This window comes from Pseudoalteromonas sp. NZS127_1, from assembly GCF_015864295.1.
In the GTDB taxonomy this organism is placed as follows: domain Bacteria; phylum Pseudomonadota; class Gammaproteobacteria; order Enterobacterales; family Alteromonadaceae; genus Pseudoalteromonas; species Pseudoalteromonas arctica.
The window spans coordinates 230,686-288,356 of sequence record NZ_JADYXO010000002.1; the positions used below are offsets into that span (position 1 = coordinate 230,686).

The window sequence follows — 57,671 nt, forward strand, 5'->3', positions numbered from 1 at the left end:
ACAAATCATTAGCGACCACAGTCCACAAACCCCGGTTAATCGTGATAAAGCGAAAACAGATACACCACAAAGCCCAGCACCATTTCAAAGCAGTCGCATTGACTGGGCACAAGCCCTGCAGCGTGCTGGCGGCAAGAACGAATTAGCGCTAGAGATGCTTAATATGTTACTTTTAAGCGTCCCTGAAACTCTTACATTGCTTGCTAAAGCGATAGAGAGTAACGATTGCCAACAAGTGTTAAGTATTGTCCACAAGTTTCATGGTGCATGTTGCTACACAGGTGTACCAAAACTAAAATCACTTGCAGAAACAATTGAAACATCGCTTAAAAATAAATGCTTGCTAGAAAATATTGAACCTGAATTATTTGAGTTACAAGACGAGCTTGAAAACTTACTTGCTGATGCAAATGTAACTGAGCTACAAAGATAAGCTTTGAATTTTAGATACAAAAAAACGCGGTATTAACCGCGTTTTTTAATTAAGCTGTTTAAATACTTATATTGGCAGTATTACATTCTTGCTTCAATCATTAATCGTTTCATGTCGCGTACGGCTTTATCGAGTCCATCTATCGCTGCACGAGCAATAATAGCGTGGCCAATATTTAGCTCGTAAATCTCAGGCATCGCGGCAATGGGTTTAACGTTATGATAATGAAGACCATGGCCAGCGTTAACAATCAAACCTAAGCTTGCTGCGTATTGAACACCTTCACGAATATGCTCTAATTCTTTGTGTAAATCAGTATCATTTGTTGCATCAGCGTACGCACCAGTGTGTATTTCTACATAAGGGGCACCACACTCTTTGGCTGCGTCTAATTGTGCTTTATCTGCATCAATAAATAACGATACTTTTATGCCCGCGTCGGTAAGTGTTTTTGTTGCGGCTTTAATTTTATCTATATTGCCCGCTACGTCTAAGCCGCCCTCGGTGGTTAACTCTTCACGTTTTTCAGGCACTAGGCACACATACTCAGGTTTTACTTCAAGCGCTATTTTTATCATTTCGTCGGTAACAGCTGTTTCAAGATTCATACGCGTTTGAATGGTTTTAGCCATCACATAAACGTCGCGATCTTGAATATGGCGTCTGTCTTCACGTAAGTGAATCGTAATACCGTCTGCCCCTGCATGCTCTGCGACACTGGCTGCATGGGCTGGATCTGGGTAATTTGTTCCACGCGCTTGGCGAAGTGTTGCAATATGATCTACGTTTACACCCAAAAGAATATCTTTCATTTTCTTACCTGTAAAATTACGTTTATTGAGAGGCCATAAATAGCTCACGGCTTTTTAATGGTTTACTACCTAATAAGGGTTTTAATAAATAGCGGCTTAATTGCTTTGCCATATATAGCACATCGCTTTGGCTAAAGTCATGATTAGCTATGGCATTAAGTTGTTTGCCGCTAAATCCAGAACGCGTATCTTCCTGTACTAAAAAACCAAGTTCGGGGAAATAACTATACGTTTGCTTTTCATCTATTGGCTCACCGCTGGCGTCAAAACTAAAATCCACGCCATAACCGAGTAATTCCAATAATTGAAACTCGTATGAGCGAAGTACTTCTTGTAAATTAGCCCCGCTGTTTAGGTTTCCTAAATGAGATTTATATAGCTCAAATACTTGTTCAATGGGCTCGTTAACAGGCACTATGCGATTGGTAAGCTCATTTAAATAAAAACCACAATAAAGCTCATCGCCTTTTAAAAAGTGCGAGTTACCATGCAGTTCAAACTTATTGATATATTTTAGATCGTACTTGCCGCTGTAATTAACAAGGAGTGCCTGAAACGGCTGAAGTTGTGCTTTATGTTTAGTGGCCTGGCGACCACTAATTCGGGCCAGCATTCTTAGCTGACCCACGCCTTCTACAAGCATATCTAACATTACTTGGGAGTCACTATAAGGACGCCGATGTAATAAATACGCGGTGTAGAAGTCGCTATCCATTCACTAAGCTACTGCTTGGTTTAGTCTTCACTGTAACCTAAGCTTCTTAGAGCACGTTCATCATCAGCCCAACCCGACTTCACTTTAACCCAAAGTTCTAAAAAGACTTTGTTATCAAGCATTTCTTCAATGTCTTTACGGGCTTCACGGCCAATGGTTTTTAGCTTTTCGCCTTTATTACCAATAACCATGCGTTTTTGCGTTTCGCGCTCAACAAGAATCAACCCATTGATATGCCAAATACCGTTGTCTTGCCACTTAAATTGCTCAATTTCAACAGTCACAGAATACGGTAGCTCTTCACCCATAAAACGCATTAGTTTTTCACGGATAACTTCTGCCGCCATAAAGCGCATTGAACGGTCAGTTACGTAATCTTCTGGGAAATAAAATTCACAAGGCGGTAAACGTTTAGTTACTTCCGCTTTAATTAAATCAACGTTTTTACCTTGCGTTGCCGATACTGGCATAATTCCAACAAAATCAAACTTGTCACTTAACCACTTCATATGAGGTAGCACAAGGTCACGGTCTTTAACTTGGTCAATTTTATTAATAACTAATAATACAGGTTTACCACTTTGCGATACTTTATTAAGTACCATATCGTCATCGGCATTCCAATGAGTGCCTTCAACGACAAAGATAATAAGCTCTACATCGCCAATAGAACTAGACGCTGCTCGGTTCATTAGACGGTTAATAGCACGCTTTTCTTCAACGTGTAGACCCGGTGTATCAATGTATACCGCTTGGTGTTTATCAACAGTATGAATACCCATAATACGATGGCGTGTAGTTTGTGGTTTACGTGAGGTAATACTCACTTTTTGCTCAATGATTTCATTAAGCAAAGTCGATTTACCTACATTAGGTCGACCAACAATGGCAACCATTCCACAAAATGTATCTACATCACGTTCATGAGGCTGTATTAAGGTATCAAGGTTCATTTTTAATTATCTTCAATGCTTTTTCAGCAGCTTTTTGTTCGGCCTTACGGCGCGAGCTACCAACAGAAATTATGCTATCCATTCCATCAACAATACATTCAACCGTGAATGTTTGATTGTGTGCTTGGCCTTGTGTATCAACCACAGTGTAGCCCGGTAAAGATAATTTACGGGCTTGTAAATACTCTTGCAGCAGGGTTTTAGGATCTTTCTGGTTAAGCCCTGGTGAAATAGCATCCAAACGTGATTGGTACCACGCCAATATCAGATTGCCACAGCTGTCGATACCTGAATCTAAAAATGCAGCACCTATAATTGCTTCTACTGCATCAGCAAGCGTTGACTCGCGACGGAACCCGCCACTTTTAAGCTCGCCCGGCCCTAAGCGTAAATAGTCGCCTAGACCAAATTCAAGACCAAACTCGGCAAGTGTTTGACCACGCACAAGCGTTGAACGCATGCGGCTTAAATCGCCTTCACGCGCTTTAGGAAATTTGGCATAAAGTGCATTGGCAATCACAAAGCTTAAAATAGAGTCGCCTAAAAATTCTAGTCGCTCATTATGTTGACCTTTGTGGCTGCGGTGCGTCATAGCTTGCTCAAGCAAACCTTGATCAGCGAATTCATAGCCAATTTTTTTATATAATTCTGTTACATTTTTTTTCATTGTTACTGAATATTACCTAGGCGCTCAAAGCGAACACCAGTTGGAACCCATCCTGGTAAAATATCATCAGGGCCATTCTCAAATTCAAAACTCATCCATATAAAGACAGCTTTACCCACCAAGTTTTCTTTTGGTACAAAGCCCCAAAAGCGACCATCTTGGCTGTTGTCGCGGTTATCACCCATCATAAAATAATGATCAGCAGGAACAGTCCATTCATCAGAAGGCGTGCCCGGTTGCTGGTAGTAACGCCCTTTTCTTTCAGGCGCTTGTGGGTTGATTAATATATCATGCGTAACTGTTGTTAAATTTTCATTCACACGAGCTAGAGGCATTGGGCCTTGTTTAAATTCGTTATCATTAATTAGTTTAAAATCAATTTTATTGAATTCATTACATAAAAGCTCACCCTGTTGGGTTTCGCCTTCTTTACAGTTTGGCTGAATATACAAACGTTTATCACGATAAACAATTTTATCGCCAGGTAAACCAATCGTACGTTTAATATAGTCAACACTTTCATCTAAAGGGTATTTAAAAACAACAATATCACCACGTTCAGGCTCACCAACATCAACTAACTGAGTGCGCCAAACTGGGTCTTTTATTCCATATGAATACTTTTGTACTAAAATAAAGTCACCTACTAGTAGTGTAGGCATCATTGAACCAGATGGAATCTGAAACGGTTCAAAAATAAATGATCTAAAAATAGTAATTGCTGCAATCATCGGAAAAATTGATTTTGCGGTTTCTGTTATTACTGGTTCTGGTGCAATTAATGCCGCAGTTTCTTCATCTAACGGAGCTCCAGCAGACGTTTGCGCTATCGCTAAACGCTCCTGCCTTTTAGGAGCATACATTAAGTGATCTATTAACCATATTAAGCCTGAGCCTAAAGTTAACAGCACCAATAAAACTGAAAAATAACCAGCCATTTATAATCCTTTGTTTTTATTTACCAACTTTCAAAATAGCTAAAAACGCTTCTTGAGGTACTTCAACATTACCTACTTGCTTCATACGTTTTTTACCATCTTTTTGCTTTTTAAGTAGCTTTTTCTTACGGCTCACATCACCACCGTAACACTTAGCAATTACGTTTTTACGTAACTGTTTTACCGTAGTACGGGCAATAACATGTTGTCCGATAGCTGCTTGAATAGCGATATCAAACATTTGACGTGGAATAAGCTCTTTTAATGCATCAGCTAACTGACGACCACGAGACTGCGCACCATCTCGGTGAACAATAATCGCAAGTGCGTCAACACGCTCACTATTAATTAAAATATCAACACGTACCATATCTGATGTTTGAAAGTGTTTAAAGTTATAATCAAGTGATGCAAAACCACGACTTGTTGATTTTAATTTATCAAAAAAGTCCATTACCACTTCAGCCATAGGTAGCTCATACGTAACAGCTACTTGCTTTCCGTGATAGGTCATTCTTGTTTGGCTACCACGTTTTTCAATACACAAAGTAATAACATTACCTAGGTATTCTTGTGGTACCAAAATATTAGCTTCAACAATCGGTTCACGAATTTCTAAAATATCGTTTACTGCAGGTAAATCAGACGGGTTATCAATCTGAAATGTACCTTCTTTAGTAACTATCTCATAGATTACCGTAGGTGCCGTTGTAATTAAATCAATATCGTATTCACGCTCTAAACGCTCTTGAATGATTTCCATGTGCAGCATACCTAAAAAGCCACAGCGGAAACCAAAACCTAGTGCAGTTGAATTCTCTGGTTCAAAGAATAACGACGCATCGTTTAAGCTTAATTTGTTAAGTGCATCACGGAATGATTCATACTCATCTGATGCAATTGGGAACATACCCGCATAAACCTGAGGTTTTATTTTTTGAAAGCCTGGCAAGCGAAGCGGCGCCGCATTTTTTTGATGAGTAATAGTATCGCCCACTGGCGCACCATGTATCTCTTTAATACCGGCAATAACAAACCCTACTTCACCGGTTCTTAAAATACCGGTATTAGTTTGCTTAGGTGTAAACACACCCACTTGGTCAGCTGTATGTATATGCTCGTTCGACATTATTTTTATTTTGTCGCCCGTGCGTAATTCACCGTGCTTAATACGCACTAGTGATACAACGCCTTGGTATGGGTCAAACCAAGAATCAATAATAAGTGCTTGTAGAGGCCCATCTTTTTCGCCTACTGGCGGCGGAACATCCCTAACAATCATTTCAAGTACTTCGGCAATACCTACACCCGTTTTAGCGCTACATTGCACTGCATCAAGAGCATCAATACCAATAATTTCTTCAATTTCTTCTGCAACGCGCAAAGGATCCGCTTGCGGTAAATCGATTTTATTAAGTACTGGAATTACTTCTAAATCCATTTCCATCGCGGTGTAACAGTTAGCTAATGTTTGTGCTTCAACGCCTTGGCCTGCATCAACAACAAGTAGTGCACCTTCACATGCAGCTAAAGAACGCGATACTTCATACGTAAAATCAACGTGTCCTGGAGTATCAATGAAATTAAGTTGATAAGTTTCGCCATCGTTCGCTTTATAATTCAACGTTACACTTTGCGCTTTAATGGTAATACCACGTTCGCGCTCAATATCCATTGAATCCAAAACTTGTTTTTGCATTTCACGGTCGGTTAAACCGCCACAAACTTGGATCAAACGATCTGAAAGGGTCGATTTACCATGGTCAATATGGGCGATGATCGAAAAATTACGGATATGCTTCATAAACTGGATTCTATACTTCTATTTTAATGGACTAAATATGAATACCTAAGTGACTTGAAAATACTTGCTATAGGATGCCATAAGCTAAATTTGTATATAACAAACATCACGAATGCTTTTTAAGATGGGTTATAACCATTTTATTTATTGAATAACAACAAGTTATGTTTACTTAACTTAAATAATTCAGTCAGATAAAATAATTTAAAAAACCACGGTTCCCTGTATTTCCAAGTTACTTTGGTATAAAACGGCAATTTTACATTTAATTGGCGTCAATCACCATCTATTTGAGTTAAAGGGATACTAATTGGATGAATTTTTATAACTTTTATATCGTGCTTTAGCGATTTCACACGAGTTTTAGCTATAAAAAAGCCAGTAACACCACCTAAAGCTGCTGCTAAAATCTGCCAACCTTCGGGAGCCATAAATAATTGCGCCGCAATAAATGCAAAAACCAAGCTTAAAAGGAGCGGTAACATGTAAACAGCAAAAGCATGCCTAACTACATGACTATCATCAAGTGATAAGGTAACTTTTTGACCCACTTCGACCGGGGATTCAAATTTATAGGGGAAGGTTTTTTTTGCAGTGCCAAATAGCTTACCAAACACTTGTGAACCGCAACGACCGTTACAGCCTTCACAAGCTTGTTTTTGCTCTGCTTCTAAATGAGCAATGTGGCCATCAAGGGCCACAATAGTGAGGGTTTGTTCAATCATAACAATCCTTACGAATCGTTTATAATGCGCGAGTAACTGACTCTGCAATCGCTTTTGCGGTCATACTCGGTACATTACCAACAACCGATACATCAAAATTACCGCCATTATGCACATATACTGTAGTTGCACCAGAGGTTAGTGCTCCGCTTAAACGCTTACCCGGCAATGGGCGCTGAATAAATACCGAAATTTCAACAAAACCATCAGAGAACAAGTAATAGTCAGTTAATTCATTATTTAAATCGAGCTTATGCCTATCTGATTTTAGTAACTCAAAACCATCTGGTAACCAACTTATTTTCCAGTTGGTGGCAGCACTATCTTCGTTTATAAGTGCATCATTTGGTAAAGGCGTTGGAAAGTTTCGATTAAGTACTTCAAGTAGCATACTGGCTGGCTGCTCTGTCACACTAATATGCGTAAGTTGTAATTGCTCTAAGGCTTCACCTTCATGGTTTACGTATGCTGCTTTTAATAACAACGACGATTCCATATCCAGCCAAATCCAATAATTATATTTATACTCGTCTTTAGACTCTATGCGAACTAACTGTGCAGCACGCCCTGCGATACGACCTTTTCCGCCAAGCACAAAGTCATAGTGCGCACTTAAGCGATCTATATCTTTAAAAAGTACTTCAGGAATTGGTCCAGCTATTGAATCTGTTTTTAGAGAGTAGGGTTCAGACTGAGGTTCAAAATAAGTAACTTGGTTATTAATGCGCACCATTTCTAGGCCAGCACCATTAAGTAAACTTAAATGCTCAAGTTCGGTGTTATCTTGTAAAGCATGCACCCAGCGGTAGGGTTCCATTGTTTTACCTTTAACAACCACAAACGAGGCGTCAAAATTACGGGTATGAACGGCATTCGCCATTTGTAGTAATAAATCTTTGGCAGGATTTGTGTCGCTGGCAAATGCATTAAAGCTTACTACCAACGACAGAACAAAAGTGATTACTTTCATTTAATTAGTTTTTTTCCTCAGACGCTTTGGTATTAGTTTGCGCTGTTTCTAAAGAATTCGCAACTCGTGCTTGGCGTTGATGCTCAAGAACTAATGCTCCAATACGTTGTTGCTGCAGTTCACGCAAACCTTGCTCTGCGTTTTCAAGCGCAGGCTCAGATGAATAACTTACTGGTGACGCCATACCCGCTAGCGGTGTGGTTTGCAGTAATGGAATTTCGCTTTGTTGGTCGTTGTTGCTTTGAGGTAACGTATTAACGCCTACAATAGCAAACATTGCCACACTTGCTGCAATAGCTAGTTGAGCAACTGGCTTGCGCCAATTAAAAGCCACTACTTTATTATCTTGTACTGTTTCAGTGATTGCTTGAGGCTGTGTTTTTGTCTGACTAAAGTCAGCATAAACAGGCTCGCTTTCTAGTGCTAATGCAACGCGATCGCTAATATCAATATGTATGTCGTTATTATTTTTTTGAGCACGCATCGCATCACCAATTAACGCATAACGGCCAAACGTAGTGACATCTTGCTCTGCAATTTTTGCATCGGTCAGATGTTGCTCGCCATCAAGTAATGCCGATAACGCTTCGTTATCTAACTTGTTAAGGTGTGCTTTTGTCATACTAAGACTCGCCTATTAATGGGTTTAATTTGTTATCAATTGCTTCACGGGCACGAAATATACGCGAACGCACCGTCCCGACTGGGCAATCCATTACCACGGCTATTTCTTCATAGCTCATCCCTTCGATTTCTCTAAGGGTGATTGCGGTTTTAAGATCTTCAGGCAAACTATCAATCGTATTAAAAATAACAGCGCGTACTTCTTCGCTTAAAAGTAGGTTTTCAGGAGATGCATTAGATCGCATTGAATCTGCACAATCGTAAAATTCGGCATCTTCGGCGTCTATATCATTTGCTGGCGGTTTACGCCCCTGGGCTACTAAGTAATTTTTAGCACAATTAACGGCAATACGGTATAACCACGTGTAAAAGGCGCTGTCACCTCTAAAGTTAGGAAGTGCACGGTAAGCTTTAATAAAAGCCTCTTGTGCTACATCAGCAATATCGCCTTGGTTAGATACATAACGTGAGATCAAACCTGCAATTTTGTTTTGATACTTCTTTACTAATAGGTTGAAGGCGTTTTTATCTCCTTGCTGGACCCTTTTTACTAGCACTAAATCTAATTCCTGCTCGCTCATTCGAGCCGGTACTCCTATGTCTGATTTTTGCTTGTTATTCATATTGTCGTCATTGTTCACAAATACTCTGACCTCTTTATGAATAAAAAGTTCTGCTTAATATTATTTTTTTATAAAATAGATGATAAATAACGGCGCTAAGCCTTCAAAATCACTACGTAGTAGTATGACAAATATGATACAACTACAGATATTAAAAACAAATATTGCTCTATATGGGCATTGTAACCGCAAAGTACCTCTGACATGAACCAAAATAAACATCACATTGCAGATGTCGCTATTATCGGTAGCGGCGCAGCAGGCTTATCACTTGCATTATCTCTCGCTAATTATTGTAACGTTACCGTGATCAGTAAAGGAGCGCTTACCGAAGGTTCTACTTTATATGCCCAGGGTGGTATAGCAGCAGTATTTGATAAACAAAACGACAGCATAGAATCTCATGTTGAAGATACACTCGATGCGGGCGGCGGTTTATGCGACAGAGACGCTGTTCATTATACAGCGACTAATGCTCATGATTGCCTACAGTGGTTAATTGACCAAGGTGTTCCCTTTGATATGGAGTTTGATAGCAAAGGAAAAGAGCGTTTTCATTTAACACGTGAAGGCGGTCACAGCCATCGTCGTATTTTGCATGCTGCCGATGCCACTGGCAAAGCGGTGCAAACCACACTTATCAGCCAAGTTAAAATTCATAAGAATATAACGCTTTTAGAGCAATACAACGCCATTGATTTAATTACAGATAAAAGCGCAGGTAAAACAGGCTCACACATTGAAGGTATGTATGTGTGGAACAAAAAAGCGAAAAAGGTAGAAACCATTTCAGCTAAATTTGTTGCGCTTGCAACTGGTGGTGCAAGTAAAGTGTATTTGTATACATCTAATCCGGATGTATCAAGTGGTGATGGTATTGCAATGGCATGGCGCGCAGGCTGTAAAGTTGCCAATATGGAATTTAATCAATTTCATCCAACAAGCCTTTACCATCCTGAGCTACAAAACTTTTTAATTACCGAAGCGATGCGCGGTGAAGGGGCCTATTTAAAACGCCCTGATGGCACGCGCTTTATGAAAGACTTTGACAGCCGTGAAGAACTTGCTCCACGCGATATAGTGGCACGCGCAATCGATTTTGAAATGAAGCGTTTAGGTGCTAATTGTGTTTATTTAGATATTAGCCACAAAGATAAAGATTTTATTATTGAGCACTTCCCTACTATTTACGCAAAATGCTTAAGTGTTGGCCTTGATATAACTAAAGAAGCAATCCCTGTTGTACCTGCTGCGCATTACACCTGTGGTGGCGTAATGACTGACTTTAACGGTAAAACAGATCTCGATAACTTATATGCAGTTGGTGAAGTGGCTTATACAGGCCTGCACGGTGCAAACCGTATGGCAAGTAATTCACTATTAGAATGTATTGTATTTGCCCACGCTGCAGCTAAAGATATTTTAAGCAAAATTGAACATGCACCTGAGCCAATGGAACTGCCTCATTGGGATGAAAGCCGTGTTAGTAATTCAGACGAGGAAATAGTTATTACCCATAACTGGCATGAGCTACGTTTATTTATGTGGGATTATGTAGGTATTGTACGCTCAACTAAACGCTTAGAACGCGCATTACACAGAGTTGAGTTACTGCAGCAAGAAATACACGATTACTATGCAAACTTTAGAGTAAGTAATAACTTACTTGAGCTTCGTAATTTAGTGCAAGTATCTGAGTTAATTATTAGAAGTGCGATGGAGCGAAAAGAAAGCCGAGGATTGCATTACACAATTGACTACCCTGAACAAAATGAAAACCCAACACCGACTATTTTGACTCCAAAGCGAAATTAATCGCATTTAAAGCCGCGCGCTTTAAGCGTGCATAGCTTTGTTTATTAACACCATTGGCTGAAATTATTAGCCAATGGCTGTTACTAAAACCCTTAATATGCAGCCAGATGCTATTGCCATAAAAGCGACTTTTTTTACTAATTTCGCCCTGAACTTGTAAAGCTTCACCCTCAAATCGAAATAGTTTATGTTCTAATATTATAACGCCGTGATTTGGGTGAATTGCTAACACTTTTTGCCAAACTACAAAACCAGCGACCACATTCATTACCAAGCAAAAAATCATAGCTAAAACTGAACTTAAAAATAAGCATAATATTAAACTCAGCATGCAAAAAAAGACCACAATAGGTTTGTGGTCAGCTTTATTATTTGTAACCGTAAACCTATACACGAACTCGGTCTAAGATAAGTTGTACCATGCTATTTAGCTGCTCATCTTTACATTCTTGATGGCCCATAAACCATGCAAATAAATCAGGATCTTCTTCCGTGAGCAAACGCTGAAAGATAGCCTGTTGCTCTGCGTTTAAAGAGTCGTATGCTTCTTCTACAAACGGCATAAACAAAACATCTAGCTCTAACATGCCACGACGACAAGCCCAACGAATACGTGCTTTACTATGAATTTCAACCATTTTAAACCTCATACTTAATTGACTCGAGTTTAACAAACACAAGCCTATTTAGCAGCTATTAATCTCTCATTAAATAATAAACCCACACCATTAGGTGCTTGTCTGTACCATACGTAGCAACTGCGTTATTATGTCACTTCATTTATATTGCAAAGAAGGTTTTTATGTCGAGCGTTTATGCATGTCCGTTATCTCATCAACTTATTAGCCTCTGTGGTGCTGATAAATTATCTTATTTACACGGGCAAATCACTCAAGATCTAAATAAATTAACCAGCAGTAATTATTTGTGGGCTGGCCATTGCAGCGCTAAAGGTAAACTTTGGGGCGTATTTAAATTATTTTCTTATCAAGATAGCTACTACCTTGCGGGTAGCCAAGCCGAAGTTGAAAAATCGTTAGCTGAACTTAAAAAATATGCTGTATTTGCAAAAGTTGATATCAGCGAGTGTTCAAGGCGTTTAATTGGCTTAATTGGTGATGATTTATCTGATGTGCTTGCACAACTTGATATTAGCTTTGAAGGCGATGCAAGCGCGTGTGACTTTGAAAATGGTAAAGCATTAAAATTAGCTGATAACCGTGTTTTATTAATGGTTGATAACCAATTTAGCATGCCTGATAACGTATCTACACTTGATAACGAAGCTCTTTGGCAACAAGCAGCCATGCTTGCAGGTGAGCCACAGCTAAGTGCTGATGCAATTGGCGAGTATGTTCCTCAAATGGTAAACCTACATGCTATTGGCGGTATAAGCTTTAAAAAAGGGTGTTATACCGGTCAAGAAACTGTGGCTCGCATGAAGTACCTAGGTAAAAATAAGCGTGCAATGTATATCGTTTCAGGTCAAAGCGAAGGACTACTTTCAGAGCCCGATTTAGAAACCCAATTAGGCGAAAATTGGCGTCGTGCGGGTAAACTTATTGCACAGAGCTTTGATGAGCGAACAAATAAATTAACAGGCCTTGTTGTGTTGCCAAACGATACTGATGTAACTCAGGTACTTCGTGCAAAACACACACCTCAGGTGGAGCTAAGCATTCTGCCTCTACCCTACTCTCTTGAAGATGAATAAATAGGAATGACTATGATCGTTGCGGCAAACAAAGTGGTAAAAATGCATTATTCGGTAATGGATAATGATGGCAATAGCATTGATAACTCGTTCGGTGGTGAGCCACTACACTTTATCATTGGCACAGGCTATTTAATTTCAGGCCTAGAAAATGCTTTGCAAGGCAAACAACCAGGCGACACCCTTAGTGTAAAAGTTGAACCTGATGAAGGTTATGGCGAACGCCACGAAAACCTAATGCAAGCTGTACCTAAGTCGATGTTCGAAGGCATGGAAATTGAAGTGGGCATGCAGTTTCGTGCTTCAACAGACGATGGCGACCAATCAGTAATGATCATCGATATTCAAGATGAAGAAGTGATTGTAGATGGCAATAACCCACTTGCAGGCACAACACTTAACTTTGATGTAGAAATACTAGAAGTGCGTGATGCTACAGAAGATGAATTAACTCACGGCCACGTACATGGCGAAGGTGGGTGTGGTCACGACCACTAACACACTGCAAAAGCAGATATAAAAAAAGCGCCTAAGGCGCTTTTTTTATATCATATTACTAGGTTTAACCGTTTCAGTTTTTACCTTACTAGGAAGCACTATTAACACGTTCTTCTCTTTTAGAGCGGCCAATAAACCTTTTTGATCGTTTGTACCAACTCGATACAGTGTGCCATCTTTAAGCGTTAGCTGTATCGCACTAAAACCAGATACTGTATATACCCAGCCATCGTGAGTAATTCGCATACCAATACCGTGTCTGTAAGAGTTTTGAACTGCCTTAGCTTCTATTACTTCGCTAAGCTCGATACTTTGACCGGCAACGCCTGGACCAAACGCCCAGCTAATTTTTTTATCATCTACTTTGACTGTTAGACCATGGAACAAAAAGCCCACCAGCACTAAAATCCCAGCAAATATCATTAAAGGTCCATCAGCGCCTAACAAGTTCCATGCAAGCGCTACAAAACCGCCTATCCACGCTAATACAAAAAATATAAACACTGCATACTGTTTATGCTGATACATAATATTCTCTAAATTAAATAAATACTTAAAAGCTGTACACCAATGTAGCACTCAGCTCTGAGTCAAACTTGAGTTTATCATCTTCGGGTTTTGAATTATAACGATACATGTAGGTAAATTTAAGCGATACCGCGCCAATCACTTGGCTTATAAGTGCGGTTTCTGATTTTAAGCGAGAATTAAGACCTGAGAGCGACTGCTCTATACTCACATCTTGATTAAAACGAGTACGCTTAGAAACCAAGCGTTCCCACTGCATTGCAACACGTACTAAATAACCGGTTTTATTAATTTCGTCTTCGCTCACGTCCGAATCTTCATCGGCTACTGAGCGGTATAAGCCAGGTCCTACATCAATATCTACTTTGTTTTTAGAGCCTTGATATACACGCGCACCATAACCTGTTGCTACCGTACTTTTAAAATCAAGTCCACTAAACTCATCTTCTTCGTAATCACCGTAAATAAAAAATGAAGAGTTTTTAACGCCTACCTTATAGTTACCTTGAGCAGATACAAAAATACGATTAGCTGTAACATCAGTGCCACCGCTTTCATCATTCTCATCACGCTTATAAAGAGAGTCTATTTTAAATTGGTTACGCCACTTTTCAAAGTCTTGGTATAAATTACCTTTGAGCTTAAAACTGGTCGAATTGGTGTTACCTTTACTTAGAATAAAGCCAAATTCAGTGTCACCATAAAACAAATCACCTTTATGTAACTCATGAATTTCTTCATCAGAGAGCTTGCCATATTCATGAAAATCTTCAAATGGATCAACCGCCCAACTTGGGCAGCTAATTATCAAAAAAATTAAAAATAAATACTTACGCACATCACTCTCTCTGCACACAATTATAAAAATAAGCCGTATTGCTTATTCAGTTTCTTTCCATAAAATATGACAAAACGGTGCATCTTTATCACGACTAATCAAAATTTTAGCAAACAAAACATCATCATTTTCAAATTCTAAGCCTACCAATACTTGAATAAAGTGCTCTGGCTCTATCTCAAGGGCTACAAAGTCTTGCCACTGATCATCTGGCTCATCTTCTTCAATAAAGCCTAGGTCTTCTCTAAACTCATTAAAGTCTTCAACATCTTTATCACTTAAGTTATTTGGCGCTAACTCTAAAAAAATATCATAAGCTTGGTGAGTAGCTTCTTCTACCGTATATAAACGTGGACCCGACATATGTGCTTAACCTTAAGCTTTTAAGTTGCGCTATATTATCAAATCTCATCATCATTTTGATAAAAAAAAGCTTAAAACACTGACTTTTTTGTAACCGAGTCATGCTTTATTCAGCATACAACTAAATCGACAAATAACAATTCACCTAAACTATTGAATATAAAGATTACTTTTATTATTTTAGTTAAAATAACAACGTAAAATATTTTTATTATCTTAGGTTCGAATTGTTTAGCTTTTTCTCATCTAAAACCAATCCTTTAAGACTACGGCTTTAGCAATAAATTCCATTTATTTAAAAAATACCGTCACTTTACTTAATTCCTATAACAACATAAGCTCAAGCAACAGGTCAGAGGAGTGTGTAATGATAAAACTAGAAAAACAAAATGGCATTGCAACCGTCACGCTTAGCAGAGCAAAAAAACAAAATGCATTAAGCTTTGAAATGTTTGTAGAGCTAAACAAAGCCATTAAAAATATAAAAAGAGATCGTAGTATTCGTGCTGTGGTAATAAAAGGTGATGGCGAGCATTTTTGTGCAGGCCTTGATATATCTGCAGTAATGGCTACACCAATGAACATAGTGAAATTATTGCTTAAATGGTTACCAGGCAATCAAAATTTAGCGCAAAAAGTAGTATTAGGCTGGCAGTCACTTAGTGTGCCCGTTATTGCACAAATTGATGGCAACTGTTTAGGGGGTGGTTTGCAAATAGCTTTGGGGGCAGATTACAGAGTTGTTCATATTGATGCCAAACTTGCCATTATGGAAGCGCGTTGGGGATTGTGCCCCGATATGGGCGCAAATGTAATGATGAGCGGTTTAGTTAAGCGCGACCAAGCACTTTGGCTTGCAAGCCACGCAAACCCAATCACTGCACAACAAGCAAATGAGCTAGGTTTGGTTACTAAACTTACCGATGATACTCAGCAAGCAACGCAAAACATGCTCGATACATTACTTGAGCGTTCACCCGATACGCTTGCTGCTATTAAACGTGTTACACAACTTAGCTATAAACCAAACCAACGAAAAATACTCGCTAAAGAAACCTTAAGCCAAATTCGCTTACTGCTAAACCCAAACACTAAAAAAGCAATTGCTAAAGCTAAAGGAAAAGCAGATATAACCTACGCAAATACAAAGCACTGGTAGACTATTGCACAATGCATAAAAGAGTTTGATTTGTTAAAGTTAAGCTCTTATCTTTTCTGTGAGCCACTTTGATGAAATATCTGCTCAGTAGCGCTATTATTTTACTATGTTTAGCCTGTGCTAAACTCATTATGCACTTTATTGGTGGAAGCTTTCCTGCACCGTTACTCGCTATGGTTATTTTATTAGTTTTACTCTTATCGGGTATTGTAAAAGAGCAACATGTAAAACCATGCGCCTCCCCTATTTTAAATATTATGCCTATATTTTTCATTCCTGCGGGTGTGGGATTTATTGAACATCTCGGCCTTATAAAGTCGCACTGGGCATTTTTAGCCTCAGTTATGGTGCTAGTCCCTATAACTACCTTGTTGCTTGTTAGCAGTGTAATTGCGTATTTTAAGGGAAAAGAAAATAATGACTAATTTAACTTTTTCCGCTATTTCAGAGCTACAGCCTAATTTATGGTGGCTAAGTATCCCTTTTATTATTGTATTGTTTTTAGCATTAAGAGCCGTAAATCAAAGTATAAAAAACAGCGTATTTAAATCGCTCACTAACCCCGTATTTTTAAGTATTAGTATTATCGCTTTATTGCTAGTTAATCTAAATTTGCCTTATACGCAATTTACCTCGCACAGCAAATTACTAAGCTGGTTATTAGAGCCCGCGATTGTGGCTTTAGCGCTTCCTTTATATCAGCAGTTTACACACGTACGAAAAAATCTATTACTCATAGTCGCATCATGTAGCTTGGGGATTGTTAATGCAACCGTTGTAGCATTTTTACTAAGCATACTATTTAATGCGCCAGCGCAGCTAAGTGCATCTGTTGCTGCTCTTAGTGTTACTACGCCCATTTCTTTAATTGTTACAGACTCATTAGGCGGGATTAGCTCTCTTGCTGCGGCTTTAGTTATTTTTATTGGTTTACTAGGCGCTTTATTTGGTTTTATGCTTTTTAAACTCATTAATATTTTTAATCACGAATCTCAAGGTGTTGCAATGGGCACAGCTTGTCATGCAATTGGGACTGCTGCTGCTATTGCTGAACATCCAAAAGTAGGCGCTTACTCCTCAGTTGCAATGGCGCTAAGTGCTTTATTAACAGCAATTATAGTGCCGCTGTTATATCCATTTTTAGTCAACATTTTGCTATAGTTGGAAAAATACAACATAGCCCTAACATAGAGCGCTTTATGATCAGTTCTGAAATCGAACAGTTTGAAAAATATTACACCATGCTTACTGAGTATATGGTTACCTACAGTATGCAAATTGTTGGCGCTATTTTTATCGTCCTCATTGGTTTGTGGATAGCACAAAAGCTTGCCAAATTTGTAGCCGCGTTAATGACCCGTCATAACGTTGACATTACGCTTACTAACTTTGTCAGTAGCGTGGTAAAAGTACTGCTAATTGTAATGGTTATAATTATTGCACTTGGCAAAATAGGTATCAGCGTTACGCCATTTGTAGCAGCCATTGGTGCTGCATCTTTAGGTGCTGGTTTAGCGCTGCAAGGAATGCTCTCTAACTATGGTGCGGGCCTTGCCATTATAGCCACTCGACCTTTTGTTGTTGGTGATACTATTGAAGTTAAAAATGTAAGCGGCCAAGTTAAAACAATTGAGCTTGGCTACACTATTTTAATCAATGAAGAAAAAGTAGAAATCACCATTCCAAATAAGCATATAGTAGGTGAAATACTTCATAACTCATTTAGTTACTCATTGGTCAAAGGTGAAATAGATATAGCCTATAGTGCTTGCTCTGATAATGCGATTAGCCTTATTGAAGACGTACTTAAAGCACACGAATTAGTCGCACAAAATCCGTTATCACAAGTGGGTATTGAACGCTTTGCCGATAGCGGTGTTACAATAAGCTACCGATATTGGGTACCTACCACTAAAATTATTGAAACCAAGCTGGCTATTAATGGCGGTGTTTATAAAGCAATTAATAACGCTGATATTGAAATCCCATTCCCTCAACGCGTAGTTACTATAAATAAAAGCGATATATAGTCATAAAATCCAGTGGGTAATTCAATATTGAATTACCCACATCAATAAACCTCTTTTACTGCGTAAAAACTCCTTATCTGTTTGTTATTTTATCTGTAATATAAAGACTTGGTTAAAAAAGTCGGCTAATCACTCGCTTTAATTACATAATAACAATAATGAGCAATTATGAATCGCAGCCCTTTTTATTTAGGTGATTGGCAAGTCAATCCCCAGTCAAATACTCTTCAGCGTGCAGAAAAAACTAAACAGTTAGAACCAAAAGCCATGGATGTGTTAGTTCATCTTTGCTTCCAAAAAGGCGAAATTGTTACTAGTGACGAGCTATTAGATCAATGCTGGAAAAATGTTGAGGTAGGCGATAACCCGCTGCATAAAACAATTACCCAGTTACGAAAAGCCCTCGGTGATAAAGCAAGTGAACCCACCTACATAGAAACTATTCGAAAGCGTGGTTACCGCGTTATTGCAAAACTTGAGTTTCCTCTAGCTGAAGACATAAAAACAACTGAAAACACATGGCAAGGTGGCTCACCTTTTTTAGGATTAAGCGCCTACAACCCAAGCGATACACACCTATTTTTTGGCCGCAATCAATCTATAGAAACGTTACTCAATAGAATATCGAGCCAAGTTAAATTTGGTCGTGCTTTTTGCTTAATACTCGGTCCAAGTGGCACGGGTAAGTCATCACTTGTTAATGCGGGTATATTGCCTAAATTACTTGATGAGCGAGGTTATAATGGCATTGGGGTGGTTTCCTACGCTCAGCTCGACTTTGCAGACGTCCATCAAAATAGGCTTTTTCTAGATTTAGCTTCCGCACTGCTTGATTGGGATATAAACAACCTACCTGTGTTTGAAGGATTAAGCGCGCAAACACTTGCAGAACAACTAGAGTTGGCAATAGATGACGTAATTAACGCCATACAAGCTGCACTAAGCAAAACCTCTACACAACTTAAAACACCGCAGTTATTTTTATTTATTGACCGCTTAGAAGTACTGCTTTCTTCTCCTTTATTTAGTAGCGAAACACGCAGCCATTTTTTATCGGTTATTGAGCGCTTAGCAACCTCTAAAACAGTGATTCTATTTAGTGCATGTCGTAACGACTTTTATCCTTTAGTGGTTGAACAACCCAGCCTAATGGCAGGTAAAGCTCATGGTGCGCATTACGATTTAACACCACCAAACAGGCACGAACTACAACAAATTATTCGCCTGCCAGCGTTAACCGCTAATTTAACGTTCTCCAATGACCCACAAACCCAAACGCCACTGGATGAAATTCTGTGCGCCGATACAGCTAATAACCCCGACGCACTGCCCATGCTGCAATACACACTGCAAGAACTGTATTTACAACGCAGTGATGATAACGAACTACTGCACAGTGTTTACACAAAACTTGGTGGTATTGAGGGCGCCATAGGTAAAAAAGCAGAAGATATATTTATTGACCTTAGTAATGATCAACAGCAGCAACTTAATAGCGTGTTATCGCAATTAGTTACCCTAAACCCTGATGGTAAAACCATTACTAGCCGCGCAGCCCGCTGGCAAGCATTAACCAACACAAGCCAAAAAGAGCTTGTGCAAGCCATGATCGACAGTCGATTATTTGTATCGCACTTACAAAACCAAGAAGCCTGTTTTAGCCTTGCTCACGAAGCATTATTACGTCAATGGCCGCGCGCAAAACAGTGGATAAGCGATCACAAAGATGCTTTAGCAATAAAAAGCCGCTTACAGCATCAAGCGCAAAATTGGGTAGATGAAGGTAAAAGTAGTGCTTACCTCCTAGCGCCAGGTAAACCTCTACAAGAAGCGCAGCTATTACTTAGCGACAAACTGTTTAAATTAGATGATAACGAGCACGCTCTTATCAAAAGCTCTGTAAAAAAAACAAAAGCAAAAATAAGAGTAAAACGAGTGACCGTTGCTTTATTGTGTTTGCTTACATTTACCGCGTTATTAATGAGCTTTACTAGTTTTAAGGCCCAGCAAAACGCACAAAAAAAGCAGCTTGAGGCAGAAAGCCTGCTTGGTTTTATGGTCGGTGATTTTGCCGATAAATTACGTAGCGTAAAGCGTATGGATTTACTTGATGGTATTAGTAATAAAGCACTTGAGTATTTTACTAATCAAACTGACGAATCAGGTTCACTTTTTAGTTTTAGCGATGATAAAGCACAATTTAACAACCGTTTTCAGTACGCACAAACTCTTGAGGCAATGGGAGAGGTAGCTTATTCTCGCGGTAAAACCATTGAGGCCTTCACCGCCTTTGAAAACGCCCGCACCCGCCTTGAGGCATTATTAAAAATCCAGCCCGATAATTTAGAGCTACTCACGCTTGCGGGTGCCAATGCCTTTTGGTTAGGGCAGCTTAGTTACGATAAAAGTGATTACGCCGCCACTGAGCCATTATTTAAAAAGTACCATTCATATAGCAAAACCATGTATTCGTTAGCACCGAATGATTTTAATTCCATTATGGAGTTGTCGTATTCACATAACTCATTGGGTTCTTTATACACAGAGAAATTTGACTATATAGCCGCGAAAAAAAGCTTTACAGAGTCACTTATGCTTAAGAATAGGGCCATTGAACTAAAACCGAATAGTAAAAATTTATTACGTGATAAAGCAGATACAATCAGTTGGCTTGCAAAAACTGAAGGTAACTTAGGTAACTTTAATGTCGCAATGAATATGCTGGAAAATGCAGTTTCTGTGGTGAAAAAAATGACTAATCACTACCCTGATGACGCCAGTCTTTTTTATATGTCAGCAAATATACATATGCAACAAAGTTATTTACTAAGTTATTTACCTGATAAAAAAATGGCCTATTTAAAAGCTCGCTTTGCGAATGAAATTATAAATGAGGCTTTAAAGCAAGATCCGGAAAATAATGAATTTCAACATATGTATTATCGCTCATTAGCGCAATTGATAATGTTGTCTTATGACAAAAAGATTGATTCAAGGACAGAAAAAATTATTAGCTTCTTAAAATCACAAGGTCTTAATAGTATCAATTCTATCAATACACAAATTAGTCTAATTCACTATTTTATTGACAGAAACTTCCCCCTTAAAGCGCAAGAGTTATTAACGACCCTTGAGAATGATGGCGAATATAAACGGTACATAACCAATAAAATGAAAAATAGAGATAACTTAGCCCCCATAAATATAAACCTACTCAAAGCTAAATTAGCTGCGACCAGCGAACAACGAGAGCAATTTTGCTTAAATGTGCTTAAAGCTATTACTAAAACAGTAAAAATAAACCAAAGTATTCACGTAAAGTACCCGCAGGTACAAGCATATACCTGCTTAAACCGAGCAAACGAAATACCAACAATAACAGCAAGCCTGTTAAAACTAGGCATTACTGACTTTAAACTATAAAACTAAACACAAAGGAAATTACATGACGACCACTATAAACAAAGTCGACATTCAAGTGCATATTGAGTTTAACGATAAAAAAGAGGCTATTTTTAGCTACACAGAAAATGGCAAAGCCGTTGATGGCGGCGGTACAGTAAGAACCGAAACTGCAGGTACTTACACTTTAACTCCTGCTGCAGTTGGGCTAGGCTTTTTTTTCACAGGAGCTACAGTTACTGATAAAATAGGAACATGTGCCCAAGACTTCAGTTATGCACTTAGTGATAACCACCAAGCAATCACTATCACCGATACAGCAAAAAACTCAGGCACTGCGTGTTTAATATTTAACGTTGAATGTAATGATAAACCTTATTCAAGCCCTGACCCACAAGTTATAAATAAAAAAAAATTAATCAACAACGATTAATTATTGATTTTAAATTGCATGGGGCTGATTTATTCCTATGCAATTTATTTATAAACTAACTACCTTTTAGTTAAACACTGACACACTTCAATAAAAACAAGTAAAATCAAATAATTAAAAAAGAAGGTTACCGAAAGGTTTAAAAAATATAAATTAAATAAACTACTAGACATAAAGTTTCATTAACAATAAAAATGAGCAACACCATGTCTAACAATAATGAAAATAGCAGAGCAAACAACGCCGACAATGCTGTATCTGCATTAATGAGCAGCATTTCTAACACCGTTAACAATGAAAAAATAAGCGCTATTATTAATGTCACGAATGTCATGGCCGATGCTATTTTTATTGTTAATGCAGATGGCGTGTTTGAATCAGTAAACCCCGTCGCAGCACGTTTTTTTAACGTGACGTCAGATTTATTAATAGGTAGAAAATGGCATGATTGCTTACAAGAGCAATATCGCGATGACTATGCTTACATGTTTGAAAGTTGGAAAAATAATTATCAAACACCACTCAATCATGGTCCCAAAGAAGTTAAAATAATAAAAAATAACGGCAACTGTTTAGATATAGAACTTTCAATTTCTTGTATGCCTGCATCAACCACAAACAATACACCTTTATTTATTTGTATTATGCATGACATTTCAAAGCATGTTAAAAAGTATAAAGTACTCGAGAACATAGCCAAAATAGATCACCTCACTGGCGTCGCTAATCGCTGCACCCTAGAGAAAACGATTATTAAAAATTGGCAAGAGTGCATCGTAAACAAACAACCTTTGAGTTTTATTTTAATCGATATTGATTTTTTCAAACTGTTTAATGATAGTTTTGGTCATGTTAAAGGTGATAAATGCTTACAAAAGGTAGCGCAAACTATTGAAGCATGCCTACCCTCCAAGGATAGCTTAGTAGCTCGCTATGGTGGTGAAGAGTTTGCTGTTGTATTACCCCGCTCACATATCTCAAATGCAGAAATGATCGCAAAACGTATTCAAGAAAAAATACTCAACATTAATTTTAGAGATATTGGGCTGCCACCAAATGTAAAAATTAGTGTAAGCCAAGGCATTGCGTGTGAATACGATAATCAGTACAGAACATCTGAAGCATTAATATGCGCGGCTGATACGGCGTTATACAGAGCGAAGTCGGAAGGTCGTAATAAATTATGTATAAGGTAATGTACGACCTATATTGATAGAATCTTTATGTACTGAAATAAAAACCGCACTTGGCGGTTTTTATTATTTAAGGGACGCCTAAATGTCGATTAACAACCCTTCGTCTTTTTTAATTTTTTCGATCACCATATAAGTATGATGAGTGCCCACACCAGGTATATCGACTAAGTCACCTAGCACTTGTCTGTACTCTTCCATATTAGAAACACGGATTTTTAATAAATAATCATAGCCGCCTGCCACCATGTCACATTCAACGACTTGTTGTATTCTTAGTATATGCTCTCTAAATACCTTAAATACTGCTGTATTTGAAGCAACAAGCGACACTTGAACATGTGCTACTAAGCTTTGATTAAGCTTTGCTTCGCTAAGCTTAGCGTAGTAGCCTTCGATATAGCCTTCTTGCTCTAATCGTTTTACACGATCAAGACACGGGCTTGCACTCAAATTAACCTGTTTTGCGAGGTTAACATTTGAAATTCTGCCGTTCTTTTGTAGAACGTCTAGTATGGCTAAATCAATACGATCTAGCATGCGTAATCTATTTGGAATTGTCATAACAGAATTTTATGCGGATAAGTTAAATTTATGCCCTGTAAATTATCGTAAAACGCAAAATTTAACCAGCATATTCTGCTGAAATTTAATTAGAATGCACTCACAATATCACTGGTAATTTATTGGTAATTAATTTTACTTTAATTCTTAACACTCCTGAGGGTTGCTTATGTTATTCAACGGCGATTTAACAACGATTTGTCCTATTAGACAAAGAATCCGTGACTTCTACCGCATAGATGAAAATGCGGTTATTGATCATATTTTACCGCTTGCAGAAGTAGGCGTAAAAGCACGAAGTCGTGCCTGGGAAAGAGCCCGCCAGATTGTTTTAAACATTCGTAAAGAGCAAGATGGGCAAGGCGGTGTTGATGCGCTTTTAAATGAATTTTCACTCTCTAGTGAAGAAGGCGTTGTATTAATGTGTTTGGCCGAAGCGCTGCTTCGCGTACCAGACAAAGCAACTCAAGATGTACTGATTCGTGACAAGTTAGCGAAAGGTGATTGGAGCTCTCATTTAGGCAGCAGCGATTCTTTATTCGTAAACGCGTCTTCTTGGGGGTTATTAGTTACCGGTAAAATGGTTAACTACACAGACAAAACGAAAGAACAACAGTTCGGCATGCTTAAAAAGACCATTGGTCGTTTAGGTGAGCCAGTTATTCGTAAGTCTGTAAATTTTGCTATGAAAATTATGGGTAAGCAATTCGTTATGGGTCGTACCATTGACGAAGCAATTGAACGTGCTGCCGATACAGAGCAAAAAGGTTATGTATATTCTTACGATATGCTAGGCGAAGGCGCGCGCACAATGAAAGATGCGAAGCGTTACTTTGACAGCTACATGAATGCTATACACTCGATTGGTAAAGCGGCAAATGGTCGTGGTCCAATTAAGAGCCCTGGTATTTCAGTTAAGCTTTCTGCTATTCATCCGCGCTATGAGTTCACTCATAAAGACCGTGTGATGGAAGAAATTGTACCAAAGTTAAAAGAGCTTGCGCTTGCTGCTAAGAAATACGATATCGGCTTTACCGTTGATGCTGAAGAAGCTGACCGTTTAGATATTTCATTAGATGTCATTGAAGCAGTATTTAGTGATGAAGATCTTGGTGATTGGCAAGGATTTGGCTTAGCGGTTCAAGCGTATCAAAAACGCGCTATTTTTGTAATTGAATGGCTAACAGACCTTGCAACCCGTGTTGGTCGTAAAATGATGGTACGTTTAGTTAAGGGCGCGTACTGGGATACTGAAATCAAAACCACACAACAAGATGGTTTAGAGCATTTCCCTGTATTTACTCGTAAAGCAACAACCGATGTTTCTTACAAAGCATGTGCAATTAAAATGCTTGAAGCGCGCGACGTACTTTATCCACAATTTGCAACGCACAACGCTTACACTGCCGCGACTATTTTAGAAGTAGCGAAAGGCGACAACACCGGTTTTGAATTTCAACGTTTGCACGGTATGGGTGAATCATTATTCGACCAAATCGTAAACGAGGAAAAAATCCAGTGCCGTGTATATGCCCCTGTTGGTCAACACGAAGACCTACTTGCTTACCTTGTTCGTCGTTTATTAGAAAATGGCGCTAACTCATCATTTGTAAACGCGATTGTAGATACAACAAAACCTGTTGAATCATTACTACCAGACCCTGTGGAAACATTGCAAGGCTTGCGTAACAAGTACAATACGCAAATCAAAATGCCAATTGATTTATACGGTGAAGAACGTGCTAACTCTAAAGGCATGGATTTAACCGATATTAACGTTATTACCCCTTTCAAAGAGAATCTTGAAACATGGTTTAACGAGCACCTAATTGAGCAAAGCCAAGTACCAGAGGGCTCATTGGCTGTTAAAAACCCAGCGAACCACAAAGAAATCATCGGCCACGTTAAGTTACAAACTGGCGAAGAGATGAAAGTATTACTGGCCAACGCTGAAGCCGCACTTGAATCATGGTCACAAACACCAGTAAAAGAGCGCGCTAATTTACTGCGTCGCGTTGCTGACATTTTAGAGCGTCATCATGATGAACTAGTCGCTATCTGTATTAAAGAAGCAGGTAAAGTAGCGCAAGATGGTATTGATGAAGTGCGTGAAGCGGTTGATTTTTGTCGTTACTACGCAGCGCGCGCTGAAGAGTTATCTAAAGATGAGCGTTTTGAAGCCCGTGGCGTTATTTTATGTATTAGCCCGTGGAACTTCCCGCTTGCAATATTTTTAGGTCAAGTTGCTGCTGCGATTGTTACAGGTAACACTGTAATTGCTAAGCCTGCTGAGCAAACAAGTTTAATCGCCCTTCGTGCCATTGAACTAATGCTATCTGTTGGTTTACCTGAGCACGTTGTTCAACCGGTTATCGCTCGCGGCTCTGAAGTAGGTAAAACAATTGTTCCTGATGAGCGCATTCAAGCGGTTATGTTTACAGGTTCTACTGAAACAGGCACATTAATTTCTCAAACACTTGCTGCACGTAACGATATTCAAGTACCGTTAATTGCAGAAACAGGTGGCCAAAACTGTATGATTGTTGACTCAACGGCGCTTCCTGAGCAAGTAGTTGACGATGTGATCAGTTCTGGTTTTCAAAGTGCTGGCCAACGTTGTTCTGCTCTTCGTGTTTTATTCATTCAAGATGACGTAGCTGATGGCATTATCGAAATGCTTAAAGGCGCTCTAGCTGAGTTACACATTGGCGATCCATCGTTACTATCAACTGATGTTGGCCCTGTAATTGATGAAAAAGCACTTAAAAACTTAAATGAACACGTTGAGTACTTAAAAGGTAATTCTATACTTCATTACGAATGTAAAATTCCTGATAATACTCAAAATGGCGCATACTTTTTTGCTCCTCGTTTATACGAAATTAAAGACTTATCAGTACTTAAACGTGAAGTATTTGGCCCATGTGTTCATATTGTTCGCTTTAAATCGAATGAACTTGATGATGTGATGGATCAAATAAATAACACGGGCTATGGTCTGACAATGGGTGTTCACTCACGTATTGAAGAGCGCTGTGAGTACCTTGCTAAAATGTCACGTGCGGGTAATGTTTACATTAACCGAAACATGATTGGTGCCATTGTTGGTGTGCAACCGTTTGGTGGCCGTGGTTTATCAGGTACTGGCCCTAAAGCCGGTGGCCCTAACTACCTACAACGTTTAGTAAAAGAAAAAGCATCACCAGATAACGTACAAATGACTAACCTAACGCCTGACGAACTTGATTTACACCACTACAGCGGTGCGAATGAACAAGTTAAAAAGCTAATGGCTAACTCAATGCGCGATGAAAAAATCTGGCGTGCAACACCACTAAACGACCGTGTTTCGGCTGTACGTCAGTTGCTTGCTAAAATCGCGACGGTAGAAATTATCGACGATTTAGCAGACGACTTAGCATTAACATTATCAGAAGCACGTGCACAGCTTAACCGCCTTGAAAAGCACATGCGTAAGTTTACTACCCTGCCTGGGCCAACGGGTGAGTCTAATACACTTCATCTAGAAGCACGTGGTTGTGTAGTGTGTTATGCAGATAAGAGCACATCATTTAACTTCTGGGCATTGTCTATCATCACTGCTATTGCCGCAGGTAATACGGTAATTACTGTAGCGTCTGAGCTGTTTTATGATGAAGCAGTTGCCTTTAAAGATAAATTTATCTCTACAGGTGTTGCAGAAGGTGTTTTCCAAGTAGCTAAACCTAACCAGTTACAAGCTATTTTGGCGCACCCTCATTTAGCCGGTGCGGTAGTTGCTGCTCGCTCGTCTCGCTTGGGCTACTTTAGCCAACAGCTTGCACAGCGTAAAGGTGCTATTTTACCAGTAATTAGCTCTGAGTATTACGATACATTAATCAAACGTCTTATTACTGAAAAAACAATCAGTATTGATACAACAGCATCAGGTGGTAACACATCACTAATGACGCTTGTTGAAGATGATGAATAATTAAGCTAATGCTTTTTAACTAAAAAATAAAAAAGGCACTGAAAAGTGCCTTTTTTATTAGGTAGTAACGTATATATTTGTTAGCTTAATGAAAGATTAATAATAGAAGTAATAAATTTGAAAATAATTCCTGTTGGTCAGTTACTGCCTGGTATGTTTGTGCAAAGCGTTACTAGACAAACTGGCAGTATTAAAATTAAAAATCAAGGCTGGGTTAAAACTCAGGCTGGTATTAATAACCTAATAAAAGCAGGTATTTTAGAAGTAGAAATCGACCCTGATAAAACCCTCATTGAATCAGTCCCTGAAAAAGCTCCTATTGCTGTACCTGCAACAAAAATAAAGCGTGACCCTTGGCAAAAAACACACAGTGCCGAACAAGAAATGGGAAAGGCAAAAAAACTGTATGACGAAGCTAAAACACTGCAAATAAAAGCATTTAAAGATATTAAAGCAGGCCGCGATATAGATATTGCACCATTCAAAGAGCTGGCAAGTGGCTTTATGGACTCTGTTTTTAGAAACCAAGATGCCCTAGCCTGCCTTACCCAAATGCGCCAAAAAGATGCTTACCTACTTGAGCACTCTATTAATGTATCGATATTAATGGGGATTTTCGCTAAACATTTAGGTATAGAAAAAAACATTATTGTTGAACTGACTACCGGCGCACTTTTACACGACATTGGTAAGATAAAAATCCCTGATGAAATACTCAATAAGCCGGGCCGCTTTACCGATGATGAATTTAAAATAATGAAAATGCACTCGCTTTTCAGTAAAGAAATATTAGAAGAGTCTGGCTTAACGGGTATCGCGGTTGATATTGCAGGTATGCATCATGAAAGGCTTGATGGTAAAGGCTACCCGTTTGGTAAAAAGGGCGACGAAATAAGTCAGTACGTACGTATGGCATCAATTGTAGATGTGTATGATGCACTTACCGCAGAACGTGTTTACAAAGCAGGCATGGAGCCAATAAAAGCCTTTAAAATACTAAAAGACGGATGCCCAGATAGCTTCGATCCCGTGCTGCTTAATAAGTTTATTCAATGTATTGGTATTCATCCGGTAGGAACGCTCGTTAGATTATCGAGTCAAAAAGTGGGTTTAGTGACCGAGAGTAACCCCAGTACACCACTAAAGCCTATCGTTAAAACATTTTACAGCGCCAAACATAGTCGCTATACAGAGATAAAAGATATCGATTTATCTAATAAAAAAACCTTAGACACCCTTGAATCAGCGGTGAAACCTAAAGAATATAATATTGATTTAGAACGCTTTTATAAAAACTCAATATTACCCTAAGCAATATTGAGAGCTCAACATTCTACCGAGCTCTCAATATAATAGCTAAACGTTTACTGCGGCCAGTCTTGCAAAGCCTTTAAGCTAAACTCATAACCATCAAAATCAAGTACACTTTGCTCAGGTGTAATCTCTCTTACAGTTAAAGCGCCTATGCTCTCTCCTTCATGTAACTCTCGGCCATTTAGCTTGATCCAACGTTTGTCAGCACTCGATGAATAAATATGCGCTTGATATTTAATACTAGGCAACATTGATTGCAAACCATCTGGTAGTAATTCTACAGGCTCAACACGTGATGACGTTTTTGATGCATGGGTAACTTCATAATCCTGATTTTTTTCGACGTCTTGTATAGCTTGCGCAAACGCATTTTTAAGTGTTGTAGGCACCTCATCAAGCTCAGGATCGCTCATCTGTTGAGATTGGTTGTTACCATTAATTGGCTTACCTAGTACTTTATATTTACTCATATCTAGTTGAGCTGATGCTGTATTTTGACTTTGCCCAAATACCGAAGCGTTCTGTGTATTATTTGGATTGTAATTATTTTGTGGATTAAATACTGGCTGATTATAATTTTGAACTGGCATTACTTGTTGCACGTTCTGCTGATTATAACCCATTGCGCTCGTGACCGGACTCGATGGCATAGGAATATATTGCCCATTAGGCGTTAATAACATTTGCTGTACACCATTAGGTGTTTGCACATGTACAAGTTGCCCTTCAATCGTTGCAGTATTATTTGGAGCTATTTTAGCGGGTTCTAACTTAGCTATTTGCTGCTTTTCAACTGCGGCATCTACTTCTTTAACTTGTTCTTTAGGTGACGATTTTTCGCTTTCAACCACCTTAATTACAGCGGGTTCCGATGTGTTTAATAAAGTAGTACCTTGAAACCACTTACCAGTAGTAAACCCACCAGCTACAGCAATAAAAGCAGCTAAGCTTGTACCAAATACTAACGCTAATCGTCTATAACGCTTTAGTGCTTGCTGTTGCTTTAACTGCTCTGATTGTAAGTCGTATTGCTCAGCACTCATATCTGATTGCTGCGACTGCTTTAGCGCATCTAATAAATAAGACATAACTTACCTAACTATAAAATAAATGAAAGCCCAATGCCTACGGCAAATAAAGCAACGAATGCAAGGCTATATGGTACAAATGACGTTGCTTTGTTGGCCTCATTAACTGGCGCTACAAAATCCATGGGTAATGACTCATGTGCTGATTTTTTTATTATATCGCTATCAACTATCAACTGCTGCTTTGCAAAAGTGCCTACCAAAGCTCGCTCACATACCAAGTTCATTAATCGTGGCACACCACCAGTTAATTGATGAACAGCTTGCATGGCATCCATCGAAAAAATTCCTTTATCACATCCTGCAACATGTAACCGATGCTTTATGTAAGCAACTGTTTGGCCTTGCGTAAGTGGTAATAAATGGTAACGAGCTGTTATTCTCTGGGCGAGTTGCCTTAATTCATTGCGCTTTAAAAGCTCTTGTAGCTCAGGTTGACCAACCAATACTATTTGTAATAATTTTTTATGATCGGTTTCTATATTTGTCAGCAAGCGTAATTGTTCAAGCACATTAGGGGCAAGTAACTGCGCTTCATCAATTATAAGTATGGTGTGCCCACCCGATTTATTATTGGTCTCTAAGTGCTTTTTTATAATATCGGTAAGACTTTTAAGCGTCGCATTATTAGCATCGTAACTAATGTTGAGCTCATCACAAATACTAGCCAATAACTCCAGCTCTGATAGTGCTGGGTTATGGATCATCGCTACTTGCGTGTTTTCAGGTAACTGCTCTAACATACTGCGGGTAATTGTAGTTTTACCAGTACCCACTTCGCCTGTTAATAATACAAAACCACCGTCTTCACCTAATCCGTAGGTAAGGTGTGCTAAGGCTTCTTTATGTCGTTCACTTAAAAATAAGTAATGAGGGTTGGGCGAAATTGAAAAAGGTTTTTCATTCAGGCCAAAATAGCTTAAATACACCGTGATGTTCCTTCGTAATTAAATCACGGCCTATAATGGCAAAAAAACGCACTAAGTGACAACGTTGTAAGCGCTTTATTATTGAAATAACGTAAATTTATGTAAAACAAAAAAATGCAGCGGTTTTAAGGCTGCACTTTCATCTGTCTAATCTTAATATGTAATTTACTCTTCGTAGCGAACTAACCGTAAATACACATTACTAGTTTTGGCATGCAAGCTATTCAACCCACTATCAAATTGATAAACCCATGCAGAGCTCATCGTGCTCACACCCGATGTATTTGACCAATAGTTTTGAAGCTTAGTACCAAAAAACACCTCTTCATTAATGCTCGGCTCGGTGCAACTGTGCTCTAAAATACTCGCCAACTCTTTAATGTTAGGCATTTGCCAATCATCGTAATCTGCGGTTGTATCATTTTTAGCACCGCGTAGTGCCTCTTGCCAAGTAAGAGAAGGTGTAGAGCCTTCGCAAAGTTTTGTATCTGTATTATAAATTTGCCCATAACTACAGCGTTGCCACATAAGACCTGTTTCGGTATCAGACACTGTGCCATCTGTATTTATAGTAAATCTATCTGTCGGCGTTGTGGTATCTGTACCGTCGTAGCACGTTTGCGCCGCTGCAATATTAAAGCTCAAGCTTATAGTTGCTAGTGCATAGAGTAATTTAAATCTCATTATTTTCTCCTAACGGCTTCTAACTAAACGAACATACGCGGTATTTTCTTTTGGATAAGCAAGATCGTTACCATCACTCATATCAATAATGTACGCTTGCGATAAACTTGTACCATCGGCTGCGGTTTGTGAAGTCCAATAACGTAAGTGGCTTAATGCACTTTCACTTGGCATATTGGGGAAAAACACCTCATCAATTAATATGCTTTGCCCTTGCTTACCATAATCAATTAAACCTAAAAGCTCTGTATAAGTAGGTAACCGCCAATTTGTACCACCACAAAAATCTAAGTTATTCACTTCGTTTATATAACTTTGTACTCCACAACTCGTATCATCCGGACAAGTTGAATTGGCTGTACTGGTATCGGTAAAAGTAGTATCGCCTAAATCCCAAAAGTAATGATTTTGCCCCTCACGCAAGCTTGTATTTGGCAATACTCCTGAGGATTCACTTTTTACTTCCCATACAAGTCCAGTAACATTATCGCGTATACAGGTAAAGTCACTACTATCATCACCAACTTCATCCGCAAACTGATTAAGTTTAGTGTAATCAAACGCTAAATTACCTTTACCAACCTTATCTAAGCGGTTTGCATAGCTATCGCGTCCAAGTTCAGCATCTTGCGCTGGAAAGTCATCGCTTTCACAGTTAATGCGTTGGGTGTTGTTATAGCACTCACCAACACCACTATCGTTTATAAGCCCAAGCGCTTTTGGTGATACATCAACAAATAAAGAATCTGTATCGGTGCGTCCTTTTGAGTCGGTTACCGTTACTTCAAAGCTCAACGTGGATTCAGTATCTACATCAGAGGCAAAAAATGTCGTTGTACATTGCTCGCTATTACTTAATGTTTCGCTATTACCGGTAAGTTGTTGCCACTTACACTGATAGGTATCGGTGACAGTTTCGCTATTCGTTGCATCAAGCGTTACTTCTTCAAACTCTTCGACATTTTGATCAGCGCCTGCATTTGCATCCACTAGTTCATTTGTTTTATTAAGCGTCATTGAATATTGAGTACTCGCCTCACCGCCTTCATCATCAGTGACTGTTAGCTGCCAAGACAAATTTACGTTACTTTCTAGTAAAGGATGAGAAAAGCTAAGAGTTGACTCATTAAAGCTAGCAATATCTAAATCAGGACCTGATAGCAGTTGCCACAAGTAACTATCAATTTGGCCATTATCATCAGGATCGCTCGACTCAAGAGCGCTCAAAGTCACCGTATCTTTGTATACAGAAGGAAGTGTTTCAGGAGATGTTTGGGTAACAACAGCAAGAGGAAGTTGATTATTAGAGCTCACTGAAATAGAAATGTCGTCACTAACAGCGCTACTACCGGTGCTTTGATAGCTCACTCTTAAGATTATTTCACTATCAGTTTTTACGTCAGGGGCTGTCAATGTTTGCTCAGCGCCTTCAAGCGGAAAACCTTCTAAGCTTGGGCCGCTAACTTGTTGCCATGAAAACGTACCATCAGCGGGGGAACCTTGTGCTGTGATGGTAAATTCAGTTTTTTCGATAATTTGTAAATCGGTTCCAGCATTAACAGATGTTTCTACAACTGTATTATCGCTATCACCGCCACCTCCTCCACACGCACTCAGCAAACCGCAAGAAATGAGGGGGATTAAAGCAAACGCTTTCATACGCAGCACCTTATTATGTCAAATAATTACTATAGTGTAATTACTAGCAATAAAGATGCCATTAAAGTACTACATATATGTATCTTGATGAATGCGTACAAACAACTTCGTACCGATTTTACTGTAATCTACTTTGTATTCACGCCCATCTAAAGCTTGAATAAATAGTAATTGTTTTTCTTCGCCAAATACATCAGGGCTTCCAACATAGACTATTTCTAAATAGCGATCTTTTGCATCACGGCGGTTTTTAGGTAACTCTTCTTTAAATGGCTCTAAGCCATGTTGAGTCACTTTAATTTTAGGATGAATTTCAGAGTTTACAATCACTAAATCATGCTTTTTATCTTTATGTATTATGGTGTTTCGACCACTTTTTAAAAAGGCTCTCTCTTGACTCATTTTTCTTTCCTACAGTCGCAGCTTAATTATTAATTTGCGACGCTATAAACTGACTAGGCTCGCGCTTCCACTTATTTAAGTTAGCACTAAATGCCCAGATATCTCTATCTAACACACTGGCTGGTAATAATAAATCGTAACCGATTAACAGTTGAAGGTGCTTAGTCCTGTTAGCAAACATAGCTATAAGACCAGTATAGCTTATCCCTTTATGGGATGTGTAATGTGTATCTTCTATTAGCCATTCTGATGGGCAATTGCCATTTTTGCAATGTTTTTGAACAACTTGCATAAACAAATTACGCTGCTCTATTAATAATTTCCCTGCAATTCGAGGCGCTATGCTTGTTAAAAAGTCATCTATGTCGTTTACCTTTATACCAACCGCATTTAATTCTAAGTAATCAAAGCCATCTTCTACTTTGGGTATACCACTGTGATGAAAGTTACTATGAGGCATACACCAAGCTCCGTATTTATGGCAATAAACGAGCTCAGACTCATTTAATATAAGGCTATGATATGGTTCTTGAGTTTTTAAATATCCAATAAAAATAGCGGCAATACACAAGCTCACTAAAAATATTTCAAGTATGCTAATCTCACCCGGCCTCAGTAAATTAAACAACATAATAAAAACTAAACCAATTGCACCTGCAACAAGCACTTCAATTGCGTTTCGCGCACCTTGTGCCCGAAACTTAATGACATTGTTAGGTTTATCCATATTGGTAAAACACCATATAAAAAACAAACATAATAACAGCCCAAATTATGACCTTTCTTGTTGTTATACATAAGTTACAGGTGGTTTTAAATTTCATACATTACCGCTTTTTCCTCAACAAAATAGGAACAATGAATAAATCTTATTTACTTTTACGCTTAACGCACAAATTTATGAGACACATAACCGTCTTTTCCCGGTCTTATTTCGTACAATACATATAATTAATTTTCAGGTATGAAAACGATGTACTCAAGACAGTCAGGTAAAGCACTTTTTCCATTTATTATTACGTTACTACTAATATTTAGCGTTTATTTATATTTACCCGCTAGCCACGGCGAACAAGCCGATTTATCACAAATGTCTACTCAAGTAACAGCTCATACTGTTACTTCTCAGGAAAACGCAGTGATGATAGAAGCGATCGGTAGCGCGCGTGCAAACCAAGCAATCTATATAAAAAGTGCGCAAAACGATTATGTCACAGATATATATTTTAAAGACGGCGACTTAGTCAGTAAAGGACAAAAGTTAGTACAGTTACAGAGCCAACAAGAACAGCTTGCCGTTAAAGAGCTTGGCATTAACTTACGTGAAGAACAACGCCAGTTAGATCGCCTAACCGAACTTTCACGCTCGCAATCAACGGCAAAGTCGTTACTTGAAGAGCAGTTATCTCGTGTTGATGCAACAGAGGCCCAACTAGAAAGCGCTAAAACTAAATTAAACGAAATGACTATTAGTGCGCCCTTTTCAGGCCTGTTAGGTAAGCGTGAAATATCAATAGGTGCTTACGTAAGTAATACAACAATAATCACAACACTTGATGATATTAGTATTATTAAAGTTGACTTTAAAGTACCTGAAAAATATTTAGCACAATTAAATATGGGCATGAAAGTGCTTACGCAAAACGATGCCTACCCAGGACAGACATTTAACGGCAAGGTAACGCATATTAGCTCGCGTATTGATTCGGTTACTCGCAGTGTTGAAGTAACAGCAAGTTTTGCCAATAAATCAGGATTACTTCGCCCTGGTATGTTACTAAATACAGCACTTGAGCTAAGCAGCAACCAAGCTTTAATGGTGCCAGAAAAAGCGGTTATACCTTTGCAAGACAAACACTTTGTTTTTCAAATTCAAGATGGGATAGCTAATAAAATTGAAGTGCATGTTGCTAGCAGAAATAATGGCTGGGTTGCTATCGATGAGGGCCTAACTGATGGCGAGCAAATTGTTACTGAGGGGCTAATAAAAATTCGCTCTGGAAGTAAAGTAAGCGTAAAGGGGTAATACGTGAAAATTACAGATACTAGCGTCAAGCGCCCCGTTTTTGCCATTGTAATTAATTTACTGCTTCTTACTTTTGGACTGGTTGCGTTTACTATGCTGCCACTTCGTGAATACCCGGATATTGAAACGCCGATTGTAAATATCAGCACTGAATACACAGGTGCTTCTGCCGAAATTATAGAAACCAAAATAACGCAAATAATAGAAAATCGAATTTCAGGTATTGAAGGTATTAAAAGTATTAACTCATCGAGTCGTAATGGACGTTCAAACATTACCATTGAGTTTGATATTAACCGCGACATAGATGCAGCATCTAACGATGTACGCGAACGTGTAGCACGTGCACTTGATAGTTTGCCGGATCAGGTACGCCCGCCAGAAGTATCTAAATCAAATAGTGATGAAAGCCCAATCGCCTGGTTTGTATTAAACAGCGAAACAATGGACTCGTTACAGCTCTCTGATTACGCGCAGCGTTTTATTGTTGACCGCTTAGCCGTAGTAGATGGTGTATCTAACGTACGTATTGGTGGTGAGCGCCAATACGCCATGAAAATTTGGCTTAACCGCCAAGCAATGGCCGCACGGGGTATTACCTCAAGCGATATTGAAAATACACTGCGTACAGAAAACGTTGAGTTACCGGCTGGCGAAATAGAATCTATAGATCGTGACTTTACCGTGCGTACTGCCCGTAGTTATAAAGATCAGCGCGATTTTAAAAACCTGGTAATTAAGCGTGGTGATGAAGGTTACTTAGTACGTTTAGGTGAAGTTGCCGATGTACGTTTAGAAGCTGCCGATGACGAAAGCTTATTTCGTGGTAACGGGCGTAATATGATTGGCTTAGGTATTGTAAAACAAGCTAAAGCAAACACACTAACCGTAGTAGATAACGCACGCAGCGAACTTGAAAAAATCAAACGCAACCTACCTGAAGGCACTACAATTCAAGACAGCTACGATTCGTCTGTATTTATTAAAGAGTCTATTAATGAAGTTTACAGCACACTTGCCATCTCTATGGGTTTAGTCGTACTCGTTATATTTTTGTTTTTAGGCAATATACGAGCAACGCTTATCCCTGCGGTCACCGTACCGGTCGCACTTGTTGGTAGCTTTATGTTTTTGTTGGCAATGGGCTACTCAATTAACTTACTAACTTTACTTGCCTTAGTACTGGCCATTGGTTTAGTAGTAGATGATGCCATTGTAATGCTTGAAAATATTCACCGTCGTATTGAACTGGGTGAGCCGCCGTTACTAGCTGCATTTAGAGGCGCGCGTGAAGTAGGTTTTGCTATAGTAGCAACCACGCTTGTACTAATATCGGTGTTTGTGCCATTAGTATTTATGGATGGCCGTATAGGTGCATTATTTACTGAGTTTGCTATGGCGGTAAGTGCTGCCGTATTTTTCTCAAGTGTTACAGCACTAACTCTCGCACCAGCCTTGTGCTCTAAAGTACTTAAAGTATCAGACAAACCAAATAAATTTAGCCAATGGATGGACCGCCAGTTTACTAAAATTGAAGTAAGTTACCGTAATTCACTCTCCACCAACATAACCCGTAAATGGGGTTTAATGGTGAGCTTATTATTAGCTGGCTTTGTTAGTTACTCGTTGTTTTTACAAGTTCCCTCTGAGCTAACGCCAAAAGAAGATCGTGGTACGTTCTTTATTATGATGAGCGGCCCAGAAGGCGCAAGTTACGAAAATAACGCCGCTAATATGGCTAAAATTGAAGAGCGCTTAATGCCTTACTCGCAAGCCGGTGAGCTAAGTCGTGTACTTGTCCGAGTGCCTGGCTGGGGTGGCAGCGGCGGTGTTGCGATTGTGGGTATGGCCGATTGGGATAAACGCAAACGCTCAACGTGGGAAGTAATGGATGAAATAAGCGGTAAAATGCAAGAAGTTACCGATGTTCGTGCATTTGCCATTATGCGCCGTGGTATTGGTGGTGGTGGCTCATCTCGCCCAATTGAGTTTGTACTGCAAGGTAATGATTACGCTCAACTAGCCGATTGGCGTGACCGTATAATTAAGCGTGCTGAACAAAACCCAGGTTTAGTAAGAATCGATCATGATTATAAAGAAACCTTCCCGCAGTTTTTAGTCAGCATAGATAAAAACAAAGCTGCCGATTTAGGCGTTTCGGTATCTGATGTAGGCCGTACACTAGAAACAATGCTTGGCCAGCGCCGTGTTACGACCTTTATTGACCGCGGTGAAGAATACGATGTGATTTTAAAAGGAACAAAAGAAGATTTTACCAATCCTACTGATATTTCAAATATATACCTTAAATCACGAAGCGGTGAACTAGTTCCACTTGATAGCCTTATCAGCTTAAAAGAAGAAGCAACCGCGTCGCGCTTAAACCGTTACAACCGTATGCGCGCAATTACACTAAGCGCCAACTTAGCCGACGGTTATACCCTTGAACAAGCGCTTAACTTTTTAAACGAGGTAGCCGCGCAAGAAAACGATATAGATGGCGCAGTAGATTACAAAGGCGAGTCGCAGCTTTATTACGAAGGCGCATCAGCGATGACCTACGTATTTATACTTGCACTCACCGTTACCTTTTTAGTACTTGCTGCGCAGTTTGAAAGCTTTATGCACCCATTTGTCATTATGCTTACCGTACCGCTTGGTTTAATGGGCGCTATGTTTGGGCTTTGGGCTACAGGACTGACCTTAAATATTTACAGCCAAATAGGTATTGTTATGCTCATAGGCTTAAGTGCTAAAAATGGTATTTTGATTGTGGAATTTACTAACCAATTACGCGATAAAGGCGTTGAGTTTAGTGAAGCAATACTACAGGCAGCTACCCAGCGCCTTCGCCCAATAATAATGACCTCACTTACAACCGTTATGAGCTCTGTTCCTTTGGTTTTTGCTTCAGGCCCCGGCGCCGAAAGCCGTATGGTAATTGGTGTAGTTGTGTTTACAGGGGTTATTGTATCTACCCTGCTGACTCTTTTTGTTGTACCTGCTGCGTATTATGCTCTATCGAAAAATACACAATCACCTGAGTTTTTACAACAAAAGCTGAATAAACAAGCTGCTGAAAAGCCTTTCGAAGAGATCTAATCTCTTTATTGCGCCGTAACCTTGTTGTTGCGGCGCATACAATTTATGCTCGCCTTTAAACTCCATATACATTTTAGGAATACTTATGAGCTCAACAACGCAAGTAGCAACATTTGGTGGCGGCTGTTTTTGGTGTATAGATGCAGCATTTAGACGTGTAAATGGCGTATTAGATGTGAGTTCTGGCTATACCGGTGGCGAAACCGACACCCCAACCTATAATTCTGTATGCTCTGGCACAACCGGGCACGCTGAGGTTGTTAAAGTTGAATTTGACACCACTGTAGTTAGCTTTGAAACACTGCTAGCAATGTTTTTCACTTTGCATGATGCAACACAATTGAATCGTCAAGGTAACGATATAGGCACACAATATAGAAGCGTTGTTTACTATCACGATGAAGCCCAACTAAAGCAAACCAATGAAATGATAGCTCAACTGCAAAGCCATGTGAGTGAGCCCATTGTAACAGAAGTCAGCCCTGCCACTACGTATTATCCAGCAGAGCATTATCATCAAGATTACTATAACGAAAACCCACAGCAGGGTTACTGTAGTATTTTAATAGCACCTAAATTACATAAGTTTGAAACTGTGTTTAAAGAATTCTTAGCTGACTAGCTAATTTGAGCAGTTAAATTGATTAGTTAAACTTAGCTACACATTAAAAAGCCCGACGTAAGTCGGGCTTTTTAATATTAATAAATACCGTTAAAACTGGTAGCTTGCGCCTGCAAAAAAGCGACGCTCTGGCGTGTTGTAGTAATACACTTGACCCGTTGTAAAATCAGTATTTGAATCAACAGCGTTATACTCTTTATCAAATAAGTTTTCTACACGAAGCGAAACTTCAATATGCTCATTTACTTGATAATTACCCGCTAAGTTCCAAAGCGTGTATGATCCTAAACGCGTCACAGCACCTTGTCGGTCACTACGATATTGCATGTCTAAGCTTGCATCAAAAGCACCAAACTGTTTTGCAAGTTCCCAGTTAAAAGTACGTTTAGCAACATTACGTAACTCTGCGCCCGTTTCTTCGTCTTCTGCACTTAAATAAGCAAAGTTAAGGTTGCTATCAAAACCAAAAAACTGCTGAGATAAGCTAAATTCAACCCCTTCATAACGTGCTTCATCAATATTAGCTAATGCAAAGTTTGCATCGTAATCAATTTTATCTTCTATATCGTTTCTAAAAATTGCAACATCAACTTGCGCAATATCAAAGTCCACACTCAAACCTAACTCACGGTTTACTGATTTTTCAGGCTGTAAATCAGGGTTACCATAAAGTGGGAAATATAAATCGTTAAATGTAGGGGCTTTAAAGCCAGTACTTTGGCTTATACGAAATGTTGCATCTTCAGATAAATGATAACCCGCAGCTGCGGTATACGTTGTTTCGTCGCCAAATTGCTCGTCGTCATCTTGGCGAACAGTTAAATTAGCTAATACTTTATCTGCATCGTAGTAAGCACCTACAAACACAGCAAGTACATCTCGGCTGTCTTCAACAAATAGTTGCGAACTATGAGATACATCATCGTTGTACCAATTGATACCACCACTAATGTTAAGCTCATCAGATAATAGGTATTGGCCGTTATAATCAATTTGTGTGCGTTTAGTTATAAAAGTACTTGTTGTTGGTCCAACTGAAAAATCGACATATGTATTGTCTGAATCATCCGTTGCTAGCGCTAAATCAATACTGTGCGTTTGGTTAGTGTAGTTTTTACTCCAACCTGCAGAAAGCTGATAGTTTTTAAAATCATCTCGTTCAATCGTACTGTCGGCTGGGCTAAAGCGACTGTCGTAATCTGCAAATCCTTCACTGTATTGACCTAATAACTTAAAGTCGCCGTAGTGTGCATCAGTATAATTTACTTTAAAACCAAGGTTTTTATTTTCATAGCCATCTTCATCTGGTGCTACGCCTTGCAGTACATCAAAGTTATCTGTTTTTTCAAAGCCTGCATTAAATGCTGTTGTTATATCGCCTGATTTTACAGAGCCTGCCACTTGATAATTTTGGTAAGAATCAGAACCAAACGTAGCACTCACAGATAAGTTATCTGATTCACGCGTTATAATGTTAATTACGCCAGCAAGTGCATCAGAGCCGTAAACACCCGCGCGAGAACCCTTAATAATTTCAATGCGTTCAATACTATTTAAAGGGACATTATTTAATGCTTTTTGACCAAGTGTTGCTGAGCCTGTACGTACACCGTCAATCAAAATTAGCGTATCGCCAGAGCCAGTACCACGAAGTGACACACCTGTATTTTGGCCAAAACCACCGTTTGGATTAACCTGAAAACCAACTCGCGTGCTTAATAAGGTTGGTAAATCGCGTACGTTGCTTGCTTCTATTTCTGCACGCTCAATAACATTTACACTTGCTAAAACGTCATTGATTGATTGCTCAAATTTATTAGCTGTAACGGTTATTTTTTCAATTGATTGCTCTGCGCCAGACACAGAAAATGAAAGCGCAGCAGAAATAGCAACGCCTAAAGTTGTTTTGTTTAACATGATGTCCCCTACCTTTGCCCACCGCAAAGATTTAAGTAAGTAAGATTGCATCAAGGCCGGTCTCCGGACTCAGTAAGCACATCAAAATATGCAATACTTTACCGTTGCGGGGGCAGTGTTGGGCTTGTAGTCATCATGAAAACGCACCAACTTCCCGATTATCCTGCTAAAAAAATCATTACATGAAGTGGCTAGCAAGCACCTTGAAAATATGTCGCTATTGTGAGTATTTTGTTTACAAATGTCAATGGACGTCTATACAGCTAAAAACCTTTAAAATGCAGTTAAGGGCTAGTATAGTTTGAAGAAACGCCATATTTATTAAGTAGCTTCTAAAGTTGTATTTGTGCAGTACGTAAGCTTAGTATTTCATCCATTTTATTACTAGTGATCTTATTTGATTTAGAGTTAACTAAAAAGTGCGTTTCATAAACGGCATCTGGTACGTTACTTTTATAGAGTAAATCCATATTAAAAGTATTTTGATTTTTAAAATATTGGTAAGCAATATTATTTAAAACGCCTACTTCCGCGCGCTTTAATAGCAGCATTTTAACCACATTGAATTCATCAATGGTTAAACTTACTTGATGTTCCTCACTTAAAAATTCGGCATCTGTATTAAATCCAGCAAATTGATACGAGTACCCCAGAACCCCAACCTTTGTTAATGACGTAATGTCGTCAAAGTAAGCTTGCTCATTTGTATTTTCTTTAAGCGTATAAAGCTCATTTTTGGTAATGGTATAAAATTCGGTTTTTTTAATATTCTCTTGCGCTGATTGTGGGATCCATTGCAGTGCCATTAAAAATAAAACATCAAAATTATTTTTTTCAACTGACAAAGCAAGCCTTTTTACAGGTAGAGACTTAAGTACGAAGTTAAACTCCTGCTGTGCGCCGTTTAAAATCTTAATAAACTCAGGAGCAAAACCCTGCTTTTTTTGCGCATTAATAATAATGGGAAAGTAGCCATCTTCAACCAGTACATCAATATCAACTGTTTTTGATAAGCTTGGTTTGGTAAATGTAAGCAAAACAAATAACAAAAATAATTGATGAAGTTTCATTTTAATACCTTCTAGTGTGAAGTACTTAATTGCATGTGATTAAATATAATAGCTTAAATATCAAAAAGAAGATTAATACATACGGGAGTATCTAGGCAGCAAAGAGGGATAATAGTGAGATATTTAAAAAGAGTAAGTAGCTTCAATCTGTCTGTAAGTATAAACAGATTAAAGCATGCTTAATTTAAAACTATTTATTAATTAATCGCGGAAATTTTTAAACTGAAAAGGTTGACCTAGCTCAGCACTGCGCACTACTTGCATAGCCTCTTGAAGATCGTCACGTTTTTTACCCGTTACACGTACTTCTTCGCCTTGGATAGCAGCTTGAACTTTAACTTTAGAGTCTTTAATGGCTTTAACTACTTTTTTAGCCATGTCCTTTTCGATACCCTGCTTTAAGCCAACGTTACGAAATACATTTTTACCTGCACGGGTAATATCTTGAAGCTCTAAGCTTGATACATCCATACCACGCTTAGATATTTTGTTAGCTAAAATATCAAATAATTGCATAACCTGAGAGTCTGCTTCAGCTTTAAGCTTAATTGTTTTGTCATTTAGCTCAATAGATGCATCAACGCCTCTAAAGTCAAAGCGAGTCTCTAGCTCACGATTTGCATTATCAACTGCGTTTTTAGCTTCGTTCATTTCTACTTCAGATACAATATCAAATGAAGGCATTGGTTTGCTCCTAACTATTTAATCTTAATTTTATGTGGTAATTATAACGCTAAAATTATAAATCTTTACATTTTTCTGCATCTTGTTCAGGTGCGATATTAAATTAGTTTGATATACTTGCGCCTCTTTTTTAAGCGATTTTAGGATTTGTCGTGACAAGGCGTGTTTATCAAGCAATTTTTTTAATCAGCATAGTAGCTTTTACCTTTTTATTTGCCAAAGAAATAAAAGGTGGCGTTGTAAATTTATTTCCTCATGTTGATAAAGTCGCCCATTTTGGGATTTTTTTTATACTAGCCATAATAATGGATAAAGCGTTTAAGCTTCCTTTATATGCGCAAATACTTTTATTGGCTGGTTATGGCGCCTCTATAGAAATAATGCAAGACGCACTTCCATATAGGCAAGCATCACTCGGTGATTTTTTTGCTGATTTTGCAGGTGCCGCAAGCTACTTTTTACTTAGAGTAATTTTTACACCTCGAAAAAAGAACCCATATGGCTAATATTTTAATTGTCGGCGATGGTGCTATTGGCTTGTTACTTAGTCATTTTCTAAGTGCGTCGCATAATGTCAGTGTTTTAACTCGCAAAAGCCCAACAAATACCCGCTTTTATAGTCGAGGTAAGGGTGCATCTAAAAAAATTGACGCACACTTTATTGCATTAAATCAGCTAAATAAAGCGGCTGAATTTGATGTTGTTTTATTTACCGTTAAAGCCTTTCAAGTACTTGATGCATTTACGCAAATAAAGCCTCTTCTACCAAGTCATTGCTCTGTTGTACTTTCGCATAACGGAATGGGTAATGTTGATGAGGTAAATAGCCAGCTAAGCACTCACCAAGCACTCTACTTTTTAACGACAAGCATAGCGGGCTTTAAATCAAACCAATACATTGTGCAGCACACTGGTGAGGGACAAAGTGTTATTGGTGCTTGTAATGAATTAGCTTTTCAAAATAGCGCGCCAATAGCTGATATTTTTAAAGTAATACCCAGCCTAAAGTTTACTAATAACATTCAGCAGCTTCGTTTTGAAAAACTACTCGTAAATATTGCCATTAACCCATTAAGCGCTTTAAGTAATGTAAAAAATGGTGAGTTACGCGCACCTAAGTACAACGCTATAATTTTTAATGCACTCACTGAAGCATGCAATATAGCAAAGGTACAAGGGCTTAATATCCCATTGATTAAAGCACTTAATACCGCTTATAAAATAATGGAATTAACGTCTGACAATTACTCTTCAATGCAGCAAGACGTCGCGCATTGCAGAGAAACTGAAATATCAGCTATATGTGGCTATATTAGCCAACAAGGCAAACTTCACGGTATTCCTACACCTTACAACGATGAGTTGTTTGTCAAAATTCAGGCAAAAAAAAGCGTGGTATAAACCACGCTTATATAAATTCTTAACTTTAAGACGACAAACCTTATGGGCGGTAAACTTTTACCGTTTCAAAGCCTTGTTCGTGCAGCATAAGTGCCTGTAGTTGGCTCATTACGCCTCGATCACAATATAAATAGTAGTCGGTGTCTTTTGGTAAATCACCAAACTTAGTCGCCAGACGGAAGAACGGTAAATGAACCACTTCAACACCGTCGATTGCAAGCGGTGCAGCTTCTTCTTCTTCTGGTGAGCGAATATCAACTACCACAGAGCCTACAGGCAAATCAGCAACCGATTCAGCTTCTTTAAGTTCTTGTTTGGCTTCTACGTCAATATCACGCACGTCCATTATACGTGCGTTGTTTACAACGGTATCAAGTACATCAAAGTCGAACTTTTCTTCTTCACCAAGAATAACGTCTATTTTGGCTTTAACCGTTGGCTTTTTAGAAATAACACCACAGTATTCAGGCATTGTTTCTGCCATTTCGGCCGTACCAATTTGACGAGCAATATTAATAATTTCTTGCTTATCGTGTTGAATAAGCGGGCGTAAAATAAGCGTTTCAGTAACACGGTCAATCACGCTTAAATTCGCTAATGTTTGACTAGATACTTGGCCAATACTTTCGCCAGTGACAAGTGCTTGAATGTTTAACTTTTGCGCAACCACACTCCCTGCGCGCATCATCATACGTTTAAGTACAACACCCATTTGACTGTTTTCAACGTTTTCTAAAATTTCAGCAACAACAGGTTCAAAATCAACCGTTACAAATTTAACTTTATGTGTAGAGCTGTATTTTTTCCATAAGTAGTAGCTTGCTTGCTTAACGCCAATTTCGTGCGCTGCGCCACCTAGATTAAAGAATAAAAAGTGTGTGCGTGCGCCTTTACGAATCATTTGGTAACTTGCTACGCCAGAGTCAAAACCACCAGACATAAGCGAAAGCACATCTTCTTGAGTTGGCAAAGGAAAACCAGCCATACCAAAATGTGTATGAGAAACAATGTAAGCTTTATCGTCTTTTACTTCTAAGCGTATTGTTACTTCTGGGCGGCTAAGCTTTACGCTTGCGCCTTCAATATGCTGATTTAATCCACCACCAACATAACGCTCTAAATCAGTTGAGGTAAAATCGTGTTGCCCTATGCGCTTAGCACGAACACAAAAGGTTTTACCTACAATAGTATGACCAACTAAAGCGATGGTTTTTTGATAAATATCATCAAGAGTTTCGAATTGTGTTTCGGTTACTTCAATAAATTGAACAATGCCAGGGATGCGTTTAAGGCTATCGATAAAATCAAGGCGAACTTGCGCGTCTTCAAGCTTTGTAACAACTGAAATGTTATCCCAGTTATTTCTTACTTGTACTTTTTCGTCAACACGGCGCAATACAATTTTAATGTTATTTTCTAACACTTTAGTAAAGCGTTTACGGACTGAACGGCTTTTAATGGCTATTTCAGGATGTAGTTTGACGATAAATTTAAGCATAGTTCACTCTTAGACTGCGGGAATTCGCGCTCCCAGGCATTTGGCGCGGGATTATAGCAAAAAATTCAGCGCCTAGGAAATAGCCTATTACTATCGATTAAACTACAGCTAGGGCCTGTTTATCTTTCGAGGTTAAATTTGCAGCAGTGTGTTTGGTATTTAGGCAAGGCAGAGCCTATGTAGTGTGGTTATTCCCCATAAATAGGCGATAACGTAGCATAAATACCAAACAAGCGCTGCCCAAAGGGTTTAGCCTAGGGGCGATTAACTCTTTGTTGCTTGGTTTTTACTTAGCCCACTAGGTTACAAACCTCGCGTCGCGATTTAATCGCCCCTAGATTGAACAAATTTTAATCCTGAAAGGTCAACAGGCCCTAAGGCTTGTTGCGCTAATTCAGTATATTTTTCACGTAGCAGGTTCATTTTATCAATGCTTTTATCGGTACTGTACGCTCTAAATAATGTAAGTACTTTTAAAATGCCATGATATATATCTTGCTCAGCAAGCGTACCACTTGGCCTACGGGCTTTAATATAAGGCGTCCAAAAACTAACCGTTAACTTTAATGTATGTGCTAAATCAATGACATCTTGCTCATCAATAGCAATCATTTCACTATCGCGAAGTCCTAAAATAATTTTACGAACTTGCTCTAACAACTCTAACTGAAAATCAATATAAGCTTGTTTTAAATCAGCATCTCTAGAGAGAATATCCCCGAGATTATCGTAAAAAAAATGATAGCGCCACATCAGCTCAAATAACGAATCTAGGTAAGCCGTTAAATGATTAAATGCATCATCATCTTTATTAATAGGTTTAAAGTGAGTATTTAAATGATCGCGATACAGCGCAAAAATATGACGGATAATGTCTTCTTTATTTTTAAAGTGATAATAAAGATTACCCGGGCTCATCCCTAAGTTTGATGCAATATGATTTGTCGTTATTGCACGCTCACCATTTTCGTTAAACAACAAAATACTGGTGTGTATTATTTTATCCTTGGTATTCATATGCTAATACTCAAATTATCTATAGGCTACATTACACTCAAAAGAGGTAAACAGTATAAACAAATATGAATCATTAAAACACTCCCACCATGGACTGACCTGTTTAAAGAAAGTAAGTGTTTATATGCTTTTTTAGCTAGGCTGCTTTGTGGCATAAACACTGTTAAACTAGCGCTAAAATAATAAATAGTGAACATTATGAAAGTTATTGCAATTTACCCTGGCACCTTTGATCCACTAACTAATGGGCACACAGACCTTATTCAACGTGCAGCTAAAATGTTTGATACTGTATTAGTTGCGGTTGCTAATAACCCAAGTAAAAAACCCTGCTTTAACCTTGAAGAACGTGTTGAGCTTGCAAACACTATTTTAAGCCACATAGATAATGTTAAGGTGATTGGTTTTTCTGGTTTATTGGCTGATCTTGCACGCGAGCACAATGCTAATGTGCTTATTCGCGGTATTAGAGCTGTATCTGATTTTGACTATGAATTTCAATTAGCTAACATGAACCGCCGCCTGAACCCCGACTTAGAAAGTGTATTTTTAACACCCGCAGAGCGAAATTCATTTATTTCATCAACACTCGTTAAAGAAGTAGCTCGCCACAATGGTGATGTAAGCGAGTTTGTAGACCCTGTAATTGTTAAAGCGCTAAAAACTAAATTGGGTTGTGGTAGCAGTTAATAATAAATAAGGCCTGTTAGCACTGAAATCCATTACTAATAGGCCCTTTTATTAAACACTTTATTTAGCTTTCCTTCTAACCAAGTAAGTTTTAAAACATCTTTACCTATAAAGAAAACTAAAACCATGGTCAAATCTGTAAAATTTATACCTACTATGTACACCCACCAGAACCACCAAAAATCATAATGGTGCATAACATCATTATCTATATACATTGCAAAAAATAGTAAGGTGTTTATACCTAAACCAAATAATAAATAAATGTATATGCTGCTAATCTTTATAAAAAAACCAGATAAAATAATAACAAATAGAGTAATAATATCGAATAAGAAAAAATCGAAGTAAGTTATTGCGTCCATATCAATAAACATACTAGAAGAGTAAGAAAGTGCCATGATGAAAGATAGCCAAACAATGCTTTTATCTGCGCTATTTATAGAGCTTACTAAAGAATATAAAAAAGCCATCAAAAAGCCATCAAAAAGCCCCACTGTACAAAAATACCTATATAAAACGAGATATTTGTATTTAAAAGTAGCTCAACCATTTTACTCCAACACTAGATAAAAAATTATTATACCGCTTTACATATTACGGCAACATCAAATAAAGGCACAAAATCACTCTTCTTTTAAGTTGATTTTTACTGCCTCAGCGATTTAAATGTAACTTTCTAACACTCTTCAAGAGCTTATTTAAGCCTAAAACATCCTTGTTGATGATCAACACCAATGCCATTGTAAAATCGACAAAATACATTCCAAAAATATAAATAGTCCAAAACCACCAATAGTAAAGAGTACCTGCAATTTCAATATCGTAGTGCATACCTAAAAATAAACATGCATTAATAAAAAGGCCTACAATTAAATAGGAGAAAGCAATTGGTACTAATTTTTTATATATAAATCGCCAAAGTATCAGGGCGCTGATAGTAGCAAGATCATAATAGAAGTAATTTAGATGAGGACTTTCAATAAGTGGATCCATAAAAAGGCTAGATATATATGAAACCATCATTATAAGTGAAAGATGCGTTCTACTTTTATCATTTTTATTAATACTCGATGATAGGTTATATAAAAATGCGATTAGGAAGAACCATGTAAATAGTATTGCTACGTTATATCCTAAATCAACCAGAGCCCAAAGTATGTCAGCCACTAATATTATTCCTTCTCATAATACTATTGTGGAACCATGTTTTAATTGCAGCTAAAGCTAAAAAATCTTTGTTTATAAAAAATATAGCTAGCATCATAAAGTCGGCTAAATTAACAACAATTGAATAAAAAAACCAAAACCACCAAGGTTCGTAATTATTATAAACTGACACATCTATATACATACCAAGAAATAATGATGAGTTTATAGTCAACCCTAACAACAAGTAGCTCGATATAAGATTTTTAATAATGAAAAACCTTAAAATAATGATGGCTAAAATAGTTGTTATATCAAACAAAAAGAACTGAAGGTACGATATGTGTTGTATATCGATAAACAGGCTTGAGGAGTAAGAAATTGACATAACAAATGATAACCATACAGCTTCTTTTTTAGGTGTGTTAATACTTACAACTAATGAGTACAAAAAAGCCATTAAAAAGCCCCACTGTACAAATGCTCCTATGTAAAAAGAAATTGCTGGATTAACTAGAATATTATCCATTATTTTTGAGATTTTTATTGAATACTAGTGAAAGAATCATTAAAACATCGAACATATTAACGCCAACAGAATAAACACTCCAATACCACCAAGGCTCATAGTTATATAAGACGTATAGATCGTAATGTAATATTAAGGTAAGCACAGCATTTATTATTAACGCAAAGATGATGAAGTGAAAAGCTATAGAGCGGTGAAGTACTTTAAAGTACTCTAAAATTAACAAAGCTAAAATTGTAATAAAATCGTAGAGCGCCGAGTTTAAATATAAACTGTCTAATAAGCTTATGTAACCACTGGAAATATATGAGCAGAGCATAAGCGCAGATAAATAAACAGTGGATTTATTTTCTTTATTTATAGTAGAGGCCAAACAATACAGGAAGGCCATTAAAAAGCCCCATTGAGTGAAAGCTTGCATATAAACCATTAGGGGTTCAGTAACATACATTTAAGCTAGGTTACTTTGTGTGTATCGTTTGACTTGAAGTAGCTGAGGATTTTGTTCTTTAATTTGTGAAAACCGAGAAAGTCTCTATCTACGATAAGAGCAATAATCATAATAAAATCTATTATATTTACTCCAAATGTGTATAAGTCCCACAAAAACCATGGTTCTCTATTGCCGTTTAAATAAAGGTCATTATATATACTTAGACTTAATGTCGAGTTTATGAATAACCCAATAATTATGTAAATAAAAGATCGAGTTGTTTTTCCAAAAAATGAATAAGTCAGAAAAAGTGCAAAAATAGTAGCATAATCATATAGAACCCAATCTAAATAAACTGAATTTTCAATTGAAAGCCAAGTAAATAAATAGTCCGAAGCTGAATAAGACACCATCATGATAAAGGAACTGAGTAATAAGGTAGTTTTTCTTTTAATATCTAACGCAAATACAAAAACATTAAAAAAAAACGCCATTAAAAAACCCCATGTAGCAAAAGCTGACAAGGAAAACAAACCAAAAAACTCAGTTATAAACATCAACGACCTTTTTAAATATTACTTGGGCTTAACAGGGCTAAGATCTACTAAAACACCACCACGTTGAATTTCAGCACTGGCGGCACTCATCGCCTCTTGAGAGATGCTTACTGTATCAGATTGCAGGGTTTTAGGGCTAGCAGTTTGTTCCATTGCAGGCTTTAATTGTTGTGTTTTGTTGTATGCTTGCATTTGTACTTGGCTATTAGCTGAAACTTGCATGTGATTGATCCTTGTAAAAGTTTTAATTATATTTGGTGCAACTTTTAACCACATTATTATGTAGATAAATGCATCACCTGTTTAAAGTAGTGATAGCTATTTTGCTATCTACCTTATACAAAGCAACCAATGTGCCAACTTTTTTTGACATCTTAAAACTCACTCAAAACATACTTATATAATCAAACCAAACAGCTCCGACCAGTTTACTACAAACATAAAAAAACGCACAGGGATAACCGTACGTTTTTTGTATCCAGGGAGTTTAAGCTACGTATTTACACGGGATCTCCGCACGTGTACTTAGCTTCAAAATATATTCCATTGCTACTTCGTCACAATTTTCTTTACGAAGGCAAAGTTCACAATCTTTCATTACTTTTTCAGGCAAAGAGTCTTTGCTACAAAAAGTAAAACGTTGTTGTTCAAAAAAATCTGGTACGCGTGTTAATACAATAACTCGGTTAAGTGCCAATTTTTTGGCTTTAGTAAGTAGATGATCTACAAGCTGTCTACCCTGCCCCGACACTTTACTTTTTGGGTCTATACCCAATGAGCGTATTTCAGCAAGGCCGGTATCGTAAATGTATAACGACGCACAGCCCGACACTTTTCCATTTATTTCCGTTACTGCAAACTCGTTAATAGAGTGCACCATATCGCTTTTTGCACGAGGCAGGTTTTCACCTACCGTTGCCCAATGCTGTATAAGTGTGGCAATTGCTTCTACATCATCTAAATTTGCATCACGTACCGTTATTTGCTGTTTTTTTTTGGCTTCTTTAACAGCATTAGTTACTTGTTCAATAGACGTCCCACCAAGGGCTTTACGTGCTTTTATACATGCATCAATTTCAAGTACTGGGTAAACATCGTCTTCAAATACAGTGTTTACTGATTTGTACTGCTCAAGCGATAGCTCTTCAAGCGTTTTACCTTCGCTAATCGCAAGCTGTACAAGTACACCTACAATGTGATGCCCTTCTCTAAATGGCACACCTTTAGCAACTAAGTAATCAGCAAGTTCGGTGGCATTTGCATGCCCTCCTTTTGCTGCAGCAAGTGTCTTATCGCCGTTTACTTTAACGCCTTTAATACATGCTTGCGCCATATGAATACATGCAAGCCATGTTGGCATAGCGTCGAATAGCCCTTCTTTGTCTTCTTGCATATCTTTATTGTATGCAAGTGGCAGCGCTTTTAACGTCATCATCATAGCGCTAAATGCACCAAACACACGTCCGGTTTTACCGCGAATAAGCTCGAGTGCATCAGGATTTTTTTTCTGAGGCATGAGCGATGAGCCTGATGTTACGTTATCAGCAAGCTCTATAAATCCGGCTTCACCCGAATTATAAAAAATCAAATCCTCTGACATACGAGATAAGTGAATCATCGAAATAGACGCACAACTTAAAAGATCTAAAACAAAATCACGATCAGATACACCATCAAGGCTGTTTTTTGTAGCCGCTGTAAAACCTAGCCCATGCGCTAATGCTTGGCGATCAATCGGATAAGCTGTACCTGCTAATGCACCACTGCCTAATGGGCAAAAATTCATGCGCGCTTTAGCATCTTGCAGGCGGCTTTCATCACGCTCTAGCATCTCTACATACGCCATACACCAGTGGCTAAACAATACTGGTTGTGCGCGCTGTAAGTGCGTGTAACCTGGTAATATTGTGCCAAGCTCTCGCTCTGCAAGCGCTACAAACTCGCCTTTAAGCTGTGCAATAGCATCTAGTAAATGGTCAGCCGTATCACGGCACCATAATCTAAAGTCGGTGGCAACTTGGTCATTACGGCTTCGGCCTGTATGTAATTTTTTAGCTAAATCACCTACTTTTTCAATTAGAGCTGCTTCAACATGTGAATGAATATCCTCTGCACCTGAAGTAGCTACCGCTTGTGGATCTGCTTTAACTTCTTCAAGCAGCTCATTTAATGCAGCCACTAATCTTGTGTGCTCGTCACTTGAAAGTACACTTACCTGTTCAAGTGCACCAGCCCATGCCACAGAGCCAATAATATCTTGCTCTGCTAACTGGTAGTCAAAGGGAAGAGAGTCGTTAAATTGCTTAAACGCCTCATCTGGACCCGTAGAAAAACGTCCGCCCCATAATGCCATGAAATCTCTCCAAACCCTGTAGTGCCCCTTTTATGAGGGGCGTAATAAATTACTTTTTAGCGAGTGCTGAAATTCTGCTTGAAAGCGAGAATAAACGAATAAAGCCTTCAGCGTGTGATTGGTCGTACACATCATCTTCGCCAAATGTAGCAAATGCTTCGCTGTATAAGCTATTTGGTGACTGCTTTTGAACTGCAGTTACTTGGCCTTTGTATAGCTTAAGTACCACTTCACCTGTTGCCACTTTAGAAAGTGCTTCAGCACCGGCTAAAATAGAATCTTTAAGAGGCGTAAACCAACGGCCGTCGTATACTAAATGTGAAAACTCACCACCGAGTACTTCTTTCCACTTACGGCTTGCTTTATCAAGCACTAGCTCGTCAATGGCTTGAAGCGCTGCCATAATGACTGTGCCGCCTGGCGTTTCATAACAACCGCGTGACTTCATGCCAACTAAACGGTTTTCTACAATATCAACACGTCCAACACCATGAGGCGATGCAATATCGTTTAATTTAACTAAACAATCGTAAGGTTTAAGCTCTACGCCATTTACAGCAACCACTTCGCCTTCAACAACTTTTAATGTTACTAGTTCTGATTTATCTGGTGCTTGCTCTGGAGAGTTAGTCCAAGTCCATACTTGTTCAGTTGGTTGACACCATGGGTCTTCAAGCTCACCACCTTCGTGCGAAATATGCCATGCGTTAGCATCACGGCTATAAATTTTTGTAGCAGATGCTGAACACGGAATGTCACGCTCTGCTAAGTAATCAAGTAATGATTCACGGCTCGATAAGTCCCACTCACGCCATGGCGCAATTACTTTTAAATCAGGGGCTAGTGCTGCAAAACATGATTCAAAACGAACTTGGTCATTACCTTTACCAGTACAACCATGAGAAAGTGCATCAGCACCTACTTTACGTGCAATTTCAACTTGTGCTTTAGCAATAATTGGGCGCGCCATAGAAGTACCTAATAAATAAGTACCTTCGTAAATTGAGCCCGTTTTAAGCGTTGGGTAAATGTAATCACTTACCATTTCATCTTTTAAGTCAACTACGTAACATTCAGATGCACCAGAGGCAATTGCTTTAGCTTCTACGCCTTCAAGTTCTTCAGCGCCTTGACCTACATCGGCAACAAACGCGATTACTTCACAGCCGTAGTTTTCTTTTAACCATGGCACGATAGCCGACGTATCAAGACCACCAGAATAGGCTAAAACGACTTTTTTAATTGAACTCATAGGTGTTCCTTAACAAAATTTGGATTTAGTAATGTAACTAGCAGAGCATTTTGCGCATGCATGCGATTCTCTGCTTGTTGAATGATTTTTGATGCTGGACCATCCATTACCTCAGAGGTAATTTCAAATTCACGGTGTGCCGGTTGGCAATGTAATACCGTAGTCGCACCTGTTTGATCTAGCAATGCCTGGTTTAATTGATAAGGCATGTATTTTTCTTTTACTTGCTCAAGCGGCGTTGTATCACCCATTGATACCCATGTATCTGCGTATACAACGTTTGCACCAACCGCAGCTTCAACTCTATCGCTCACCATGACTGATGCGCCATTCATTGCTGCAATTTGCTCTGCTTTTTTAAGTATTTGTGAATCTGGCGAACACCCTTTTGGTGTTACAGCAACAAAGTCAGTACCTAGCGTTGCGGCAAGTAACATCAATGAATGAGTCACGTTATTGCCCTCACCTAAGTAAGCTACTTTAAGCTGACTCACATCGCCATGTACTTCTTGGAGTGTTAAAAAATCAGCAAGTGCTTGGCAAGGGTGGTACAAGTCACACAAGCTATTTACCACTGGTACCGATGAATATTCACCTAACGTGGTTAATGTGCTGTGCTGATTTACACGCGCCACAATACCGTCGGCCCAAGTAGAAATATTAAGTGCAAAATCTTTAATTGATTCACGTGCACCCATAGCGCCATTTTGCTGATCTAAATAAACAGCATGACCACCAAGGCGATTAATACCTATATCAAACGATAAACGTGTACGTAAACTTTGCTTTTCAAACAATGTTACGATTGATTTACCCGATAATACTTGGCTGTATTTTTCTGGCTTTGCTTTTATATCTTGCGCTAACTTTAATAAATTAAGTGCGCCTTTTTGGTCTAATTCTAAACCTGTTAAAAAATTCTCAAACATAATAAACCTATGGTGTAATCTTTGTTCCGACATGCTCACCTTGCAGCAGAGCAGTTAAATTTTCTGGCTTTTGCCAGCTGGAAATATACACACCGCGTCGTAAATGTTGGGCAGCGTGAAGGCTGGTCTTAACTTTGACCTCCATCCCGCCCACAATTACTCCATCTGTAATTAAAGTATCAATGTGTTTTGTGTCAAGTTGATGTAACGGTTGTTTATTTGCGTCAAGCACCGCTTCTACATCCGTCATAAAAATTAGTTCTGCATTTAAATTACTGGCAATAGCCGCTGCAGCTTCATCTGCATTTACGTTGTACCACAAGCCTTGTTCATCAAAGCCGATAGAGCTAACAATAGGTAAACGAGAAATTCTAAGTAAATCATTGATGATAGAATCGTCGTTACTTGTGCATTTACCCACTAAGCAAAGCGCTTTTAATTTTTGGGTTGCAGTCACACCCGCCTCAAAAAGACTTAAGCCGACAGGCTTATGCCCTGCGCTTATAGCTTGAGTCATTAATTGTTTATTAGCGCAACCTGCAAGCGCACCCACTATATAAGGCATTTGCTCTGCTGGACTAATACGTAAACCTTGGTGTTTAGCACTAGCAAAACCCGCTTGCTTTAGCCATGTATCTACTAAAGAACCACCGCCATGAACAATGACAAACTCATCATTTTTTTGCTCGCTTAGCACGTCAAATAACGCTTTTGCTGCATTTTCTGTATTAAGTACTGCACCACCGAGTTTAATAACCCACGTTTTTTTACTCATTTAAAACGCTCCTTTTAAGCCCGTAGTGTGATCTAAATTCATAGAAATATTAATACACTGCAAAGCTTGTCCAGCAGCGCCTTTTAATAAGTTATCAATGGCAGACATTACAATTAACTGCGTGCCTTGTTGCTGCCAGCCAATATCAACAAATGGTTGCTTAGCAACACCTTTAATTGAAGGTATTTTATCGCCTAACAAACGAATTAATGGTTCGTTAGCAAGCACTTGATAAGCCGATGCAACGTTTTCCTTGGTAACGTCAGGCTTAAGTTGTACATAAATAGTTTCTAAAATACCGCGCGCAAAGCTACCTAGATGCGGTGTAAATAATACTTTGTGGCCAAGGTTTTGTTCAATTTCAGGACCGTGGCGATGGTTAAACAAACCATAAGGTGCAAGCGATACCTCACAAAAATGTGTTCCTACACTCGCTTTACGCCCGGCCCCCGTAACACCCGAAACGGCATTAATGATAATACTTTCGCTGCTCAATAAGCCTGCTTGTTTAAGCGGTTTAAGTGCATTGAGCGCCGCTGTTGGGTAACAGCCTGCAACAGCAATTAGCTTTGCGTTAGCGATAGCATCACTGTTCCACTCTGCTAAACCGTAAGCCGCTTCATTTAAAAGCTCTGGGTGTTGATGCTCAAAACCATAATAAGTAACGTAATCATCATTATTTGCTAGGCGATAGCCACCAGATAAATCAAATACTTTTTTACCTATAGCTAAAAATTGAGGCGCTAAATCAACACTTACTTTGTGATCGGTACATAAACACACATAGTCAGCATCACTTTGAATGTCATCAAAAGCTGATGCACTAAGAGGAAGTAAAGGACAATCTAGTAAGCCAAGGTGCTCTGGGTATAAATCACTTAGTAATTTATTTTTATCTAAGCTACCCTCAGATACATAACAGCCTGTTAAGGTAAGGTTTGGATGATTAGCAACTAAGCTTGCTAACTCTGCGCCGCTATAACCGCTTGCGCCAATAATAACTACATTCATTGATTACTCGTTATTTTAAAATTTACTGCTAAATATATATGTTGTTCGCTTAAACTAGCTAAGACGCTAAATTAAGACTTAATTTAATGAATTTGTAGATTATCGTCGCATTATTTTCATAGCTTTACTTTAATATATTTATGCTTAAAAAGTGAATTGATATTCATCATAAATACTTTTATATTGTTATGCAATTAAATTGAATAATAATTTTGGATTTTTTTATGCCTTTGCCTTCGTTTATTTCTATGTATCAACAATTGATTGCAGCCCCTTCTATTAGTGCAATTGAAGACAGCTTGTGTATGAGCAATAAAAACGTAATTGAACTCCTTGCTAGGTGGTGCGAAACACTCGGTTTTACGTGTGAAATTATTGAATTAGAAGGAGGTAAAGGCCGCTTTAATTTATTAGCAAAGCGTGGAAAAGGCGATGGCGGGTTAATGCTTGCGGGCCACACAGATACAGTGCCTTTTGATGACAGCCGCTGGAACCACAATCCGTTTAAACTTACCGAACTAGACAATAAATTGTATGGGCTGGGAAGTATTGATATGAAAGGATTTTTTGCTTTTGTATTACAAGCGATTAGTGAACTTGATGAAAAGCAGCAAACTCAACCTATTTTAATACTCGCCACTGCCGATGAAGAAACAACTATGGCAGGTGCACAGCAAATATGTAAGCACCCTAATTTAAAACCTGCACGCTGTATAATTGGCGAACCTACTGATATGACGCCAGTATTTATGCACAAGGGCCATATGAGTACAGCAATAAGAGTGGTTGGTCGCTCTGGGCATAGC

At 38.6% G+C, this 57,671-nt stretch carries 56 protein-coding genes and 1 riboswitch (2 of these 57 only partly in view); of the genes, 20 read left to right on the forward strand and 36 right to left on the reverse strand.

Annotation, left to right across the window (positions count from 1 at the left end; genetic code table 11):
• A protein-coding gene (gene barA / locus I6F50_RS04065; RefSeq protein WP_197175359.1) for a two-component sensor histidine kinase BarA crosses the window boundary here: on the forward strand, positions 1–433 show its 3' end. The gene continues 2,342 nt to the left of window position 1, outside the view; only the last 433 of its 2,775 coding nucleotides appear in the window; its start codon lies beyond the left edge, outside the window; its stop codon occupies positions 431–433.
• A gap of 80 nt (positions 434–513) precedes the next feature.
• On the opposite strand, the gene pdxJ is transcribed toward barA, so the two are convergent.
• From pdxJ to rpoE, 10 genes are all read right to left on the reverse strand, one after another.
• Positions 514–1,245 (reverse strand): pyridoxine 5'-phosphate synthase, encoded by a 732-nt coding sequence (gene pdxJ, locus I6F50_RS04070; RefSeq protein WP_166420197.1) that lies wholly within the window; start codon positions 1,243–1,245, stop codon positions 514–516.
• Positions 1,246–1,267: 22 nt separating this feature from the next.
• Positions 1,268–1,960, reverse strand: a complete 693-nt coding sequence (gene recO / locus I6F50_RS04075) for a DNA repair protein RecO (protein ID WP_010553211.1) — start codon at positions 1,958–1,960, stop codon at positions 1,268–1,270.
• 20 nt (positions 1,961–1,980) lie between these two features.
• Positions 1,981–2,913, reverse strand: coding sequence for a GTPase Era (gene era / locus I6F50_RS04080; protein ID WP_007581730.1), 933 nt, complete (start codon positions 2,911–2,913; stop codon positions 1,981–1,983).
• A complete protein-coding gene (rnc, locus tag I6F50_RS04085; protein ID WP_166420196.1) occupies positions 2,903–3,580 on the reverse strand; it encodes a ribonuclease III in 678 nt (225 codons plus the stop codon). Before rnc ends, era begins: the two co-directional genes overlap by 11 nt.
• 2 nt (positions 3,581–3,582) lie before the next feature.
• Positions 3,583–4,518 (reverse strand): signal peptidase I, encoded by a 936-nt coding sequence (lepB, locus tag I6F50_RS04090; RefSeq protein WP_197175360.1) that lies wholly within the window; start codon positions 4,516–4,518, stop codon positions 3,583–3,585.
• A 16-nt stretch (positions 4,519–4,534) separates the two neighbouring features.
• Complete coding sequence (gene lepA / locus I6F50_RS04095) at positions 4,535–6,322, reverse strand: translation elongation factor 4 (RefSeq protein WP_197175361.1); 1,788 nt, start codon at positions 6,320–6,322, stop codon at positions 4,535–4,537.
• A gap of 275 nt (positions 6,323–6,597) precedes the next feature.
• The gene (locus tag I6F50_RS04100) at positions 6,598–7,047 is read right to left on the reverse strand and encodes a SoxR reducing system RseC family protein (RefSeq protein ID WP_166420194.1); all 450 of its coding nucleotides are present in this window, start codon (positions 7,045–7,047) and stop codon (positions 6,598–6,600) included.
• A 19-nt stretch (positions 7,048–7,066) separates the two neighbouring features.
• Positions 7,067–8,017 (reverse strand): MucB/RseB C-terminal domain-containing protein, encoded by a 951-nt coding sequence (locus tag I6F50_RS04105; protein ID WP_197175362.1) that lies wholly within the window; start codon positions 8,015–8,017, stop codon positions 7,067–7,069.
• Between the two features lie 4 nt (positions 8,018–8,021).
• The gene (locus I6F50_RS04110; RefSeq protein ID WP_197175363.1) at positions 8,022–8,639 is read right to left on the reverse strand and encodes a sigma-E factor negative regulatory protein; all 618 of its coding nucleotides are present in this window, start codon (positions 8,637–8,639) and stop codon (positions 8,022–8,024) included.
• Between the two features lies 1 nt (position 8,640).
• Positions 8,641–9,222 (reverse strand): RNA polymerase sigma factor RpoE, encoded by a 582-nt coding sequence (gene rpoE, locus I6F50_RS04115; protein WP_002958721.1) that lies wholly within the window; start codon positions 9,220–9,222, stop codon positions 8,641–8,643.
• Between the two features lie 246 nt (positions 9,223–9,468).
• Between rpoE and nadB the strand changes: the two genes are divergently transcribed.
• Positions 9,469–11,079, forward strand: coding sequence for an L-aspartate oxidase (gene nadB, locus I6F50_RS04120; RefSeq protein WP_166420191.1), 1,611 nt, complete (start codon positions 9,469–9,471; stop codon positions 11,077–11,079).
• Here nadB and I6F50_RS20255 read toward each other — a convergent pair.
• On the reverse strand, positions 11,054–11,410 hold the full coding sequence (locus tag I6F50_RS20255; RefSeq protein WP_231612969.1) for a hypothetical protein: 357 nt from the start codon (positions 11,408–11,410) through the stop codon (positions 11,054–11,056). The genes nadB and I6F50_RS20255 overlap by 26 nt on opposite strands.
• 55 nt (positions 11,411–11,465) lie before the next feature.
• The gene (locus I6F50_RS04125; protein WP_024598759.1) at positions 11,466–11,717 is read right to left on the reverse strand and encodes a succinate dehydrogenase assembly factor 2; all 252 of its coding nucleotides are present in this window, start codon (positions 11,715–11,717) and stop codon (positions 11,466–11,468) included.
• A 164-nt stretch (positions 11,718–11,881) separates the two neighbouring features.
• Here I6F50_RS04125 and I6F50_RS04130 point away from each other — a divergent pair, with 164 nt between their 5' ends.
• Together I6F50_RS04130 and I6F50_RS04135 are read left to right on the forward strand one after the other, a co-directional pair.
• Positions 11,882–12,793 carry a folate-binding protein YgfZ gene (locus I6F50_RS04130; protein ID WP_197175365.1) on the forward strand — a complete coding sequence of 304 codons (912 nt, stop codon included), beginning with the start codon at positions 11,882–11,884 and terminating at the stop codon, positions 12,791–12,793.
• A 12-nt stretch (positions 12,794–12,805) separates the two neighbouring features.
• The gene (locus I6F50_RS04135) at positions 12,806–13,291 is read left to right on the forward strand and encodes a peptidylprolyl isomerase (protein ID WP_197175366.1); all 486 of its coding nucleotides are present in this window, start codon (positions 12,806–12,808) and stop codon (positions 13,289–13,291) included.
• 45 nt (positions 13,292–13,336) lie between these two features.
• Here I6F50_RS04135 and I6F50_RS04140 read toward each other — a convergent pair whose 3' ends face one another.
• The 3 genes from I6F50_RS04140 to I6F50_RS04150 are packed head-to-tail and all read right to left on the reverse strand — an operon-like array spanning position 13,337 to position 15,020.
• Positions 13,337–13,819 carry a hypothetical protein gene (locus tag I6F50_RS04140; protein ID WP_197175367.1) on the reverse strand — a complete coding sequence of 161 codons (483 nt, stop codon included), beginning with the start codon at positions 13,817–13,819 and terminating at the stop codon, positions 13,337–13,339.
• Positions 13,820–13,844: 25 nt separating this feature from the next.
• Entirely contained in the window at positions 13,845–14,657 is an 813-nt protein-coding gene (locus tag I6F50_RS04145; RefSeq protein WP_197175368.1) for a DUF481 domain-containing protein, read from the reverse strand.
• A 42-nt stretch (positions 14,658–14,699) separates the two neighbouring features.
• On the reverse strand, positions 14,700–15,020 hold the full coding sequence (locus tag I6F50_RS04150; protein ID WP_197175369.1) for an HI1450 family dsDNA-mimic protein: 321 nt from the start codon (positions 15,018–15,020) through the stop codon (positions 14,700–14,702).
• Positions 15,021–15,387: 367 nt separating this feature from the next.
• Here I6F50_RS04150 and I6F50_RS04155 point away from each other — a divergent pair, with 367 nt between their 5' ends.
• The 7 genes from I6F50_RS04155 (at position 15,388) to I6F50_RS04185 (ending at position 23,240) form a co-directional block, all read left to right on the forward strand.
• Positions 15,388–16,179: a crotonase/enoyl-CoA hydratase family protein gene (locus tag I6F50_RS04155; RefSeq protein ID WP_165727562.1), complete on the forward strand. Its 792-nt coding sequence runs from the start codon at positions 15,388–15,390 to the stop codon at positions 16,177–16,179.
• A gap of 71 nt (positions 16,180–16,250) precedes the next feature.
• Entirely contained in the window at positions 16,251–16,604 is a 354-nt protein-coding gene (locus I6F50_RS04160) for a CidA/LrgA family protein (RefSeq protein ID WP_165740722.1), read from the forward strand.
• Complete coding sequence (locus I6F50_RS04165; protein ID WP_165727564.1) at positions 16,597–17,340, forward strand: LrgB family protein; 744 nt, start codon at positions 16,597–16,599, stop codon at positions 17,338–17,340. The genes I6F50_RS04160 and I6F50_RS04165 overlap by 8 nt, the downstream gene beginning before the upstream one ends.
• A 38-nt stretch (positions 17,341–17,378) precedes the next feature.
• A complete protein-coding gene (locus I6F50_RS04170; RefSeq protein ID WP_165727565.1) occupies positions 17,379–18,209 on the forward strand; it encodes a mechanosensitive ion channel family protein in 831 nt (276 codons plus the stop codon).
• A 168-nt stretch (positions 18,210–18,377) separates the two neighbouring features.
• The gene (locus tag I6F50_RS04175) at positions 18,378–21,632 is read left to right on the forward strand and encodes a winged helix-turn-helix domain-containing protein (protein WP_197175370.1); all 3,255 of its coding nucleotides are present in this window, start codon (positions 18,378–18,380) and stop codon (positions 21,630–21,632) included.
• Positions 21,633–21,654: 22 nt separating this feature from the next.
• Positions 21,655–22,044 (forward strand): DP-EP family protein, encoded by a 390-nt coding sequence (locus I6F50_RS04180; RefSeq protein WP_166377285.1) that lies wholly within the window; start codon positions 21,655–21,657, stop codon positions 22,042–22,044.
• Positions 22,045–22,250: 206 nt separating this feature from the next.
• Complete coding sequence (locus I6F50_RS04185) at positions 22,251–23,240, forward strand: sensor domain-containing diguanylate cyclase (RefSeq protein WP_165740718.1); 990 nt, start codon at positions 22,251–22,253, stop codon at positions 23,238–23,240.
• Between the two features lie 78 nt (positions 23,241–23,318).
• On the opposite strand, the gene I6F50_RS04190 is transcribed toward I6F50_RS04185, so the two are convergent.
• Positions 23,319–23,801 (reverse strand): winged helix-turn-helix transcriptional regulator, encoded by a 483-nt coding sequence (locus I6F50_RS04190; RefSeq protein WP_024590009.1) that lies wholly within the window; start codon positions 23,799–23,801, stop codon positions 23,319–23,321.
• A gap of 169 nt (positions 23,802–23,970) precedes the next feature.
• On the opposite strand from I6F50_RS04190, the gene putA reads away from it, so the two are divergent.
• Both putA and I6F50_RS04200 read left to right on the forward strand, forming a co-directional pair.
• Complete coding sequence (gene putA, locus I6F50_RS04195) at positions 23,971–27,774, forward strand: bifunctional proline dehydrogenase/L-glutamate gamma-semialdehyde dehydrogenase PutA (protein WP_010553201.1); 3,804 nt, start codon at positions 23,971–23,973, stop codon at positions 27,772–27,774.
• Positions 27,775–27,891: 117 nt separating this feature from the next.
• Positions 27,892–29,085, forward strand: a complete 1,194-nt coding sequence (locus tag I6F50_RS04200) for an HD-GYP domain-containing protein (protein WP_007581678.1) — start codon at positions 27,892–27,894, stop codon at positions 29,083–29,085.
• 53 nt (positions 29,086–29,138) lie between these two features.
• Here the strand turns inward: I6F50_RS04200 and I6F50_RS04205 are convergent, their stop codons facing one another.
• The 6 genes from I6F50_RS04205 to I6F50_RS04230 form a co-directional block, all read right to left on the reverse strand.
• Entirely contained in the window at positions 29,139–30,176 is a 1,038-nt protein-coding gene (locus I6F50_RS04205; RefSeq protein WP_024592310.1) for a general secretion pathway protein GspB, read from the reverse strand.
• An 11-nt stretch (positions 30,177–30,187) separates the two neighbouring features.
• On the reverse strand, positions 30,188–31,105 hold the full coding sequence (locus I6F50_RS04210; RefSeq protein WP_024592309.1) for an ExeA family protein: 918 nt from the start codon (positions 31,103–31,105) through the stop codon (positions 30,188–30,190).
• Between the two features lie 165 nt (positions 31,106–31,270).
• Positions 31,271–31,789, reverse strand: coding sequence for a DUF1566 domain-containing protein (locus I6F50_RS04215; RefSeq protein ID WP_197175371.1), 519 nt, complete (start codon positions 31,787–31,789; stop codon positions 31,271–31,273).
• 9 nt (positions 31,790–31,798) lie between these two features.
• Positions 31,799–33,448, reverse strand: coding sequence for a DUF1566 domain-containing protein (locus I6F50_RS04220; RefSeq protein WP_197175372.1), 1,650 nt, complete (start codon positions 33,446–33,448; stop codon positions 31,799–31,801).
• Positions 33,449–33,517: 69 nt separating this feature from the next.
• On the reverse strand, positions 33,518–33,850 hold the full coding sequence (locus tag I6F50_RS04225) for a hypothetical protein (protein ID WP_007581673.1): 333 nt from the start codon (positions 33,848–33,850) through the stop codon (positions 33,518–33,520).
• 22 nt (positions 33,851–33,872) lie between these two features.
• Positions 33,873–34,577: a DUF2982 domain-containing protein gene (locus I6F50_RS04230; protein ID WP_165740792.1), complete on the reverse strand. Its 705-nt coding sequence runs from the start codon at positions 34,575–34,577 to the stop codon at positions 33,873–33,875.
• 246 nt (positions 34,578–34,823) lie between these two features.
• On the opposite strand from I6F50_RS04230, the gene I6F50_RS04235 reads away from it, so the two are divergent.
• The 3 genes from I6F50_RS04235 (at position 34,824) to msrA (ending at position 39,600) form a co-directional block, all read left to right on the forward strand.
• Positions 34,824–35,876 carry an efflux RND transporter periplasmic adaptor subunit gene (locus I6F50_RS04235; RefSeq protein ID WP_024590017.1) on the forward strand — a complete coding sequence of 351 codons (1,053 nt, stop codon included), beginning with the start codon at positions 34,824–34,826 and terminating at the stop codon, positions 35,874–35,876.
• A gap of 3 nt (positions 35,877–35,879) precedes the next feature.
• Positions 35,880–38,978 (forward strand): efflux RND transporter permease subunit, encoded by a 3,099-nt coding sequence (locus tag I6F50_RS04240; protein WP_010553194.1) that lies wholly within the window; start codon positions 35,880–35,882, stop codon positions 38,976–38,978.
• 85 nt (positions 38,979–39,063) lie between these two features.
• Positions 39,064–39,600: a peptide-methionine (S)-S-oxide reductase MsrA gene (gene msrA, locus I6F50_RS04245; RefSeq protein ID WP_197139986.1), complete on the forward strand. Its 537-nt coding sequence runs from the start codon at positions 39,064–39,066 to the stop codon at positions 39,598–39,600.
• A 90-nt stretch (positions 39,601–39,690) separates the two neighbouring features.
• On the opposite strand, the gene I6F50_RS04250 is transcribed toward msrA, so the two are convergent.
• From I6F50_RS04250 to I6F50_RS04260, 3 genes are all read right to left on the reverse strand, one after another.
• Entirely contained in the window at positions 39,691–41,517 is a 1,827-nt protein-coding gene (locus I6F50_RS04250) for a TonB-dependent receptor (protein WP_197175375.1), read from the reverse strand.
• A 36-nt stretch (positions 41,518–41,553) separates the two neighbouring features.
• Positions 41,554–41,738: riboswitch (cobalamin riboswitch) on the reverse strand.
• A 111-nt stretch (positions 41,739–41,849) separates the two neighbouring features.
• Entirely contained in the window at positions 41,850–42,587 is a 738-nt protein-coding gene (locus I6F50_RS04255) for an ABC transporter substrate-binding protein (RefSeq protein ID WP_197175377.1), read from the reverse strand.
• Positions 42,588–42,788: 201 nt separating this feature from the next.
• Positions 42,789–43,271, reverse strand: coding sequence for a YajQ family cyclic di-GMP-binding protein (locus I6F50_RS04260; protein WP_007377833.1), 483 nt, complete (start codon positions 43,269–43,271; stop codon positions 42,789–42,791).
• Positions 43,272–43,423: 152 nt separating this feature from the next.
• Between I6F50_RS04260 and I6F50_RS04265 the strand changes: the two genes are divergently transcribed.
• Together I6F50_RS04265 and I6F50_RS04270 are read left to right on the forward strand one after the other, a co-directional pair.
• Entirely contained in the window at positions 43,424–43,777 is a 354-nt protein-coding gene (locus I6F50_RS04265; RefSeq protein ID WP_007581666.1) for a VanZ family protein, read from the forward strand.
• The gene (locus tag I6F50_RS04270; RefSeq protein WP_197175379.1) at positions 43,770–44,672 is read left to right on the forward strand and encodes a ketopantoate reductase family protein; all 903 of its coding nucleotides are present in this window, start codon (positions 43,770–43,772) and stop codon (positions 44,670–44,672) included. The genes I6F50_RS04265 and I6F50_RS04270 overlap by 8 nt, the downstream gene beginning before the upstream one ends.
• Positions 44,673–44,712: 40 nt before the next feature.
• On the opposite strand, the gene thiI is transcribed toward I6F50_RS04270, so the two are convergent.
• Complete coding sequence (gene thiI / locus I6F50_RS04275) at positions 44,713–46,170, reverse strand: tRNA uracil 4-sulfurtransferase ThiI (RefSeq protein ID WP_101164302.1); 1,458 nt, start codon at positions 46,168–46,170, stop codon at positions 44,713–44,715.
• A gap of 324 nt (positions 46,171–46,494) precedes the next feature.
• Complete coding sequence (locus tag I6F50_RS04280) at positions 46,495–47,187, reverse strand: TetR/AcrR family transcriptional regulator (protein WP_024592300.1); 693 nt, start codon at positions 47,185–47,187, stop codon at positions 46,495–46,497.
• 198 nt (positions 47,188–47,385) lie between these two features.
• Here I6F50_RS04280 and coaD point away from each other — a divergent pair, with 198 nt between their 5' ends.
• A complete protein-coding gene (gene coaD, locus I6F50_RS04285; protein ID WP_165727579.1) occupies positions 47,386–47,877 on the forward strand; it encodes a pantetheine-phosphate adenylyltransferase in 492 nt (163 codons plus the stop codon).
• Between the two features lie 35 nt (positions 47,878–47,912).
• On the opposite strand, the gene I6F50_RS04290 is transcribed toward coaD, so the two are convergent.
• The 9 genes from I6F50_RS04290 to argC all read right to left on the reverse strand — a co-directional run bounded on the left by I6F50_RS04290 (position 47,913) and on the right by argC (position 56,865).
• On the reverse strand, positions 47,913–48,374 hold the full coding sequence (locus I6F50_RS04290; protein WP_331458705.1) for a hypothetical protein: 462 nt from the start codon (positions 48,372–48,374) through the stop codon (positions 47,913–47,915).
• Positions 48,375–48,534: 160 nt separating this feature from the next.
• A complete protein-coding gene (locus I6F50_RS04295; RefSeq protein WP_197139972.1) occupies positions 48,535–49,047 on the reverse strand; it encodes a hypothetical protein in 513 nt (170 codons plus the stop codon).
• The gene (locus I6F50_RS20260) at positions 49,040–49,555 is read right to left on the reverse strand and encodes a hypothetical protein (protein WP_231612970.1); all 516 of its coding nucleotides are present in this window, start codon (positions 49,553–49,555) and stop codon (positions 49,040–49,042) included. Before I6F50_RS20260 ends, I6F50_RS04295 begins: the two co-directional genes overlap by 8 nt.
• 1,008 nt (positions 49,556–50,563) lie before the next feature.
• Positions 50,564–50,767, reverse strand: a complete 204-nt coding sequence (locus tag I6F50_RS04300; protein WP_197139970.1) for a hypothetical protein — start codon at positions 50,765–50,767, stop codon at positions 50,564–50,566.
• A 265-nt stretch (positions 50,768–51,032) separates the two neighbouring features.
• Positions 51,033–52,898 carry an argininosuccinate lyase gene (gene argH, locus I6F50_RS04305; RefSeq protein ID WP_007581654.1) on the reverse strand — a complete coding sequence of 622 codons (1,866 nt, stop codon included), beginning with the start codon at positions 52,896–52,898 and terminating at the stop codon, positions 51,033–51,035.
• 49 nt (positions 52,899–52,947) lie between these two features.
• A complete protein-coding gene (locus I6F50_RS04310) occupies positions 52,948–54,150 on the reverse strand; it encodes an argininosuccinate synthase (protein ID WP_007581653.1) in 1,203 nt (400 codons plus the stop codon).
• On the reverse strand, positions 54,147–55,079 hold the full coding sequence (locus tag I6F50_RS04315) for an ornithine carbamoyltransferase (RefSeq protein ID WP_165727585.1): 933 nt from the start codon (positions 55,077–55,079) through the stop codon (positions 54,147–54,149). Before I6F50_RS04315 ends, I6F50_RS04310 begins: the two co-directional genes overlap by 4 nt.
• Positions 55,080–55,086: 7 nt before the next feature.
• A complete protein-coding gene (gene argB, locus I6F50_RS04320) occupies positions 55,087–55,854 on the reverse strand; it encodes an acetylglutamate kinase (protein ID WP_165727586.1) in 768 nt (255 codons plus the stop codon).
• On the reverse strand, positions 55,855–56,865 hold the full coding sequence (gene argC, locus I6F50_RS04325) for an N-acetyl-gamma-glutamyl-phosphate reductase (protein ID WP_197175380.1): 1,011 nt from the start codon (positions 56,863–56,865) through the stop codon (positions 55,855–55,857).
• Between the two features lie 224 nt (positions 56,866–57,089).
• On the opposite strand from argC, the gene argE reads away from it, so the two are divergent.
• Positions 57,090–57,671: the 5' portion of an acetylornithine deacetylase gene (gene argE, locus I6F50_RS04330; RefSeq protein ID WP_165734551.1), read on the forward strand. It continues 579 nt past the right edge of the window; the window shows 582 of its 1,161 coding nt (coding positions 1–582); it begins with the start codon at positions 57,090–57,092; its stop codon lies beyond the right edge, outside the window.

Excerpts from the sequence above, each read along its gene's own strand:
- argH (WP_007581654.1), bottom strand. The coding sequence starts at position 52,898 with ATGGCATTATGGGGCGGACGTTTTTCTACGGGTCCAGATGAGGCGTTT.
- I6F50_RS04230 (WP_165740792.1), bottom strand. The coding sequence starts at position 34,577 with ATGGATAAACCTAACAATGTCATTAAGTTTCGGGCACAAGGTGCGCGA.
- I6F50_RS20255 (WP_231612969.1), bottom strand. The coding sequence starts at position 11,410 with ATGCTGAGTTTAATATTATGCTTATTTTTAAGTTCAGTTTTAGCTATG.
- msrA (WP_197139986.1), top strand. The coding sequence starts at position 39,064 with ATGAGCTCAACAACGCAAGTAGCAACATTTGGTGGCGGCTGTTTTTGG.
- I6F50_RS04140 (WP_197175367.1), bottom strand. The coding sequence starts at position 13,819 with ATGTATCAGCATAAACAGTATGCAGTGTTTATATTTTTTGTATTAGCG.
- rpoE (WP_002958721.1), bottom strand. The coding sequence starts at position 9,222 with ATGAGCGAGCAGGAATTAGATTTAGTGCTAGTAAAAAGGGTCCAGCAA.
- argB (WP_165727586.1), bottom strand. The coding sequence starts at position 55,854 with ATGAGTAAAAAAACGTGGGTTATTAAACTCGGTGGTGCAGTACTTAAT.
- thiI (WP_101164302.1), bottom strand. The coding sequence starts at position 46,170 with ATGCTTAAATTTATCGTCAAACTACATCCTGAAATAGCCATTAAAAGC.
- I6F50_RS04250 (WP_197175375.1), bottom strand. The coding sequence starts at position 41,517 with ATGTTAAACAAAACAACTTTAGGCGTTGCTATTTCTGCTGCGCTTTCA.
- I6F50_RS04205 (WP_024592310.1), bottom strand. The coding sequence starts at position 30,176 with ATGTCTTATTTATTAGATGCGCTAAAGCAGTCGCAGCAATCAGATATG.
- rnc (WP_166420196.1), bottom strand. The coding sequence starts at position 3,580 with ATGAAAAAAAATGTAACAGAATTATATAAAAAAATTGGCTATGAATTC.
- pdxJ (WP_166420197.1), bottom strand. The coding sequence starts at position 1,245 with ATGAAAGATATTCTTTTGGGTGTAAACGTAGATCATATTGCAACACTT.
- I6F50_RS04185 (WP_165740718.1), top strand. The coding sequence starts at position 22,251 with ATGTCTAACAATAATGAAAATAGCAGAGCAAACAACGCCGACAATGCT.
- I6F50_RS04110 (WP_197175363.1), bottom strand. The coding sequence starts at position 8,639 with ATGACAAAAGCACACCTTAACAAGTTAGATAACGAAGCGTTATCGGCA.
- lepA (WP_197175361.1), bottom strand. The coding sequence starts at position 6,322 with ATGAAGCATATCCGTAATTTTTCGATCATCGCCCATATTGACCATGGT.
- I6F50_RS20260 (WP_231612970.1), bottom strand. The coding sequence starts at position 49,555 with ATGGATAATATTCTAGTTAATCCAGCAATTTCTTTTTACATAGGAGCA.
- I6F50_RS04100 (WP_166420194.1), bottom strand. The coding sequence starts at position 7,047 with ATGATTGAACAAACCCTCACTATTGTGGCCCTTGATGGCCACATTGCT.
- I6F50_RS04270 (WP_197175379.1), top strand. The coding sequence starts at position 43,770 with ATGGCTAATATTTTAATTGTCGGCGATGGTGCTATTGGCTTGTTACTT.
- I6F50_RS04170 (WP_165727565.1), top strand. The coding sequence starts at position 17,379 with ATGATCAGTTCTGAAATCGAACAGTTTGAAAAATATTACACCATGCTT.
- I6F50_RS04225 (WP_007581673.1), bottom strand. The coding sequence starts at position 33,850 with ATGAGTCAAGAGAGAGCCTTTTTAAAAAGTGGTCGAAACACCATAATA.
- I6F50_RS04235 (WP_024590017.1), top strand. The coding sequence starts at position 34,824 with ATGTACTCAAGACAGTCAGGTAAAGCACTTTTTCCATTTATTATTACG.
- I6F50_RS04150 (WP_197175369.1), bottom strand. The coding sequence starts at position 15,020 with ATGTCGGGTCCACGTTTATATACGGTAGAAGAAGCTACTCACCAAGCT.
- I6F50_RS04175 (WP_197175370.1), top strand. The coding sequence starts at position 18,378 with ATGAATCGCAGCCCTTTTTATTTAGGTGATTGGCAAGTCAATCCCCAG.
- I6F50_RS04315 (WP_165727585.1), bottom strand. The coding sequence starts at position 55,079 with ATGTTTGAGAATTTTTTAACAGGTTTAGAATTAGACCAAAAAGGCGCA.
- I6F50_RS04155 (WP_165727562.1), top strand. The coding sequence starts at position 15,388 with ATGATAAAACTAGAAAAACAAAATGGCATTGCAACCGTCACGCTTAGC.
- I6F50_RS04220 (WP_197175372.1), bottom strand. The coding sequence starts at position 33,448 with ATGAAAGCGTTTGCTTTAATCCCCCTCATTTCTTGCGGTTTGCTGAGT.
- lepB (WP_197175360.1), bottom strand. The coding sequence starts at position 4,518 with ATGGCTGGTTATTTTTCAGTTTTATTGGTGCTGTTAACTTTAGGCTCA.
- I6F50_RS04125 (WP_024598759.1), bottom strand. The coding sequence starts at position 11,717 with ATGGTTGAAATTCATAGTAAAGCACGTATTCGTTGGGCTTGTCGTCGT.
- I6F50_RS04190 (WP_024590009.1), bottom strand. The coding sequence starts at position 23,801 with ATGACAATTCCAAATAGATTACGCATGCTAGATCGTATTGATTTAGCC.
- argC (WP_197175380.1), bottom strand. The coding sequence starts at position 56,865 with ATGAATGTAGTTATTATTGGCGCAAGCGGTTATAGCGGCGCAGAGTTA.
- I6F50_RS04280 (WP_024592300.1), bottom strand. The coding sequence starts at position 47,187 with ATGAATACCAAGGATAAAATAATACACACCAGTATTTTGTTGTTTAAC.
- I6F50_RS04255 (WP_197175377.1), bottom strand. The coding sequence starts at position 42,587 with ATGAAACTTCATCAATTATTTTTGTTATTTGTTTTGCTTACATTTACC.
- I6F50_RS04260 (WP_007377833.1), bottom strand. The coding sequence starts at position 43,271 with ATGCCTTCATTTGATATTGTATCTGAAGTAGAAATGAACGAAGCTAAA.
- I6F50_RS04215 (WP_197175371.1), bottom strand. The coding sequence starts at position 31,789 with ATGAGATTTAAATTACTCTATGCACTAGCAACTATAAGCTTGAGCTTT.
- nadB (WP_166420191.1), top strand. The coding sequence starts at position 9,469 with ATGAACCAAAATAAACATCACATTGCAGATGTCGCTATTATCGGTAGC.
- putA (WP_010553201.1), top strand. The coding sequence starts at position 23,971 with ATGTTATTCAACGGCGATTTAACAACGATTTGTCCTATTAGACAAAGA.
- I6F50_RS04130 (WP_197175365.1), top strand. The coding sequence starts at position 11,882 with ATGTCGAGCGTTTATGCATGTCCGTTATCTCATCAACTTATTAGCCTC.
- I6F50_RS04300 (WP_197139970.1), bottom strand. The coding sequence starts at position 50,767 with ATGCAAGTTTCAGCTAATAGCCAAGTACAAATGCAAGCATACAACAAA.
- I6F50_RS04310 (WP_007581653.1), bottom strand. The coding sequence starts at position 54,150 with ATGAGTTCAATTAAAAAAGTCGTTTTAGCCTATTCTGGTGGTCTTGAT.
- coaD (WP_165727579.1), top strand. The coding sequence starts at position 47,386 with ATGAAAGTTATTGCAATTTACCCTGGCACCTTTGATCCACTAACTAAT.
- I6F50_RS04165 (WP_165727564.1), top strand. The coding sequence starts at position 16,597 with ATGACTAATTTAACTTTTTCCGCTATTTCAGAGCTACAGCCTAATTTA.
- I6F50_RS04180 (WP_166377285.1), top strand. The coding sequence starts at position 21,655 with ATGACGACCACTATAAACAAAGTCGACATTCAAGTGCATATTGAGTTT.
- recO (WP_010553211.1), bottom strand. The coding sequence starts at position 1,960 with ATGGATAGCGACTTCTACACCGCGTATTTATTACATCGGCGTCCTTAT.
- I6F50_RS04135 (WP_197175366.1), top strand. The coding sequence starts at position 12,806 with ATGATCGTTGCGGCAAACAAAGTGGTAAAAATGCATTATTCGGTAATG.
- era (WP_007581730.1), bottom strand. The coding sequence starts at position 2,913 with ATGAACCTTGATACCTTAATACAGCCTCATGAACGTGATGTAGATACA.
- I6F50_RS04105 (WP_197175362.1), bottom strand. The coding sequence starts at position 8,017 with ATGAAAGTAATCACTTTTGTTCTGTCGTTGGTAGTAAGCTTTAATGCA.
- I6F50_RS04160 (WP_165740722.1), top strand. The coding sequence starts at position 16,251 with ATGAAATATCTGCTCAGTAGCGCTATTATTTTACTATGTTTAGCCTGT.